Below are 55,976 nucleotides of genomic sequence, written 5' to 3' on the forward strand. Positions count from 1 at the left end.
GCTCGCGAAAGCGGTGGGTCAGTGAAACAAATGTCATCTGACACACCGCTTTCGCGAGCAAGCCCGCTCCCACATGGGTCTGCGGCGGATTCCAGAGCTGCGAAAACCCTATTCCGTATTTTTTTGTTCGAGAGCCTTCCATGCCCCAATTCGCCAACGTCAGCAGTGCTCCGATTGCCCACAAGGCGCCCGGCGCCGACCCGTATGCCTGGCTGCAGGAACGCGACACCGACGCGGTGCTTGATTACCTCAAGGCTGAAAACGCCTGGCAGGAAGCGCAAACCGCCGATCAGGCCGAGCTGCGCGAAACGCTGTTCGAAGAGATCAAGGGCCGGATTCTCGAAACCGACCTGTCCCTGCCCTCGCCATGGGGCCCGTACCTGTATTACACGCGCACCACCGCTGGCGACGAATACGCGCGGCACTACCGCTGCCCGCGTCCGGCCGACGACAGCCTGACCCTTGATGAAAGTCGCGAACAACTGTTGCTCGACCCGAACGTACTGGCCAATGGCGGGTTCTTCTCGCTGGGCGCGTTCAGCATCAGCCCCGATCACCAGCGGCTGGCCTACAGCGTCGACGCCACGGGCGATGAGATTTACACGCTGTTCGTCAAAGAACTGTCCAACGACAAGGTCAGCGAACTGGAATTCGAAGACTGCGACGGCAGCATGACCTGGGCCAACGACAGCCTGACCCTGTTCTTCGGCGAACTCGACGACACCCATCGTCCGCACAAACTACTGCGCTATCGCCTCGATGGCACCGCCGCTGAAGAAGTCTTCACTGAGACGGACGGTCGCTTTTTCCTGCATTGCTACCGTTCCAGCTCCGAGCAGCAATTGCTGCTGTCGCTGGGCAGCAAGACCACCAGCGAAGTCTGGGTGCTCGATGCCAATCAGCCGCACTTGCCGTTCACTTGCCTGGCGCCACGGGTTGAAGATCACGAATACGACGTCGACCACGGCCTGCTCGACGGCGCATGGACATGGTTTATCCGCACCAACCGCGACGGCATCAACTACGCGCTGTATCAGGCGCCGGATACCGGCATCGCGCCGACCGAAGCCGACTGGCAAAACCTGATCCCGCACAGCGACACGGTGATGCTCGACGGCGTCAGCCTCAACACCGAAGCCATGACCCTGAGTTTGCGCGAAGGTGGTCTGCCGATCATCGAAGTTCACCCACAAGGCCTGGCGCCTTATCGCGTGCAATTACCGGACGCGGCCTACAGCCTCTATGTGCAAAACAGCCTGGAATTCGAGAGCGATCGCATTCGTCTGCGCTATGAAGCGTTGAATCGCCCGGCTCAGGTGCGCCAGTTGATCCTCGCCACTGGCGAACAAACCGTGCTGAAGGAAACGCCGGTGCTCGGCCCGTTCGACGCCGACGCTTACGTCAGCCAGCGCCTGTGGGCCACTGCGCCGGACGGTACACAAGTGCCGATCAGCCTGGTGATGAAGCGCGAAATGCTCGGCAAACCGGTGCCGCTGTATCTGTACGGTTATGGCGCTTACGGTTCGAGCCTGGATCCATGGTTTTCCCATGCGCGTTTGAGTCTGCTCGATCGCGGCATGGCCTTCGCCATCGCCCACGTGCGCGGCGGCGGAGAGTTGGGTGAGGCGTGGTATCGCGCCGGCAAGCAGGAACACAAACAGAACACCTTCAGCGACTTCATTGCCTGCGCCGAATTCTTGATCCTCAACGGCATCACCACGGCTGAAAAACTGGCGATCAGCGGCGGCAGCGCTGGTGGCCTGTTGATTGGCGCGGTATTGAATCAGCGTCCGGATTTGTTTGGCGTGGCGATTGCCGAAGTGCCGTTCGTCGACGTACTCAACACCATGCTCGACCCGGAGCTGCCGCTGACCGTCACCGAATATGACGAGTGGGGCAATCCTGAGGAGCCGGAAGTTTACGAGCGGATCAAGGCGTACGCGCCGTACGAAAACGTCACTGCGCAGGCCTATCCCGCGACACTGGTGATCGCCGGCTACAACGACAGCCGCGTGCAGTATTGGGAAGCAGCCAAGTGGGTGGCGAAATTGCGCGCGAGCAAAACCGACGACAATCTGTTGCTGCTCAAAACAGAGCTGGGCGCCGGGCATGGCGGGATGAGCGGGCGTTATCAGGGATTACGTGACGTAGCACTCGAATATGCATTTGTCTTCAAGGTTTTGGGCCTGGCCTGAGGAACTCCGTCGGTCACTTGGGTCTTAATTCCAGACCCTTGTGGCCGATACCCACTGATCCCTTGTGAAAACTGCCCATTGTGGCGAGGGGATTTATCCCCGATCGGCTGTGCAGCAGTCGCAAATTCGGTCATCGCGGAGTTTCAGCAGAATCGCGCTGGCAAGATTTTGGGCCGCTTCGCAGCCCATCGGGGATAAATCCCCTCGCCACAAAAGCCCGTTCCTATGGGATCCGTGTATAGCCTTGAAATGTGAAAACAATAAAGACCGCACCGACATGTCAGAACCAACCTTCCTGAACAACGAAATCCGCGACTGGCTGATGGACTGTGGCCTGTTCGATCAATTGCAACTGGCCGACTTCGCCGCCGCCTCGGGCTACTTCAGCATCAGCACCGTGGCGGAAGGCGAGGCGATATTCCGCGAGGGCGATGCCGGCAGTTTCATGTGCATCCTCCACACCGGTCAGGTCGCCGTGCAGAAAACCGGGCCCGACGGTCAGATCATCACCATGGCCACTCTGCGCAGCGGCCGCGCCTTCGGTGAAATGGCCGTGCTCGACGGCGAACGGCGCTCAGCCACCTGCATCGCTGCGAGCAACTGCCAACTGTTGAACCTCGGCAAGGATTCGCTGGAAAAAATGCTCAACGACGCGCCGAAGATCGCCGCGAAGATCATCCGCGCCCTCGCCGTCTCATTGTCGAAACGCCTGCGCATGGCCGACGGCCAACTGGCGGCACAACAGGTCTAACCGCCAGGCGATTTAGCCCTGCTGCCGCTCGGTTCAATGCCCGGCACTGGCTGATCTTTGTTCGGCGGAGTCGGCATTTCAATCGGCACCAGCGGCGGGCTGCCACTGCCGGCACCCGATTTGGGAATGTTGATCGGGGTGATCTGCGGATACGGTGTCGGTGTTGCGGTACCGGGCGCGCCGGGCTGCGGCGTCGGGCTGACCGGAATGGTCTGCTGCGCCTGCACTGCAGTAATCGAGAGCGCGGCCAGGGCAATGACCGTTAGAATGGTGCGCTTCATCAAGGGCTCCGTTTGGCCTCTAGTCTGCGCTCAGGCTACTCCCAACGGGCCCGCTTGCCTTCCCCCTTGTAGAGATTTCCATGAAACGTTTCGTTCTGCTCGACACCACCCCGATCCCCGAAAGCGGCGGTGCCCTGTGCCTGTTCGAGTATGGCGAGGACTTCGTCATCAAGATTCAGGGCGGCGACGGCGGGCAATTGATGAACACGCGCATGCACGGCTCCGAAGATGCGCTGGCCGAGATTCCTTGCCGCAAAGTCGCCGGGCGGCCGGATTCGCGGGTGCTGATCGGCGGTCTGGGCATGGGCTTCACCCTCGCCTCCGCGCTCAAGCATCTGGGCAAGACCGCTGAAGTAGTGGTCGCCGAATTGGTGCCCGGCGTGGTCGAGTGGAACCGTGGCCCGCTCGGCGAGAAGTCCGGTCGTCCGCTGCTGGATCCGCGCACCGTCATCCGTCAGGAAGACGTGGCCAAAGTGCTGCAAAGCGAGCCGAATGGTTTCGACGCAATCATGCTTGACGTCGACAACGGCCCCGAAGGTCTGACTCAGAAAGCCAACAGCTGGCTGTACTCCGCCGCTGGTCTGAATGCCTGCGCCAAGGCCCTACGCCCGAAAGGCGTGTTGGCGGTGTGGTCGGCCAGCGCTGATCGGCTGTTTTCCGACAAATTGAAGAAGGCCGGTTTCAAGGCCGAAGAAGTCCAGGTCTTCGCCCACGGCAACAAGGGCACGCGCCACACGATCTGGATTGCCGAGAAGCTCAAAGGCTGAGCTAAACTCTGCGCATAACCGTCATTAGTCTTTTACAAAGGTGAACCCATGAGTTCGTCCACCCCAACCAACACGTCGAAGCTGGATCGCATCCTCGCCGACAACCAGCGCGACAAGGAAATGGGCTACCGCGACAAAGCCCTGAAGATGTACCCGCACGTCTGTGGCCGCTGCACCCGTGAATTTTCCGGCAAACGCCTGAGCGAACTGACCGTGCACCACCGCGATCACAACCACGACAACAACCCGCAGGACGGCTCGAACTGGGAGCTGTTGTGCCTGTACTGCCACGATAACGAGCACTCGCGTTATACCGATCAGCAGTACTTCAGCGAAGGCTCGCTGAGCACGCCGAAAATTGCCAAGGCCACGCACAACCCGTTTGCCGCGCTGGCCGGGTTGATGAAGAAAGAAGATTAGAGATCTGTATGGGTCTGACTGGCCCCTTCGCGAGCAAGCCCGCTCCCACATTGGATCTGTGGCGTACACAAAACCAATGTGGGAGCGGGCTTGCTCGCGAAGGCGGCCGTCCAGACACCGCCAATCCATGATCTGACCACAACCGCCCAATCCCCGTATAATCGCGCTCTTTTTTCCCGAAGGCACCCCGCTCGTGGCAGACAAACGGTACAGCTGCATTGGTTTGTATAACCCCAAATCACCGGAGAACGTCGGTTCGGTGATGCGCGCCGCAGGCTGCTATGGCGTCGCATCGGTGTTCTACACCGGCAAACGTTATGAACGCGCCGCCGATTTCGTCACCGACACCAAACGCGTGCACTACGACATCCCGCTGATCGGCATCGATGATCTGAAAAAGATCCTCCCGCTCAACTGCGTGCCCGTCGCCGTGGAACTGGTCGAAGGCGCCCGCCCGCTGCCGGAATACACCCACCCGGATCGCGCCCTGTACATCTTCGGCCCCGAAGACGGTTCGCTGGACAAAGAGATCCGCGACTGGTGCGAAGACGTCGTGTACATCCCGACCACCGGCTGCATGAACCTCGCTGCCACCGTCAACGTCGTGCTCTACGACCGCATGGCCAAAGGCCTGAATACGCGCTCCGGGCCGAAATTCCGCTGAAGCGTCGCACATCCGATGGAACAAGCTGACCGCTCGCGCAGTCAGCTTATTTATCCATTACTCATAGCCTGGAGAAAGATCATGACCGAGCTCAAACGCGTCGAGCGTATCGAATCCACCCCGTTTCAGAGCCGTTCCGAGCAGAACGTCGAAGGCTGGGAGCGCATCGGCTCGCTGGCCGGTGGAGTGATCATGGTCGGCAAGGGCCTGCGCCGTGGCGGTGTGTTCGGTTTGATTCAGGTGGCGATTGGCGGCGTGGCCATGGCGCGCGGTATTACCGGGCACAGCTCGGTGAAAAGCCTGATCGAGAAAAGCCGTCAGGACATGAACAACGTGCGGGCGAAGATCGAACGTGCCGGGGAAGAGTTGAGCAAGCTGAAGGCGAATGCGGAAGCGGCGACCAGTTCGGCGACAGTGACCGGGAATGATTCGGTGAAATCGCCGAAAGCCGGGGTTTGATCCAGCATTTGCGCTGGGGCTGATGGCGCCTTCGCGAGCAAGCCCGCTCCCACATTTGAAATGCATTCCCCTGTGGGAGCGGGCTTGCTCGCGAAAGCGGTATTACTGTAGTAACTCGGTATCAAGGACTTTAGAGGACTCGCCGAGCACGCTCTCAGCCAATTGCACAAACTCTTTAGTACTCACCGTCCCCAAATGCATCGCCCCGCGTAACACGTCATCCAGCGAACGTTTATTGCGGGTCTTCAAACGAATCTCGCGATCCAGTTCCTGCAACACAATCACCGCTTTTGCTACCTGCGCCGGGCTGATCTGCTCACCGCGCAGTGTCGTGACTTTCTGGCTGTCCCTCGCCAGTTTCGCCTGCAGACTCTGATAGCGCTCATCACTCATGCCACCGGCACGGCGCAGCAGTTCGATCGCGTAATACTCGGCAAAGCCTTCGCTGATCCAGTCGCTGCGCTGCTCGTCGTTGATCCGCCCAAACACCTGCGCCAGTTCACGCATCAGCGCACTGCTGCCGCTTTCACTGACCAGCGGCAAGCGCGTGTTCACGTAGATCGATTCATGCGCACCGAGGCTGCCGCGCCACATCGGGTCGTTGGCGCCGACGATCAGCAGCTTGGCCGGATGACGTGGATAAACCGCCTGCACCTGCGGCCAGACGAAGGTCAGCAACGTCAGTACATCCATGCGCCGCATGCCCTGCCCTTGCGGTGAGGCGACGGTGACTTCGGTTTCGCCTAGGCGCGTGCGACGGCTGCCGAGCTTGCCGGCGAGCATCCAGCCGGTCGGGCGGTCGAACAGGCGTGAAGGGTTGTCGATGCGGAATTTATTTTTGCCGATTCTTGGCCAGGCGGTTTCGACGCTTTTCCAGCCATCGGGCAATTCGAATTGCAGGCGCGAGACCAGTTCCGTGCCGTCCTGCTGATCGAGTTTGGCTGGCGGCACCAGTTCATCACCGCGCAGCAGCGCCCAGCTCGGCGTCATGCGGGTGTCGAAGCTGCCGTTTTTGCGGCCGTGGCTGATGCGCACGCGGTAGGTCAGGCTGGCCTTGGCACTGGTCGGGCGCCAGACGCCGCGCGCGTGTTTGCCGGGAGTCAGCAGCCATTGGCCATCGGCTTTGAAGTCGCTGTAATGGCTGCCGTCGCCAAGGTCGAAATCGAGGCTGCGCACGGCTTCGCCTTTGGCCAGGGTCAGGCGCACTTCGGCCTGATCGCTTTGTGGCAACAGGCGAATGTGGTAATCGAGATCGACTTTTTTTGCTGCCCAGACGGGCGCACTGAACATCAGCAGACCGATCAGCAACGCTCGCAGCAAACCCGCAGCCATACCCACTCCTTGTGGCAGTCAGAATTATTGTGTGAGTGCTGCGCACTCAATATCGGGAGCAAGCTCCCTCGCTACAGGTTATCCCGTTAGCCAGCGCGGAAAATCAGGTGATCTTCCCAGTCATCTTCCGGCACGCTGCCTTCGGCGAGCATACGCCCGGATTGTGAAATTCGTTCGTGGTGCACTGCCTCGCGATCACCACACACCAAGTGATGCCACGACGGCAGATCCTTGCCCTCACTGACCAGTCGATAGCCGCAGGTCGGCGGCAGCCATTTGAATTCTTCGGCCTGGCCCGGGGTGAGCTGGATGCAATCCGGGACAAACTTGATGCGATTCGGGTAATCGCTGCACTGGCAGGTGTTCAGATCCAGCAGTTTGCAGGCGATGCGCGTGTAATAGACGCTGTTGTCTTCTTCATCCTCGAGTTTTTGCAGGCAGCACAGACCACAGCCGTCGCACAGCGATTCCCATTCCTGGTGATCCAGTTGATCAAGGGTTTTGTGTTTCCAGAACGGTTCGACTTCGGCGGCCATGGCTCAAGCATCAACATCAGGTGGTGAAAGGCCGCCAGTCTAGTGCCCCGGGCCGCGCGGGCCAAGCGCTGGCGACTGTCGGTAAATCGCGCTTGTCAGCCTCAGCGCTGCCGAGTAGGGTTTTGCCTCGAATTCATTTACTCAAACGTAGCCAGGAATCTCTTGATGAGTGCCAACCCTCGCGTTGCCGAATACGCCATTCACCCGCAGTTCACCGACCGTTGGTCGCCGCGCGCCTTCACCGGTGAAGCGATCCCGGAAGAGACCCTGCTGAGCTTCTTCGAAGCCGCCCGCTGGGCACCGTCGGCGTACAACTCGCAGCCATGGCGCTTCCTCTACGCGCGCCGCGACACACCGAACTGGCAGCGTTATCTGGGCCTGCTCAATGAATTCAACCGTAGTTGGGCGCAGCATGCGTCGGCACTGGTGATCGTGATTTCGAAAACCACCTTCACTGCACCGGGCGCGACCGAAGAAACCCCGGCGTTGTGGCACACCTTCGACACCGGTTCGGCGTGGGGCCATCTGGCGCTGCAAGCGAGCATCAGCGGCTGGCACACCCACGGCATGGCCGGCTTCGATCAGGAGCTGACGCGTAAAGAGCTGAATATTCCTGAAGGTTATGCGCTGCATGCCGCTGTTGCGGTAGGCAAGCTGGGAGACAAGGCGACGCTGGCGGACTACCTGCAAGCACGCGAAGAGCCAAGCCCGCGTCGTCCGCTGAGCGAACTGGCGGCTGAAGGCGACTTCACCCTCTAAAAGCAAAAGATCGCAGCCTTCGGCAGCTCCTACAGGGGAATATGTACCTCTGTAGGAGCTGCCGCAGGCTGCGATCTTTTGATGTCAACTCAATACCCGCGATTGAAATCCACTTCCCCGCGCAATATCTCGCTCGCCTGATAGGCCTTCAGGTTGTCGACGAACAGCTGCACCATCAGCGCCGGTGAAGTCGGTGCCGAGCTGTGCCCGGTCAGCAGCAAGCCCCAGGCCGTCCAGAACGGGTGACGTTGCGGCAACGGCTCCTGACGGCAGACGTCGATTACCGCGCCCGCCAGATGTCCTTCCTTCAGCGCCTCGACCAAATCCGCATCAACCACGGCCACACCGCGCCCGACGTTGATGAACAACCCGGTCGGCTTGAATTGCTTGAACAGCGCCGCGTCGTAGATATCGTGGGTATGTTCGGTGTTCGGCAGCAGATTGACCACGTAATCCACTTCGCCAACCAGCCGTGGCAGATCCGCCATCGAACCGACTTCAACGAACGGCGCCTGCTCGCGAGCACTGCTGGCGATGCCGTACAATTCGACGCCGAACGGCAACAGGAACTGCGCCACGCTCTGGCCGATGTCGCCAGTACCGACGATCAGCACCTTGCGCCCGACCAGACTCTGGCCGGTGCGGTTGTCCCACTTGCGCTCGACCTGGCTGACCAGTCGCGCCAATACCTCGCGCTCGTGACCGAGCATGTAGGTCAAAACGTATTCAGCCATCACCTGGCCGAAAATGCCTACGGCGCGGGTCAGGCGATAATCGCGGCGCAAGCCATCGGCAAGCAGCGGCGTGATGCCGGCCCAGGTCGATTGCAGCCATTGTGGCTGGTGGCCCTGACGCAACAGGGTCGCCAGCAGATCCGGCTGACCCAGCCACACCGGGCAATCAGCGGCCAGCCGCGCCAGTTCGGCGGAGTCGCCACTGGTCAGCACTTCAAGCTCGGGCACTGCCTGACGCAGCAGCCGGGCGTATATCGCGTGGTCGTGTTCGGCAATCAGAACGCGCATCTTCAAACCTTTCGCAAACCGTGCAGACGGTCGCCGGATGTCGGGCGACCGTCGCGGTAAAAACATTTCCTGGGTTAATCGAGGCCCAGAACAGGGCCTCGCAGATCAGACCGGGTCGTTGCGTCGCAGCAACTCTTCGGGCAAGTGCTCGATGTACTCGTCCTCGGCCGGCGGCATTTGCAGGTGATAGCCCTGCTTGTCGAGGTTTTCCAGCACGACGACGATGTCTTCGCTGGCCAATTTGCGCTCAGGCGACAGCACCAGGTCAAATGAATGTTTCGGCTTGCCGAACGCCAGCATCAGCGCTTCCGGCACGCGCTCGAGTGCATCACTTTTCAGCACGTAAAGGTACATGCCGCTGCGCTTCGAGCTTTGGTAGATGGAACAAATACGTTTCAAGGCTGTTCTCCGGCGGTGGCCAGGCTGTCGAGCAGCTTCTGACCCATGAGTTCGCGGCGCCAGCCACGCAGCGACTCAGGCAATTGGTAAGGACCCTCGGGGTAGCCACTTTTGACCAGCGCTTCGAGGGTTTTCTTGCGTAGCATCAGCTCCGGCGCGATGTCGAGGCGCTCGGCCTCGGCCTGACCCATCGCACGCAGTTGTTTAATCAACGCGGCAGCTTCGATCGGCAACGGCTCCGGGACGGCAGGCGGCCATTGATCAGGGCCCACACTGCCAGAGCGCTTGATCAGATCAAGCAGAAATTGACCGTCCTGACGCACGGTACGCGGGTGCATGTCTTCGATCTTGCCCAGCGCGGCGAGGTTGTCCGGTTGCGTGCGAGCCAACGGCCACAGCGAATGCTCACGGACGATGCGGTTGCGCGGCAGGTCGCGGGCACGCGCTTCGGTTTCACGCCATGCGCACAGCTCGCGCAATACCGCGAGCTGTGCACGGGAGAGTTTCCACGCCAGTTTGGCTTCGCGGTAAACCTCGTACGGATCGGTTTCGCGGCGCAGGTTGGCCACCAGTTCGGCGCCGTCCTCCAGCACCCAGGCGAACTTGTCGTCGGACAGCTTCGGTCGCAGCTGTACGAAAACTTCCGCGAGATGCACGGCATCTTCAGCGGCGTAGCTGATCTGCGTGTCGGACAACGGACGCTGCAACCAGTCGGAACGGGTTTCGCCCTTCGGCAGTTCGATGCCCAGCACCGCTTGCACCAGGCGCGAATAGCCCATGGAGAAACCGAGGTTCAGATAGGCCGCGCCCAATTGTGTATCGAACATCGGCGCCGGCAGGCTACCGGTCAGACGCAACAGCACTTCGAGGTCTTCGCTGCAGGCGTGCAGGACTTTCAGCACCGCCGGATTTTCCAGCAGTGCTGCCAGCGGTTGCCAGGCATTGATGGTCAGCGGATCGATCAGGTAGGCGCGTTTACCGTCGCCAATCTGCAACAGGCCGGCAATCGGGTAGAAGGTGTCGACCCGCATGAATTCGGTGTCGAGGGCAACGAACGGCAGCTGCTGCCACTCGGCGCAAAACTGCGCGAGGCTTTCGTTGTCGCGAATCCAGTGAATATCGATGGCCACACGGCTCTCCCTTGAAGAATGGCGCGCAGTATATATCGCCACCGGCGATTTACGCGCCTGCGAAGGGCAAGAGCTGTAACGAAATGTCCTGCCAATTGGCAAGAATAGTCTGACAGAAGGATCAAACGGGGCCATCACCTGTAGGAGCTGCCGCAGGCTGCGATCTTTTGATCTTCAAAAACAGGATCAAAAGATCGTCCGATCGCGGCCCGAGCCTGCGGCAGCTCCTACAGGGGAATGCTTCAGTCCTTGGCCAGCACGCCGTCGATCACTGACCCGCGGCAACCGGCAAACATGTCCAGATCCGGTTGATACACCGAACTCTTCACTTCGAGCAAACCGAGCATCGAGTGGAACAGGTTGTCCTGACTCAGCGGTTTATCGCGGCTCATTTGCAGGCAATGGGTGTCGACCGAGTAGGACTTTTGATAGTTGTCGGAGAACCACGCCAGCATCGCCACGTGCTTCTGTTGTTCCGGCGCCAGCATATACGGCGTGCCATGCAGGAACAGGTTGTACTCACCCAGCGACTCGCCGTGATCGGACAGGTACAACATCGCGGTATCGACTTTGTCCTGATTGTTGCGCAACACATCGATCAGACTCGACAGCACATGGTCGGTGTACACTAGCGTGTTGTCGTAACCGTTGACGATACTTTCGCGGCTGCAATTGTTCAGGGCGTTACTTTCACAGACCGGCGTGAAGTGCTCGTACTCCTTTGGATAACGCTTGAAGTATTCCGGACCGTGACTGCCCATCTGGTGCAGAACCAGCACAGTGTCTTTGTCCAGGTGATCGATAAAACTCTGCAGCCCTTGCAGCAGGATTTCATCGCGGCATTCGCTGTTGGCGCACAGTGCCGGGTCTTTCAGGTTGCTGACATCCTGCACGGTGACGCGATCACACGTGCCTTTGCAGCCGGACTGGTTATCGCGCCAGATCACATCGATGCCGGCCCGTTTGAGTACGTCGAGCAGGCCTTCCTCGTTCTTTGCCTTGCTCGCATCGTAGTTCTTGCGGCCCATGTTAGAGAACATGCACGGCACCGAGACGGCAGTTTCCGTGCCGCAGGAATGCACGTCGGTAAACGCGATCAGCCCGGTTTCCTTGTCGAGTTTTGGTGTGGTGTCACGGTTATAGCCGAGGATGCCGAAGTTCTCGGCGCGGGCACTTTCGCCGACCACCAATACAGTCAGGGATTTGCGCGGCTCAAGTTTTACATCTGGATTGCGCTCGGCGTCCTCGCCGATTTTGACGAACGGTTGCTCGGCCGAGGCCACTTGTTCACGCAGGTAACCGGCCGTGGCGCCAATGTAGTTGCTCGGCACCAGCATCAAGCGAATTTCGTGGTGATTGCGAAACAACGACGACAAACCCTGATAGTTGGCCAATGCCACACCACCAATCACCGCCACCGAGGCCGCACTGACAATAACCTTGCTCAACAACTCGCGGTGCCAGCGCCGATAATTAATCGGCAGTTTCCACAACAATAACGACGGCAAAACACCGAGAAAGAAAATATAAATAAACAACTTCAACGAGAGCAGATCGCGCACTTCCGTGGCATTGGTTTCGGCAAAGTTACGCAACATGCCCGGGTCAATCATGACGCCATACTGGCTCATGAAATAAGCCACACCAGCGCTGATCAAAAACATCAGCGTCAGCACGGGTTTAAGCAGCGGGCGGAAGGCCAGAAAGGTCAGCACGATGTTGAACGCCGCGAAGATCATCACCCCAAACGCCACGCGCATGGCAATGCCCTTGCCGTCTGACGCGGTGATGTCGAACAGGTGCTGCCAGAGCACAACGTTAAAACCGATCAAAAGAAAGGCGCTGGCAATCAACGTCACCCATTCCGGGCGCACGGCTTTTAACTTCAACATGATGAGGGGCAGTTCCTGAAAAGAACCCTTGGTTAGTTGTGAAAAATTCATTAACCAAGGCATGACAAACTTTAGGCAGGCAACCATCAATTTTTTGTGAAAAAGACGCCAACGATTAGTTGGACTGAGAGCAAAGTCTGAAACTTGTGGAGTATTTGGGAATGGTTCAGCTTTTATTCAGCCAACAACCCCTGTAGGAGTTGCCGAAGGCTGCGATCTTTTGATCTTGCCGTTAAGACAAAGTCAAAAGATCGCAGCCTCGTTTCACTCGACAGCTCCTACAGGAACCGGCGGGTATTTGATTTTTAGGTAAGGCCGGGGGTTTTCTGATTTGCCCGAATCATAGGGCTCCGCGCCTAATCATCTGCCCTGCCCCAAGGTTTGAAGATGGAAAACGTCCGCGCCACTGCCCGTCCCGCTGTCTGGCTGATGCTCGCCGTCATGCTGGTAGCCCTCAATTTGCGCCCTTCGATGGCGGCGGTCGGGCCATTGCTGTCGGCGATTCGCGGCGACATCCCGTTGAGCTTCAGCCTCGCCTCACTGCTGACCATGCTGCCGGTGATGGCGATGGGACTGGCGATGTTTTTCGGCATCGGTATCAGCCAACGACTGGGCGAACGACGCACGGTGCTGTGGTCGCTGTTGATCATCGGTCTGGCAACGTTTTCACGGCTATTTATCGATTCCGCCGCCGAGTTGATTGTCAGCGCAATTCTGGCCGGTATAGGCATTGCACTGATTCAAGCGTTGATGCCGGCATTGATCAAATCGCGTTTCCCCGACAACGTCGCCCTGTGCATGGGTTTGTACGTCACCTCGATCATGGGCGGCGCCGCCATTGCTGCGTCCTTCGCACCGTTGGTGCTTATCAGCACCGGCAGTTGGCGGATAGCACTGGCCGTTTGGGCAATCCTGGCAATGTTGGCTTTGCTGTTCTGGTGGTCGCAACGCGGCAACCTGCCTGCGACCGCGAACACTTCAGTCAGAAAAGAAACCTTCTTCAAACATTCCCGCGCCTGGTTACTCGCGATCTTCTTCGGCCTCGGCACCGCGTCCTACACCTGCGTCCTCGCCTGGCTGGCACCGTACTACGTGGAGAAAGGCTGGAGCGAACAAAACGCCGGCCTGCTGTTAGGTTTTCTGACAGCCATGGAGGTGATTTCCGGCCTGGTAGTGCCAGCCATCGCCAATCGCAGCCGCGACCGACGCATCGTACTGATGGCCCTCCTTGGACTGATCATCGCCGGTTTCTGCGGCCTGATCCTCAGCCCGCAACACCTCAGCCTGCTGTGGCCCTGCCTGTTGGGTCTGGGCATCGGCGGACTGTTTCCGATGAGCCTGATCGTCTCGCTCGATCACCTCGACAACCCGCAACACGCTGGCGGCCTGACCGCTTTCGTGCAAGGCATCGGCTATCTGATTGCCGGCCTGTCGCCGCTGCTCGCCGGGATGATCCGCGATCAACTGGGCAGTTTCGAATGGGCATGGTGGTCGCTGACCGGCGTGATGGTGATCATGGCGTTGATGGTGTTGCGCTTCGATCCGCGACGTTATTCGCAACACTTCCAGTGATCGGGCTACAGGCCTCTGGCCAGCTTTCAGCGGTTTTAGCGGTAACGTCGTGTTGCTAAAACTTTCTGTCCCACAACTGTCCATGAAACGTCCTACAAGCCTTTGTCCTTGTACCATCGTTCCGTTAGGATCGTTCGCACACGTTTGCGCGGATTCAGCGCAAGGAGCACAGCGGGACGGAACGGATGCTGAACAGTAACTTGCTTCGAAAGCTCGACATGCAGGATCTCATGGTGTTTATCGCCGTGTATGAGCAGAGCAGCGTCACCGAGGTCTCGGAAACGTTGTTCGTCAGTCAGTCCACCGTCAGTTACTGCCTGAAAAAACTGCGCACCAGTTTTGAAGACGAACTCTTCATCAACACCCGCACCGGCATGCGCCCGACCTACAAGGCCAGCAGCATGTACGGCCATGTGCAGAAAATCCTCGAAAGCATCAACCTCTGCCACGCCGGCGCACCGACATTTGACCCGAGCCAGCAAGCGGTCACTTTCAACATCTGCGCCCCGGAATACTTCGAACAACTGATTTTGCCGCGCCTGTTGAAGCGCTTCGACTTCGATGACTTGCCAGTGATGGTCAACATGCACAAGTTCGAAACCGATGTGCCCGCCGATGAGTTGCGCGATGGCAGCCTCGATCTGGTCATCAGTTTCGGCCCCAACTTCCACCGCCACCACACGGACTTGAAGTCGCGCATGTTGCTGGAAGATGACCTGGTCTGCGTCTTCGACAAACGCGCGACGCCGTTGGAACCGCGCCTGAGTCTGCAAGCGTTTACCGAGCGCAGGCATGTGTTCCCGACGCCGTGGACGTCGACGACGAATATGGTTGATGGCTGGCTGGCGCGACAGGCGCAGAAACGTCAGATCGTCGCGCGTTCGAACAGTTACAGCGCGGCGTTGAAGATGATCACTGGCACCGATTTCATCCTCACCCTGCCCCGGCGGATTCAGCGGTTACTGACCAACGAAGCGGTGTTCAATCACTGTGAGGCGCCGAACGGTTTGCCGGGGTTCACCCTCGACATGCAATGGAGCCAGAGCGTTGATCAGGACAGCGCCAACGTCTGGCTGCGCGAACAAGTGGTCAAGGTGTGCAGTGAACTGCAAGCGGCCTGATTCCTACACGCCGATGACCGTTTTTGTGTAGGACTCGCGATCGATATCGATCAGCTCGACACTCAACTGCACCTCGACACCGGCCGGCCATTCACAAAGATCCTGGAGCACGGCCAAGAGACTTTGCGACAGCTGTTTTTTGGTCTCCGCTGAACGCCCGCTGAGCAACGCCAACTTCACCGCCACAAAACCGCGCTCGCTCATGGCCGTGCCAACCTTGAAGGTTTCGACCTTCAACGCACGGCTCTTGATATCGAACTCCGCCGCGAACTGACCAGAACCCACCAGCGTGTTATTGAGGCGAATCAACGCGACGTCGGCGTTCAGCTGCGGCAGGTTGGCGGTGTATTCCATGTGCAGGTGTGGCATCGGGAGGCTCCAGTCGGGCGGCAGAAAGGTCGTACGTATAACACAGCCCTGCCCTACCCTTCCGCGGCTTTTTCCGGAATGTCGGACGAAGATTTATACCAGCGCTCAATGACCGGCTTAGCGAAAATCTCCTGTGGGAGCGGGCTTGCTCGCGAAGGCGGTGGATCAGTTACAAATGCATCGCCTGACCCGGCGCTTTCGCGAGCAAGCCCGCTCCCACAAGCGGATTTGTGGTGTTGCTTAAGGTGGGGTGACGGGCCGTTCACTCATGAACTGCTCCAGCCGGGAACGCAACCAGCGCTCGGCGGGGTCGCTGTCGACGTGGCTGAGCCAGACCATCGACAGATCCAGCGTCGGCGTCTTGAACGGGAACGGCTCTTTGAACAGCAACCCCGAAGTGGCCATCGCTGCCGCCGTGTAATCCGGCAGGCTGGCGATCAGATCGGTGCCCGCCAACAACGCCGGCAAGGCGCTGTACTGCGGCACCGACAGAACCACCTGCCGGGTGCGGCCCAGTTCCGCCAGCCACTCATCCGCAAACCCACTGACATTCGCCGTGTGGGAAACCAGCACATGCGGCCGCGCACAATATTCGTCGAGGGTCAGCGGTGTGTCGGAAGCATCCGCACGCAGGATGCTCGGTTGAATGTGCCGCAGCAGTTTGCGCTTGGCATTCGCCGGCAAGCCACGGGTCTGGCTGATGCCGACGGTGATGTCACCGGCGGCGAGCAGATCGGGAATGCGCCAGTAATCGACGTGCTGCACCACAAACACCACGTTCGGCGCTTCCTGACGCAAGGCGCGCAGCAACGGTGGTAGCAGACCGAACTCGACGTCATCGGACAGACCGATGCGGAAGGTCATGGTGCTCACGGCGGGATCAAAATCGCGGGTCAGGCTCAACGCCACTGAAAGCGAATCCAGCGCCGGTTTGAGGTGGCGGAAAATATCTTCAGCGCGAGCCGTCGGTTCCATGCGATGGCCGACGCGGATGAACAGCGGATCGTTGAGCATTGTGCGCAGACGATTGAGCGCCGAACTGATAGTCGGCTGGCCAAGAAACAGCTTCTCGGCCGCCCGGGTTACGTTGCGTTCCAGCATCAAGGTCTCGAACACCACCATCAGGTTGATGTCGGCCTTGCGTAGTTCATTGCGGTTCATCCATTGCTCCCCGATCCCCAGACTGCCGGCAGTGTAGAAAGCAGTTGGGGGCGGCGTCCATCGCCACGATGCGTCCGCTGACCGTCAAACGCTTCGAGGGCTCTGGTCTGTGCCTTTCAGAAACATCCGCCAACGATTGGAAACAAATGTCCGGTAGCCAAAAAACCCGCCTGCGCTAGGCTTGCGTCGATGCGCCACACAGGCTGGCGCACACGTCTATCGCATGGAGCGAACTGAATGTATTTCGAGATTTACAGGCAATCCCGCGGCACCCCGACCACCGGCAAAGGCCAATGGCGCTGGAGGCTGCGCGCGGGCAATCACGAAACCATCGCCAGCGGCGAATCGTACGTGAACAAAGCGGATTGCTTGCACGTAATCGAGCTGATCAAAGCGGTACAGGGCGAAACCCCGGTAAAAGAAATTTAACCGCGTGAATTGGAAAAAGGCAGCGTCCTACAGCTACTTCCTTTTTTGACCGAATGACTGGCGGGCTCCGTTTGCACCCCTACGCTCAGCAACGCAGGGGGCCATCCGGCCCTGTTTTCTCCCGATCATTCACACTCAAAAAGGAGCCGCAGACATGGCCAGAGACAAAGCGAAAGACGACATGCACTTTAACTGCACACAAGCACACGAAGCCGACTACGTCGCCAGCCTCTACCCGCACGCCAAGGAAGAAGTGAAAACCTTCCTCAGCTCGGCCTGCAAGGACAAGACGCTGCACAACTCGACGCATAAGGATGTGTATGAACTGATCAAGCGCAAGTTGGGCCACTCGCAGCCTTGACGGGCTGGAAGTGCGGGGTGATGTAGATCCCGCAGAAATGCAAAAGCCCCACAGGCTTTGGGTCTGTGGGGCTTTTTTTCCATGAGTCGCGGAAAACCCAGAGCAACGCGGACGGTAAGGCTCAGTCAACTGCCGAGCATGCCGTGTCAGGCGTGTGCTTCCCGGTCAAGCACTTCAGCCACCCACTGATTAATACTTTTTCGAGCCAATTGAGCTTTCACTGCAACGGTGGCATGAAGGGCTGGCGCCAATCGCAGGCTCAGATTGCCTGAATAAGGCTTCTGAGGCACTCGACCGAGTTTTGCACACGTTTCCAGATAATCGCTCACTGCCTCCTCGAAGGCAGCTCTAAGTTCTCTGACTGATTCACCGTGGAATCCCACGACATCCTTGATTCCTGCGATGTGACCAACAAACAGACCATCTTCGTCACTGTATTCAATACGGGCAGCATACCCGTTGTAATTCATCACGTTCACGGAATGACTCCTGCTTGTTCTAGAAAAGCCCGAGCATCACGAACCTGGTAGGGCTTTGCTTCTTTGTCTGGATGAGGACGATGAAAGGTAGCAACGACCCCGCTTAACTCAAACCGAACACGCGAACCATTACCCTCCACAGCTTTGGCGCCTACCGCTTTGAAAAGAGACTCTATACGTGTCCATTCCAGCGTAGATGGAGTCGGTCTTGAATATACGGCTTGAAGAGTACCAAGTTGCTTATTGTTCATAGTATTACATCATGATACCGCACCGATATTTGGCAGCTGCGATTAATCTCGCTGATGCATGAAGCGCCCATTTCAATAAATGCAGAAACGCCGCTTATCCATCAATGGAAAGCGGTGTCGTCGTGTCTGGATTTAGAGTGTTTTTGGCACGGAGATCAGAATAATTGAGTTAATCGAAACAGGGTTGTAGGCAAAATCCGAGAGTTTCGTGGGAACGGGCATCTTGCGCGACATCGGAGCAATTCTCGCCTGACCGAGGGTATTCCAGTCCAATTGCACGAGAAACAAAAAAGCCCCGTAGATTTTCATCTACGGGGCTTTTTCTATGTAATGGCGGAGAGATAGGGATTCGAACCCTAGGTACCGGTGAAGGTACAACGGATTTCGAATCCGTCCCATTCGGCCACTCTGGCATCTCTCCAACGGCGCGCATCATAACAACACTTTTACCGAAAGCAAACCCTCTTTCGAAAATTTCTTCGTGCTATCAGATGCTTGCGTCGATTAAAGCGGTACGCCCAGACGATTGGCGACTTCTTCGTAGGCTTCGATGACGTCACCGAGGCCCTGACGGAAGCGGTCTTTGTCCATCTTCTTCTTGGTGTCCTTGTCCCACAGACGGCAGCCGTCCGGGCTGAACTCGTCGCCGAGGACGATCGAGCCGTCGCTGAACACGCCGAATTCAAGCTTGAAGTCGACCAGCAGCAGGCCGGCGTCGTCGAATAGCTTGGTCAGCACTTCGTTGACCTTGAGCGACAGTTCTTTCATGCGAACCAGTTGCTCGGCAGTGCCCCAACCGAATGCCACAACGTGGGATTCGTTGATGAACGGGTCGCCTTTGGCGTCGTCCTTGAGGAACAGTTCGAAGGTGTAAGGATTGAGCTTCAGGCCTTCTTCGACGCCCAGACGCTTGACCAGGCTGCCGGCGGCGTAGTTACGCACGACGCACTCGACCGGGATCATGTCGAGTTTCTTCACCAGGACTTCGTTGTCGGCCAGCAGTTTGTCGAATTGGGTCGGAATGCCGGCCGCTTCGAGTTTCTGCATGATGAAGGCGTTGAACTTGTTGTTGACCATGCCTTTGCGGTCGAGCTGCTCGATGCGCTTGCCGTCGAACGCCGAGGTGTCGTTGCGAAACAGCAGGATCAAGCGGTCAGCGTCGTCGGTCTTGTAAACCGATTTGGCTTTGCCGCGGTAGAGTTCTTCACGTTTTTCCATGATGGGCTCCGCTTGCTAAGTAGGTGGGCTAGGCGATGTGGCGCCAGTCGAGCCCTGAATCTTGATCGGCCAGTTGCAGCCAGTCCGGGTCGCACCCGAGGGTGTCGACAAAACATTGCCGGGCCAGCTGCGGCATGTTGTTCTTGCTGCTCAGATGAGCCAGGACAAGGTGTTGCAAGCCCTGCCAGCCCAACTCGGACACCAGGAAAGCCGCCTGATGGTTGTTCAAATGTCCCAGCTCGCCGCCCACCCGCTGCTTGAGAAAGTACGGGTAGTGCCCACGGGCCAGCATGTCACGACAATGGTTGGACTCGATCATCAACGCATCGAGATCCCGATAACCGTCCAGCACCCGCTCGCAGTAAGAACCCAGATCGGTCAGCAGGCCGAAGCGCCGCTGCTCTTGATCACTGAAGACATACTGGGTCGGTTCCTGCGCATCGTGGGCCACGGCAATGACCCCGATGTTCAGTGCACCGATCTGCAGTTGCTCGCCGCCGGCCAGCAAGCCTGCGGGTTCAATCGGTTTGCGCATCCCGCGCAGTGTGCCGCGACTGAGGTAGACCGGCAGATTGTAGCGCCGAGACAGTAAACCCACGCCATGCACGTGGTCGGCATGTTCGTGGGTTACGAGTATCGCGCTCAGTTGCGCCGGGTTCACACCCAGACGCAACAGGCGTTTTTCGGTTTCCCGCAGGGAAAAACCACAATCCACCAGCACATACGTATCAGCACTGGCGATCAGCGTGCCGTTCCCTTGGCTACCGCTGCCGAGAACGGCAAAACGCATGGTTGATCAGCCCAGGTTGTCCTGAATCACGCTCAGCACTTTACGCGCCACTTCAGCCGGCGCGACGGTGTTGATGTTTTTCTCGACGGTCACCTGAATGTTCTCGCCAACCTTGCTCAGGCGAACCTGATAACGCTCGGCACGGGATTCAACTTCTTCCTTGGTCGGCGCACTGCCGAACAGGCTGCTGAAGAAACCAGGCTTGTCGTCTTTCTTCTCGGCTTTTTCGGCCAGGTTGATGTAGTACAGACCGAGGCTGCGGTTGATGTCTTCAACGCGCCATTCGCCTTGTTCCAGTGCACGGCCAACGCTCGACCAGGCACGATCCAGATCGGTACCGACGTTCAACACCGGGTTGCCGCTGCCGTCTTCGCTGAGGCTGACACGGCTCGGCGTATCGAAATCACGCGAAGCGAGCATCGACACCGAACCGCCCTTCTCGGAGATCCGGCTCATGCTTGCGAGCATGTCGTCGACCAGCGCAGCGTCCAGACCAGTGTTGACCGAGCGGTTGGTGAAATCGACATCGGCGGTGCTGCCGGCAGGACGCTCGGCGCTGACCACGTAGATTTCACTGGTGTTGCGCTGCACGCCTGGCTCGATACGCACACGGACGCGGGTTTCGCTGTCAGTGGCGACGCCAGCCGCGCTCAGGCGCTTGGCCATCGACGCGGACAGCTCATCGGAATGCTGCCAGGTGGTGGTGAATTCGCCGGTTTGCGGACGCTGCTCATCCAGACGGAAACCGTTGTCCTGGAAGAATTGCACCGCCACTGGCCAGACTTCGGCCGGTGGATGCTGGGCCATGACCCAACGCGAATCGCCGCTCTTCTGCAGCGAGTAGTCGGTGGCATCGGCGATGGCCGACAGTGGCTGAGGACGTGGAACCACGTATTCGCCCTTGGCGGTGTCATCAGCGACGTTGCGCGGGATCGGCAGCAGCGGATCCAGACGCTTGGAGGTGCTGACATCCGGTGGCAGTTGCATCGGTGCAGTCTGTTGCGCTTCCAGGTAATCGCTACCACGGTCACGGAAATAACCTTCCGGGCCCCAGACCCATCCGCAGCCACTGGTGCTGGAGATAATCAAGGCAAGTGCGGAAAGTCCGGCCATTCGCTTCATGCGTTGTACTTCCTCAATTAAACCAGGACGCTGCACTGGCGCAGGGCCGAGCGCAGCGTTTCATGACAAGGTGTGCTCAGCCAGGTCAGCGGCAAGCGGATGCCTTCGTGCATCAGGCCCATTTCAACCAAAGCCCACTTCACCGGAATCGGGTTGGCTTCGATGAACAGGTCTTTGTGCAGCGGCATCAGTTTTTCGTTGATGGCCCGTGCGGTGTCGGCGTCGCCTTTCAGCGCGGCCTCACACAGATCGGCCATTTCGCGCGGCGCGACGTTGGCGGTCACGGAAATGTTGCCTTTACCACCCAGCAGGATCAGTTCAACGGCGGTCGGATCATCGCCGGACAGCACGATGAAATCTTTGCTCACACCATCGATGATCGCTTTGGCGCGTTTCAGATCGCCGGTGGCTTCCTTGATACCGATGATGTTCGGCACGGTGGACAGGCGAATCACGGTCTCGGCCTGCATGTCGCAAGAGGTGCGGCCCGGAACGTTGTAGAGAATCTGTGGAATGTCGACCGATTCAGCAATGTGTTTGAAGTGCTGGTACAAGCCTTCCTGAGTCGGCTTGTTGTAGTACGGAACGACCAGCAGGCAGGCATCGGCGCCGGCTTCTTTGGCGTTGCGGGTCAGCTCGACGGCTTCGCGGGTCGAGTTGGCGCCAGTGCCGGCGATGACCGGGATGCGCCCGGCAACCTGTTTGACCACGGCTTTGATGACGGCGATGTGTTCTTCTACATCAAGAGTTGCCGACTCGCCGGTAGTACCGACCGCGACAATGGCATGGGTGCCGTTCTTGAGATGGAAGTCCACGAGTTTGCTGAGGCTGTCCCAGTCAAGACGCCCTTGTGCATCCATGGGAGTGACCAGTGCCACCATACTGCCCGCAATCATGAAACCGCTCCTGCCGGAAAAAGAGAGCGGTAATGGTACTGGCGCCAAGATGCTTGCACAAGCGAAGTACTGCGCTGCCGCCATTCCCCTTGGCCGCGCTTTTCGCTACCCTTCAGACTTTGATCGGTACCGATCAGCTTGTACGCCGGGTTTCAGCCTCCCTTTTCGGCCTCCCAGACCCCGTTCCTGCGTCGCATCGACGCGCTCCCGCTATAGTGGAGCGAGCCGCGAGCGCTTGCCGGGTCTATTGCATGGACAGCCAGAACAGGCGCGCCCCGGCCACTAGCGTCCGTCACCTACCGACCGCTCATCGCTTTAGGAATGCTGCATGTCCACCCCCACAGTTCGCGAACAATTCCTTGTCATCAGTGCCCTCGGCGCCAACCCCATGGAGCTGACTAACGTCCTGTGCCGCGCCAGCCATGAAAATCGCTGCGCCGTGGTCACCTCCCGTCTGACTCGCCACGGCGAGTGCAGCGCGTTGATCCTCGAGATCACCGGCAGTTGGGACGCCCTCGCCCGCCTCGAAGGCAGTCTGCCGAGCCTGGCGAAGAAACACGCTTTCACCGCCAACGTGGTGCGCAGCGCGCCGCTGGAAAATCGTCCGCAGGCCCTGCCGTACGTGGCTTATGTGAGTTCGGCGTATCGCCCGGACATCATCAATGAGCTGTGCCAGTTCTTCATGGATCACAACGTCGAGCTGGAAAACCTGACCTGCGACACCTATCAGGCGCCACAGACCGGCGGCACCATGCTCAACGCCACGTTCACCGTGACCCTGCCGGCCGGCACCCAGATCAGTTGGCTGCGCGACCAGTTCCTCGATTTCTCCGACGCAATGAATCTCGACGCACTGATCGAGCCTTGGCGCCCACAGAACCCAATGTAAGGAAGCTTTAATGGCCGTTGTCATCGACCAACCGGTTGCCGATTTCGAAGCACCTGCCACCAGCGGGCAGACCGTCAAGTTGTCTGCCCTCAAGGGCAAGCAAGTGGTGATCTACTTCTACCCGAAGGACAGCACCCCGGGCTGCACCACTCAAGGTCAGGGCTTTCGTGATCAACATGAAGCGTTCAAGGCTGCCAACACCGAAGTCTTCGGCATTTCGCGCGACAGCCTGAAGTCCCACGAGAACTTCAAAGGCAAGCAGGAATTTCCCTTCGAGTTGATCAGCGACAAGGACGAGGCGGTCTGCCAGTTGTTCGACGTGATCAAGTTGAAGAAGCTGTACGGCAAGGAATACCTGGGCGTTGATCGCAGCACCTTCCTGATTGATAAGGACGGTGTGCTGCGTCAGGAATGGCGCGGTGTGAAAGTGCCGGGGCATGTGGATGCTGTTCTGGCTGCTGCTCAGGAACTGAACAAGGCCTGATGATTTTGCGGCGTCTTCTCTGACGCCTTCGCGAGCAAGCCCGCTCCCACATTGGATTTGTGAACGCCACAGATCCAATGTGGGAGCGGGCTTGCTCGCGAAGAGGCCCTAAACCCCACCAAACAATCTGAATCAACCACTAAAGCAGCGGCGCCACCACCGGCTCCTTGCGCGGCCAGGCATCCAACACTGCCTTGAACAGCGTCGCCAGCGGAATCGCAAAGAACACACCCCAGAATCCCCACAACCCGCCAAACAACAGCACCGCGCAAATAATCGCCACCGGATGCAAGTTGACCGCCTCGGAAAACAGCAACGGCACCAGCACGTTGCCATCCAGCGTCTGGATGATCCCGTACACCGCCATCAAATAGATGAACTGATCGCTCCAGCCCCACTGGAACAGCGCAATCAGCAGCACCGGCACGGTCACCACCACCGCACCCACATACGGCACCACCACCGAAATCCCGACCAGCAACGCCAGCAGCGCCGCGTAATTAAGCCCGAGCGCGACGAACGCGATGTAGGTCACGCCACCACAAATCACGATCTCGATGACCTTGCCGCGAATGTAATTGGCGATTTGCCGGTTCATTTCCTGCGCGACCCGCGTAATCAACGCGCGCTCACGCGGCAGATAACCGCGCACCCACTCGCCGATCATGGCCCGGTCTTTAAGGAAGAAGAACACCAGAATCGGCACCAGCACCAGATAGATCATGATGTTGACCAGCAGCGGCAGACTCGACAGCGAAAACGTCAGCGCCCACTGACCGAACTTACCGATCTCGCCGCGCGCCGCTTCGATGGCTTGCAGCACTTGCTCGTCCGAGACCAGATGCGGATAGCGCTCCGGCAGCAACAGCAGCAGCGACTGCCACTTGGCAAGCATGCCCGGTAGTTCGTTGAACAGCGTGATCAACTGATGCCAGAGCAGCGGCATGACCACGACAATAAACAGCATCAACACGCCCATAAACAGCGCAAACACCAATCCCACGGCCACACCGCCCGGCACGCGCAGGCGTTCGAGCGTGACCACCAGGCCCTGCATCAGATACGCCAGTACCATCCCCGCCAGCACCGGCGCGAGCATGCCGCCGAGGGTGAGCACGGCGGTGAAGGCAAGAATCAGCAACACTGCCAGCACCACCGCTTCTTCGTCCGAGAAGTAGCGCTGAATCCAGTCGCGTAACACTTTGAACATCAATAATCCTTAGGTTGTTTTACGCTGTCGGCTTCAGGCTTTTTTCAACCAGTAACGGTAAACGCCCGCGTCGTCTTCTTCGAGCAGCAGCGTATGACCGGCCAATTTGGCAAAGGTGCGGAAGTCGCGTTGCGAGCCGGCGTCGGTGGCGATCACCTTGAGCACCGCGCCGCTGTGCAGTTTATTCAATTCCATTTTCGCCTTGAGCAACGGCAACGGACAATTCAGGCCACTGGCGTCCAGTTCCACGTCATGGGCTACAGCGTCAGTCATTGCGTCACTCCGGTCGAGATAGTCGAGCTGCCTAGAATATCTGGTCGCAAGCCCGGTGTCCGGCTACAGTAAGGTCTTTGTCTTCTAAGGCTTTGTGCATGACTTTTCTGCGCCCTACCCTGCTGACGCTCGCTTGCCTGCTCGCCTCACCAGGCTTTGCCGACGATCTGCCGTCACTCGGCGACGCCAGTTCTGCCATCGTCTCACCGCAACAGGAATACCAGCTTGGCCGCGCGTGGCTGGCAATGTTGCGCAGCCAGGTCTCTCAGCTCAACGATCCGCAACTCAAGGACTACGTCGAGTCCAGCGTGTACAAACTGGTCGAGACCAGCCAGGTGACTGACCGACGCCTCGAATTCATTCTGATCAACAGCCCGCAGCTCAACGCCTTCGCGGCGCCGGGTGGCGTGGTCGGGGTCAACGGTGGTTTGTTCCTCAATGCCCAGACCGAGGGCGAATACGCTTCGGTACTCGCGCACGAATTGGCTCACTTGTCGCAACGCCACTTCGCTCGCGGCGTCGAAGCCTCGCAGCGCATGCAGGTGCCGATGATGGCCGCGCTGCTGGCCGGTATCGTCATTGCAGCGGCCGGTGGCGGTGATGCCGGGATCGCGGCCATCGCCGGCACCCAGGCAGCGGCGATTCAGTCGCAACGCACGTTCTCGCGACAGAACGAACAGGAAGCCGACCGCATCGGCATCCTCAATCTGGAAAAGGCCGGTTACGACCCACGCTCGATGCCGACGATGTTCGAACGCTTGATGCGTCAGTACCGTTTCGACGCCAAGCCACCCGAATTTCTGCTGACTCACCCGGTAACCGAATCGCGTATCGCCGACACCCGCAACCGCGCCGAACAGGCGAAACCGGGCGGCATCGAAGACACCATGCGCTATCAACTGATTCGTGCACGCGTGCAGTTGATCTACGAAGAAACCCCGGGCCTTGGCGCCAAACGTTTCCGCGCGCAGCTGGATGAAAACCCGAAAAACGATGTGGCGCGCTACGGTCTGGCTATCGCGCAGATTAAGGGTGGACAGTTGAATGAGGCTCGCGAGAACCTGAAACAACTGCTGGCCAAATCGCCGAACGAGATCATCTACAACCTCGCGCAGGTCGATCTGGACATCACCAACAATCGCCTGCCTGACGCGCAATCGCGTGTCGACCGCATGCTCACGCAGTATCCGGGCAACTATCCGTTGAATCAGGTGCGTGTCGATTTACTGTTGAAACAGAATCGCTCGGCCGATGCCGAGAAGGCACTGGAAGGTCTGTTGAAGTCGCGCCCGAACGATCCGGACGTCTGGTACCAAGTTGCCGAGACGCGTGGCTTGTCGGGCAACATCATCGGTTTGCATCAGGCTCGCGCCGAATACTTCGCGCTGGTTGGCGATTACCGTCAGGCGATTCAGCAGCTCGATTTTGCCAAGCGCAAGGCGGGTAACAACTTCCCGTTGTCGTCACGCATCGATGCCCGTCAGCGCGAGCTGATGGAGCAGGAACGCATGATCAAGGACATGATGGGCTGAGTTTTTTCCAGCAACACAAAATCTTCGGACACAAAAAAACCGCCTCTTTCGAGGCGGTTTCTTTTTTACCTTGCCGCTGGTTTATTCAGCCAGTTTGAAGGTGATGAAGCTCGCACGACCCTGACGCAGAACGCGCATCGACACCGAACGATTCTTCGGCAGCGCTTTGGCGATCTCGCCGAACTCCTTGGTGGAGCCGATGGCCTGGTTGTTCAGGTGCGTGATGACGTCACCCGGTTGCAGACCGATCAGGGCAGCTGGGCCGTCCTGCACTTCCTTGATCACCACACCACCTTTGAGGTCGTAGGTTTTCTTCTGCTCGGCGGTCAGCTCGCCCACGGCAACACCGAGACGGTTGCTGGTGGTTTCAGCGCCGGACTTCGGCAGTGCATCCAGTTCTTTGTCTTCGTCCGGGATGGCGCCAACAGTCAGTTCGACGTTCTTGCGCTTGCCTTCACGAATCACTTCCAGATTGGCTTTGGCGCCAGCCTTCAGTGCGCCAACCAGATGCGGCAGGTCAGCAGACATAACGATCGGCTGACCGTTCATGCTCAGAATCACGTCGCCGACTTGCAAGCCGCCCTTGGCTGCCGGGCCGTCATCCTGAATCTGTGCAACCAGCGCGCCGGCCGGTTTCTCCAGACCGAACGACTCGGCCAGATCCTTGTTCACTTCCTGGATGACCACACCCAACCAGCCACGGCTGACCTTGCCGCCGCTTTTCAGCTGATTGGAAACATCCATCGCCACGTCGATCGGGATGGCGAACGACACGCCCATGAAGCCACCGGAACGGGTGTAGATCTGCGAGTTGATGCCGACCACTTCACCGTTCAGGTTGAACAGCGGGCCACCGGAGTTGCCCGGGTTGATCGGCACGTCGGTCTGGATGAACGGCACGTAGTTTTCGTTCGGCAGGCTGCGGCCGACGGCGCTGACGATGCCTTGGGTCACGGTGTGGTCAAAGCCGAATGGCGAACCGATCGCGACAACCCACTGGCCGGCTTTCAGATCCTGGGATTTGCCGAGTTTGAGTACTGGCAGGTCTTTGCCTTCGATTTTCAGCAGGGCCACGTCGGAACGCGGGTCGGTGCCGATCAGCTTGGCTTTCATTTCGCTGCGATCAGCCAGACGCACGAGAATTTCGTCTGCATCAGCGATCACATGGTTGTTGGTCAGGATGTAGCCATCCGGAGAGATGATGAAGCCCGAGCCCAGCGACGTCGCTTCACGCTGACGACCACCACCGCCCGGCGAGCGCTGCTGAGGCGGCATGCCGCGCTCGAAGAACTCGCGCAGCATCGGCGGCAAGCCTTCCAGATCCGGCATCTGCTGGTTCACTTTGCGATCCGGCAGTTTCTGCGTGGTACTGATGTTCACCACGGCCGGCGACGCTTGTTCGACCAGTTGCGTGAAGTCCGGCAAGTCGGCCGCTTGCGCAGCAGGCACTGCCTGACCGAGCAACAGCACGGTGGCGAAAATGGACAGATAAGATTTCAAGCTAGGTATCGACATACAGCTCCCGTTACGACGAGCAGGTTTAAGCGATATGGAACAAGAATCACCGGCAACCACAGGCTGGCACTTTTATTCCAGGAACAACAACAAGGCCAGAGCCGTGAGGCTCTGACCTATAAAAAATTTTCGGGGTATTTGCAAATGAAAATGCTCAGCAAACATTTCATCTCCGTCTCGACGAAGAAGTGGTAGTGGCTGGAATCAGCTCACTGCTTGCTGGTGGCGGCACTGTCGTTTCGCATCGACAAGGCGATCCGTTCGGCGGTGCCGATTGGAATCTCGCCAACCACTGTCACCATCATTTCGCCTTCGGGTGTGGTCAGGCGACGGGAAACGGCAACGGTCGGGCCCAGTTGAGTCCGGGTGTCGGTGACGGTCGCGCCGTTCAACGGTTCAAGGAACACCGAAAAACGTGCCAGGCCATCGTCATACATCAGGCTGTTAACCTGTGTTTTGGTTTGCGGATCTTTGTGCGACGTGCTGCTGGTCAGTTCGAAACCTGGCGGCAACCAGTCCGAACGCCAGACCTGGGCGGTCTTGACGGCGGAGGCCTTGTCGCTGTCCAGCGTCACGGCTTTGCAACCGGCATCGGCTTGCAAGTCTTTGTCGGACGGAACTTCGTCGGTATCGAGACTGGTGAACTGGAAACGTTCGAGCAACTGACCCTTGTCATTCAACAGCAATGACTTGAGCGGCAGACCCGTCTGCTTATCCAGATGCAATTCAAAACCGTAACGGTGCTGGTCACGAGGCGTTAGCGAAACAATCACTGCATCGCGACCGGCCACGCGCGACTTGCCGATGACAGCAAGGTCATACCAGTTTTTCAGCTTTTTAGGATCCAGGGCACGAGCGGTCGAGTTGGGAGAATCCCCCAGCCCCGCGATCAGGGTGCCGCTGACGCATTGAGTGTGTCCATCAATGCGCACGACCTCCTGAGCCGAGCCGTCGAGCTGAAGCAAACGCTCGCGGACTTGACCATTCTGGACGCGATGCCAGATGTTGTGGGTAGAAAAACTACCGTTACGCTCGTAAACAAAAGTACCGTGAAAGCTTTGCTGCTGCTCGGCCTGGCCCAGACGGGTCAACCAGTCCTGGGCCTCATCGGCATGGGCTGGAACAATGAACCAGCCACTGAGCAGAAGCGAAAGTAGAGGTATGGCGCGCATGATCCTCCTTAACGGTTTTCCAGGCTTGCGGCACGTGCGTATGGCAGCGCGCTTTCAGTACCTTTCAATGCAGCCTGCTGAGCGTGCTGACGCAGGTAACCTGGCAGACGCTGATCGTGCCAGCCTGGCTGACCTTGCAGTACGCCGTTGGCCATAGGGCCAGTGGCTTCCGAGCTCTCGCTGTAGCCTGCCAGAACAGCCGGGCCTTTCACCTGAGGGGTGGCCAAGGTTGTCTGGTTGCTTTGCTGAGCCAGTTCAACACCAGCGATTTCGTCCTGGTTGTACAGGCGAACACCGGCCAGAACGGCAACAGTTACCGAGGCTGCAACAGCCAGACGGCCAAGGTTGCGCCATGGGCTGCGGGATACTTTGGCCGGAGCCGTTTCGTCTTCCAGCGCAGCAGACACTGCCGCAGCGATATCCAGACGTGGCAGCAGCAGATCCTTGTGCATGGCTGCCCGAGCGATCTGGTAACGAGCCCAGGTCTCACGGGTTTCGACGTCATCAAGTGCATTAATCACTCGACGCAATTCCAGTTCGTCCGCTTCGTTATCCATCACTGCGGACAGCGATTCCTGCAGGGCTTCACGACTCATGGCGTTCCTCTCTTGGCTATCGCCGCTGTCTCAGTTTTCCTGCAACAACGGCTGCAGGGCTTTATCGATGGCCTCCCGAGCGCGGAAAATCCGGGAGCGCACGGTACCCACCGGACACTGCATGACGCTCGCAATGTCCTCGTAACTCAGACCATCGAATTCACGTAAAGTTAACGCCGTACGCAAATCCTCTGGCAGTTGCTGGATGGTTCGATGGACGGTGCCTTCGATCTCATCCCGCAGCAACGCACGTTCTGGTGATTCGAGATCCTTGAGGCCGTGATCGCCGTCGTAGAACTCCGCATCCTCTGAACTTACATCGCTATCCGGCGGCCGACGGCCGCGAGAAACCAGGTAGTTCTTTGCCGTGTTAATGGCAATACGGTACAGCCACGTATAAAACGCACTGTCGCCGCGAAAATTTCCAAGTGCTCGATACGCCTTGATAAAGGCTTCCTGAGCCACGTCCTGCGCTTCATGGGTGTCGTGCACAAAACGCACGATCAACCCGAGAATCTTGTGCTGATATTTCAGCACCAACAGATCGAAAGCTCGCTTGTCGCCGCGTTGAACGCGCTCGACCAGCTGCTGATCCTCTTCCTGGGTTAGCATGAACACTCCTCGATAAGCCCGAAGGAGACTTGCATAACTAAACGACCAGACTTGCAAACATAGACTCGGGCTTTTCGCAAAAGTTCTCCCCCTCCAGGCAAGTTTCCTGCGGGCTCTGATTTGGCACGCACGAAAAACGCAGCACGGGATAAACCGGCTGCGCGAATAATCTTGTTATCGGTTTCGCCGGGCAGAAATCCAACCGCAGATTCCGCACTGAAGCCGACACGTCCCTTGTTTCTGGCACCGACTATTGATCTTGGGCCTTTGGCAAAAGTTCCAATTATTTATAGCCGTACCCACCCGACATTGGGCAACCCTGGGCGGAAAAAGGCTGTTTCAGCGCCGATACAGTCGTCTTTTCCCAAAACCGGCGAAAAAAACTTCCGACGAAGCACCCGGTTTTTCCCGTCACAGTAGTTTCACAATGCCATATAGGCCCGGCTATTGTGCCGCCCCACCCCTCTATATACTAGTGGGCTGTGTGGCTGACTTGACTCGCCGATCCAGGCGAATCGCGCCACCCCCGACCCGGGTCGCTTTGAGCGGAATCCTGTAATGAGCCAACAATTCCAACATGATGTTCTGGTCATTGGCAGCGGCGCTGCCGGTTTGAGTCTCGCGCTGACCCTGCCGGGTCATTTGCGCATTGCCGTATTGAGCAAGGGCGATCTCGCCAACGGTTCGACCTTCTGGGCCCAGGGTGGCGTTGCCGCCGTGCTGGACGATACCGATACTGTCGAATCCCACGTCGACGACACCCTTAATGCTGGCGGTGGTCTGTGCCACGAAGACGCCGTGCGTTTTACCGTCGAGCACAGCCGTGAAGCCATTCAGTGGCTGATCGACCAAGGTGTGCCATTCACCCGCGACGAACAGTCCGGTACTGAAGACGGTGGATTCGAATTTCACCTGACCCGCGAAGGCGGCCACAGCCATCGACGCATCATTCATGCCGCCGATGCCACCGGCGCAGCCATCTTCAAAACCCTGCTGGCCCAAGCCAAAGAGCGCTCGAACATCGAACTGCTCGAACAGCGGGTTGCCGTTGATCTGATTACCGAACGCCGCTTGGGCATGGACGGCGATCGATGCCTCGGCGCTTACGTACTCAACCGCAAGACTGGCGAAGTCGACACCTACGGCGCACGATTCGTGATCCTCGCGTCGGGCGGCGCCGCCAAGGTTTACCTCTACACCAGTAACCCTGACGGCGCTTGCGGCGACGGCATCGCCATGGCCTGGCGTTCGGGCTGCCGCGTGGCGAATCTGGAATTCAACCAGTTTCACCCGACCTGCCTGTATCACCCGCAAGCGAAAAGCTTCCTTATTACCGAAGCCCTGCGTGGCGAAGGCGCCCATCTGAAGCTGCCCAATGGCGAACGCTTCATGTACCGCTTCGACAAGCGCGCCGAACTGGCCCCGCGCGACATCGTCGCCCGCGCCATCGACCATGAAATGAAGCGTCTGGGCGTCGACTGCGTCTATCTCGACATCAGCCACAAACCCGAAGAATTCATCAAAAGCCACTTCCCGACTGTGTATGAGCGCTGCCTCGGTTTCGGCATCGACATCACTAAACAGCCCATCCCGGTCGTCCCCGCCGCGCATTACACCTGTGGCGGCGTAATGGTCGATCAGCAAGGCCGCACCGATGTGCCGGGCTTGTATGCGATCGGCGAAACCAGTTTCACCGGCCTGCACGGCGCCAACCGCATGGCCAGCAACTCGCTGCTGGAGTGCTTCGTCTATGCCCGTTCGGCGGCGGCGGACATTCTTGCGCAACTCGACGATATCGATGCGCCAAGCGCCCTGCCCGTCTGGGATGCCAGCCAGGTCACCGACTCCGACGAAGACGTGATCATTGCGCACAACTGGGATGAGCTGCGCCGATTCATGTGGGACTACGTCGGCATCGTGCGCACCAACAAGCGTCTGCAACGGGCGCAGCACCGCGTGCGTTTGCTGCTGGACGAGATCGATGAGTTCTACAGCAACTATAAAGTCAGCCGTGACCTGATCGAGCTGCGCAATCTGGCGCAAGTGGCGGAACTGATGATCAGCTCAGCCATGGAGCGCAAGGAAAGTCGCGGTCTGCATTACACCCTCGACTACCCGAATCTGCTGCCCGAAGCGCTCGACACTATTCTGATACCGCCCACCTACGCCGGCTGAACTTGAGCCGCACTCGCAGGCGTCGATGCATATCGGCGACCTGCGAATCTCGCGGCACACAGATCGATCTGACCCGCCACTCGCCGCGCAAACGAAAGCGCAGCACCACGATCAATGGCAGCGCCAGACTGTCCGGGCGCAGCTGCACCGCTTGCCAGCCAGCCGCCTGATTCCACAATTGCCAGCCATCGGCATCACGGCGCAATCCGCAGAATGCTCGTGGATGACTCAGCAGGATCTGCCGTGGCAACACCCAAACGCCATGCAGCAGACAAGCAGAAGCCCCGAGCAGATGGGCCCAGAGTGGAATAGATAGAAGAAACAATGAACCCAAGGCGAACGCCTGGGCCAACAGATACGCCGCCAGCAACTGCCGTGAGGCATGCCAGCGGCATTCGAACGTATTACTTGGGCTGGACACGATCCAGGATCATGCGAACCATGCGCTGCAATTCCGGATCTTCAGACTCGCTGCGCTCCATGAACCAGCCGAACATGTCCTGATCCTCGCACGTCAGCAGACGCACATACAGATCGCGATCCACCTGATTCAACGTCGCGTAGACCTCCTTCACGAACGGCACCAGCAACACGTCAAGCTCAAGCATGCCGCGGCGGCTGTGCCAAAAGAGGCGATTCAGTTCAACTTGTTCGACCATGGGGCCCTCCTCAAATTTGGCGGCAAGTATACAGCCCCCAAGCGGGTCGCACAGTCGGCTTTGGTCGGGCACCACCGATCCTTTATCAACTACCCATTTCAACAACGCACCCTTATGATGTGCCCCAGACTTTTTACCCTGCGAAGACCCATGGCCGATTCTGCTTTTTTCTGCACCCTGTCTCATGAAGGCGTTCTCGCGGTTCGCGGCGCGGATGCCGGAAAATTCCTGCAAGGCCAGCTGACCTGCAACCTCAATTACCTCAGTGACACCAAGGCCAGCCTTGGCGCGCGCTGCACGCAGAAAGGCCGGATGCAGTCGAGTTTCCGCATTCTGCTCGAAGGTGACGGCGTGGTGCTGGCGATGGCCAGCGAGTTGCTCGAGCCGCAATTGGCCGATCTGAAAAAATACGCGGTGTTCTCCAAATCGAAACTGAACGACGAAAGCGCCGCTTGGGTGCGTTTTGGTCTGGCGCACGCTGACGCTGCCCTGAGCAGCCTTGGTCTCGACTTGCCGGCAGAAACCGAAAGTGTCGTGCGCAACGAAGGGTTGATTGCGATTCGCGTCTCACCGGATCGCGCGGAACTGTGGGTACCGGCCGATCAAGCCGATGCGATCAAATCCAGACTGTCCGCCGCACTGCCAGAAGCCGCATTGAATCAATGGCTACTGGGCCAGATCCGCGCCGGCATCGGCCAAGTCATGCCGAGCACCCGTGAGCTGTTCATTCCGCAGATGCTCAATCTGCAAGCCGTCGGTGGCGTGAGCTTCAAGAAAGGCTGCTACACCGGCCAGGAAATCGTCGCGCGCATGCAGTACCTCGGCAAACTCAAACGTCGCCTGTATCGCTTGAGCCTCGACGCGAGCGAACTGCCAGAGCCTGGCACACAGCTGTTCGCGCCGAGCCACAACAGCTCCATCGGTGAAGTGGTGCTGGCCGGCAACGCCGAGCAAAACATTGAACTCCTGGCGGTGCTGCAGGCCGAAGCTGCCGAAGCGGGCGATCTGCATCTGGGCAGCCTTGAAGGGCCTGCGTTGCAAATGCTCGATTTGCCCTACGAACTGGATCGCGACCGCGAAATCCAGCGTTGATCGCAGCCTGGTTGCAACACCCTAGAGAGTCCAAATGAGCGAACTGGCGGAAAAGGTCCAACGGGATTTGGTTGAGGCCATCGATAACGATGACCTGGTTCTGCCAACGTTGCCGGAAGTGGCCCTGCAAATTCGCAAGGCCGCTGAAGATCCGGAAATCAGTGTCAGCGACCTGAGCAAAGTCATCGGTCGCGACACCGCGCTGTCGGCGCGCCTGATCAAAGTGGTCAACAGCCCGCTACTGCGCGCCGCGCAGGAAGTGACCGACCTGCACACCGCGATCACGCGGCTGGGCATCAACTACAGCAGCAACCTGGCGATCGGTCTGGTGATGGAGCAGATTTTCCACGCCCGCTCCGAAGTGGTCGAACAGAAGATGCGCGAAGTCTGGCGCAGCAGTCTGGAAATCGCCGGGGTCAGCTACGCGCTGTGCCGCCGTTATACCCAGCTCAAGCCGGATCAGGCAGCGCTGGGCGGACTGGTGCATCAGATTGGTGTGCTGCCGATTCTGACTTACGCCGAAGATCACTATGAGTTGCTGTCGGATCCGGTCAGCCTCAACCATGTGATCGACCGCATTCATCCGTTGCTCGGTGACAAATTGCTGCGGGTCTGGGAGTTTCCGGAACGGCTGGTGGAATTGCCGGGGCGTTATCAGGATTTCAAACGCGATTCGACGCAGATTGATTATGTCGATCTGGTGCAGGTGGCGAACTTGCATTGCCGTAAAGGCACCGACCATTCGTTTGCGCGGATTGATCTGGCGAGTGTGCCGGCGTTCAGGAAGTTGGGGATTGATCCGGAGAACAGAGCGCTGTGCGTGGATCTGGAAGAATCGCGGTCGATGTTTTACTGATCTGAAACCTTGGTGAAGCCATCGCGAGCAGGCTCACTCCTACAGGAGACCGCATTCCAATGTAGGAGTGAGCCTGCTCGCGAAGAGGCCATCAAAGGCGCCGCAATCACCCGGCAACAAAACTCACCCGCACCTTCAACCCCGCCTCCTCGCCATCATGCAGACTGATCTGCGCCAGATGCGCCCGGCAAATCTCGCCGACAATCGCCAGTCCCAACCCTGACCCGGCCACCTGCTGATTACGCCGGTAAAACCGTTCAAACACGCGATCACGCTCTTCCAGCGGAATTCCCGGCCCGTCGTCTTCAACCTCAAGCACCGCCGGCGCCGTCACGCGCAGAATCACATTGCCGCCCGGCGGTGTGTGCGCTAAGGCGTTGTCCACCAGATTGCTCAGCAACTCATTGAGCAACGTCGGCTCACCGCGCAACCACACCGCCTCGTCCGCTTCCAATGCCAACGCAACACCGCGTTTGTGCGCTAGCGGTGCCATGGCCATGCCCAACTCTCGCGCCAACTGGCTAAGGTCGAGTAACTGCGCGCCACCCTCGGCAATCGCCCGCGCGCCGTTTTCAACACGGGCCAGCGACAGCAACTGGTTGGCCAGATGCGTCAGGCGATCGGTGCTTTGCGCTGAAGATTCCAACGTCGTGCGCCACGTCTCGGGCTCGTTCGAGCGCAGCCCCAACTCAAGTCGCGCCTTCAATGCGGCCAACGGTGTGCGCAACTCATGGGCGGCATCGGCAATGAACTGCGCCTGACGCTCGAACTGCACGCGCAACCGCTCGGTGAAATGGTTGAGCCCGCGCACCAAAGGCCACAACTCATGCTGCACTTCCACCAGCGGCAATGGCCGCAAATCATCGGGCTGACGCTCTTCCACCGCCGTGCGCAAACGCTCCAGCGGGCGCAACGCCGCACTGACAGCAAACCAGACCAACAACAATGCGCCAATCGCCAACATGCCCAGACGCAGCAACGTATCGGCGGCCAGACTGCGCGCCATGCTCACGCGCGCCTCGTCGGTTTCGGCGACACGGATTTCCGCCATGCCGTTCATGTTCGGTTCGGTAACGGCTTTCAGCAGGCTGACCACGCGAACGTTTTGGCCCTTGTAAGTGGCGTTGTAGAAACGTGCCAGCGCCGGATAACTGTCAGTTCGAGGCGTGCCCGGTGGCGGGCCGGGCAGATTTTCGTAACCGGAAATCAGCTTCTGATGGATGTCGTTGACCTGGTAATAGATACGCCCGGCGCTGTCGTAGGCGAAGGTATCGAGGGCCACGTAAGGCACATCGGCACTGAGGCTGCCATCGCGTTGCGACAACCCTGCGGCGATGGTGCGCGCCGAGGCCAGCAGCGTGCGGTCGTAGGCAGTGTCGGCGGCTTCGCGACCGTTCCAGTACGCGCTCAATCCGCTGGCGAGCATCAACACCACCAGCAACAACGCGAGGTTCCACAGCAACCGCCAGCGCAGGCTGCTGGGCTTATGCATCACGGCTTTCCAGCAGATAGCCGAGGCCACGGAAGGTGACGATCGCTACGGGTTGACCATCCAGTTTTTTGCGCAAGCGATGCACGTAGATTTCGATGGCGTCGGGGCTGGCTTCTTCGTCGAGACCGAACACCTGCGCGGCCAGTTGCTCCTTGCTCATCACGCGGCCCGGGCGGGCGATCAACGCCTCAAGCACGGCTTGCTCACGGGAGGTCAGCGTCAGCAATTCTTCGCCGAGGCTGAAGCGTCGCGTGTCGAGATCATAGGCCAGCACACCGCAGCGCTGCTGGCGTTCGCCACCGAGCACACTGCGGCGCAACAAGGCTTTGACCCGCGCCTCCAGCTCTGTCAGTTCGAACGGTTTGGCGAGGTAATCGTCAGCGCCGAGATTGAGACCGTGCACGCGATCTTTCACATCACTGCGCGCGGTCAGCATCAGCACCGGCAGGTTTTTGCCGCGTGCGCGCAACCGCGCCAGCACTTCAAAACCGTCCATGCGCGGCAGGCCGACATCGAGGATCGCCACGGCGTATTCCTCGCTGCTCAAGGCCAGATCAGCGGCCACGCCATCGTGCAACACGTCCACGGTCAGACCGGTGCTCTTGAGCGCCTGGGCGACACTTTCCGCCAGTTGCAAATGGTCTTCGACGAGCAGGACACGCATGGATTTTTACCTCGTTCAGGGATGGCCGACGCCACTCTTTGCCGCGGAGTTTACAGCCGCAACCGCCGCTGTGAAGCCCGAAAACCGTGAAAGTCAGCTGAAAGGTTAGTGAAAGGTTAGCCGGTTAGAGTCGGCCCACGGACAGTCCCGACTGCCGTCGCTGCTGCCACACAGCGATACGAAAAACGCCACGAAGCGTTTTCGACCAATAAGAACAATAAACGGAGTACACCCGCATGCCGTCCATGCAGCCTCAGGCATTCACGCCTGTTCGCCCTTCCCGTTTCAGCCACACCGCCCTCGCCAGTGCCGCCGCCCTTGCCGGTTTTTCGCCGCTGAGTTTTGCCGACTTCGTTGAAGACAGCAGCGCCACCTTCGAAACCCGCAACATGTATTTCAACCGCGACTTCCGCGATGGCACCAGCGCCCAGCAATCCAAGCGTGACGAATGGGCTCAGGGCTTCATGCTCAATCTGCAATCGGGATACACCGATGGCACCGTCGGTTTTGGTGTCGACGCGCTGGGCATGCTCGGCGTCAAACTCGATTCCAGCCCGGATCGCACCGGCACCGGCCTGCTGCCGACCCACGATGACGGACGCGCGGCGGACGAATACTCCAAGCTCGGCCTGACCGGCAAAGTGAAAATCTCCGCCACCGAACTGAAAATCGGCAGCCTGATTCCTGAGCTACCGATCCTCAAACCGAACGACGGACGCATCCTGCCGCAGACGTTTGAAGGTGGTTTGCTAACCTCCAAAGAGATCAAAAACCTGACCTTCACCGGTGGCCGACTGGAGAAAGCCAAGGATCGCGACAGCACCGATTTCGAGGACATCGCCCTTAACAACAAGAACAGCCGTTTCGCCGGTACCGCTGCCGGCAAGCACTTCGACTTTGGCGGCGTCGATTACAAGTTCACCGACAAGATCACCGGCAGTTACCACTTCGCCCAACTCGACGAAGTCTACAACCAGCACTTCTTCGGCCTGGTCGCCTCGCGGCCGATGGGCCCGGGCACGTTTGGCACAGATCTGCGTTTCGCCGTCAGTGATGATCAGGGCGCAGCCCGTGGCGGCGAGATCGACAACCGCTCGCTCAACGGTCTGGTCAGCTATGCGTTGAGCGGGCACAAGTTCAGCGCCGGTTATCAGCACATGTCCGGCGACAGCGCCTTTCCGTATGTCGATGGCAGCGACCCGTATCTGGTCAACTTCGTGCAGATCAACGACTTCGCCGGCGCGGAAGAACGCTCCTGGCAGGCACGTTACGACTTCGACTTCGCCAAACTCGGCATCCCCGGCCTGACCTTCATGAGCCGCTACTTGAGCGGTGACAACATCAAGCTCAAGACCGGCGAGGAAGGCAAAGAGTGGGAGCGCAACACCGAGATCAAATATGTAGTACAAAGCGGCGCTTTGAAGGATGTCGCCGTGCGTTTGAGGAATGCCACTTACCGTTCCAATTACTCGGCTCGCGATGCGGATGAGGTGCGGTTGCTGGTGAGCTATAGCGTTGCTCTTTGGTAATTGATTGAAATGTTGGGGGTTGAAAGATCAACAGATCGCAGCCTTCGGCAGCTCCTACACAAAAAGCCCTTACAACAAGAAATCTGTGGAGAGACCAATGAATTTTTCACTGCGTAAAGTTGCTTTAGCGGCCGGCATGATGCTGGTGGCCGGGCAGTTGATGGCCGAACCGAAACGTCCGGAGTGTATCGCCCCGGCCTCGCCCGGCGGTGGTTTTGACCTGACCTGCAAACTGGTGCAGAGCGCACTGGTCAACCAGAAACTGCTGAGCAAACCGATGCGCGTGACCTACATGCCCGGCGGTGTCGGCGCGGTGGCGTACAACGCGGTGGTCGCTCAGCGTCCGGCCGATGCCGGCACGCTGGTCGCGTGGTCGAGCGGTTCGTTGCTGAACCTGGCGCAAGGCAAATTTGGTCGTTTCGATGAGACCAACGTGCGTTGGCTGGCAGCCGTCGGCACCAGCTACGGCGCCATCGCGGTGAAAAGCGATTCTCCCTACAAGACCCTCGACGATCTCGTTCAAGCGCTGAAGAAAGATCCAGGCTCGGTGGTGATCGGTTCCGGCGGCACCGTCGGCAGCCAGGACTGGATGCAAACCGCGCTGATCGCCAAGGCTGCCGGGATCAACCCGCGTGAGTTGCGTTACGTCGCCCTCGAAGGTGGTGGCGAAATCGCTACCGCCCTGCTCGGCGGCCACATCCAGGTCGGCAGTACCGACATCTCCGACTCCATGCCGCACATCCAGAGCGGCGACATGCGTTTGCTCGCGGTGTTCTCCGACAAGCGCCTCGACGAGCCGGAAATGAAAGACATCCCGACCGCTCGCGAGCAAGGCTACGACATCGTCTGGCCGGTGGTGCGCGGGTTCTACCTGGGGCCAAAAGTCAGCGACGAAGACTACGCCTGGTGGAAAGACTCGTTCGACAAACTGCTGGCCTCCGACGAGTTCGCCAAGCTGCGCGATCAGCGTGAACTGTTCCCGTTCGCCATGACTGGCCCGGAGCTGGACACCTACGTGAAGAAGCAAGTTGCCGACTACAAAGTGCTGGCCAAAGAGTTCGGCCTGATCCAGTGATCGCCTCTGTCTAGCGGCTGCGTTCCCGATTGCGGGGACGCGGCACAGGAGCTCCCATGCTTATTCAACGCATTTTCGCCTCGGTGCTGTTGCTGGTCTGTGTCGGCCTGGCACTGATGGCATGGCCGTACCAAGCGGCTTTTTCCTACGAACCGGTCGGCCCGCGCGCCTTCCCGCTGCTGATGCTCGGTCTGATGGGCGCGGCACTGTTGTACATGGTGTTTCGCCCGGCACCGATCAAACACAGCGAGGACGAGCCGCCACTGGATCGCGAAACCCTGACCAAGATTGCTATCTGCGTCGCCCTGCTGCTGGTGTTCGCCGGTCTGTTCGAACCGCTGGGTTTCATCCTCAGCAGCATCCTCATCGGCATTCCGATGGCGCGCCTGTATGGCGGTCGCTGGATGCCGAGCATCGTAGTCACCACGCTGATGGCCATCGGTCTGTACCTGCTGTTCGACCGTGTGATGGACGTTCCGCTGCCCCTTGGCCTGCTCGACGTGCTGGAGAACTGATATGGATACCCTCGGTTATTTGGGCCAAGGCTTCGGCGTTGCGCTGAGCCCGTACAACCTGGTCACAGCCCTGACCGGCACGCTGATCGGCACCGTCGTTGGCTTGCTCCCGGGCCTCGGCCCGATCAACGGCGTGGCACTGCTGATCCCGATTGCCTTTGCTCTTGGTTTGCCGCCGGAATCGGCGCTGATCCTGTTGGCAGCGGTGTATCTGGGCTGCGAATACGGCGGGCGGATCAGCTCTATTTTGCTGAATATTCCGGGCGAAGCATCGACCGTGATGACCACCCTCGACGGTTACCCGATGGCCCGCAAAGGTCTGGCCGGTGTAGCGCTGTCGTTGTCGGCGTGGAGTTCGTTCATCGGTGCATTTATCGCCACTTGCGGCATGGTGCTGTTCGCCCCGCTGCTGGCGAAATGGGCGATAGCCTTCGGCCCGGCGGAATACTTCGTGTTGATGGTGTTTGCGATTGTCTGTCTCGGCGGCATGGCCGGTGATCGACCGTTGAAAACCTTCATTGCGGCGTTGATCGGACTGTTCCTGTCGAGTGTCGGCATCGACGCCAACAGCGGCGTGTACCGCTTTACCGGCGACAACATTCACCTGACTGACGGCATTCAATTCGTCGTGCTGGTGTTGGGCCTGTTCTCGGTCAGTGAAATTCTGTTGCTGCTGGAGAAAACCCATCGCGGTCAGGAAGCGGTGAAAGCCACCGGGCGCATGATGTTCAACTTCAAGGAAGCGTCGTCGGTGTTCGTGGTGAACATTCGTTGCGGCCTGCTTGGTTTCATCATGGGCGTGTTGCCGGGTGCTGGCGCGACGCTGGCCAGCGCCGTGGCGTACATGACCGAAAAACGCATCGCCGGTGCCAGCGGCAAATTCGGTCAGGGTGATGCCCGTGGCCTCGCCGCGCCGGAAACCGCCATCGGTGCGTCGGCTTGTGGTGCTTTGGTGCCGATGCTGACGTTGGGTGTGCCAGGTTCGGGCACCACGGCGGTGATGATCGGCGCCCTGTCGCTGTACAACATCACCCCGGGCCCGCTGCTGTTCCAGCAACAACCGGACATCGTCTGGGGCCTGATCGCCTCGTTGTTCATTGCCAACATCATGCTGGTGATCCTCAACATCCCGATGATCCGCATCTTCACCCGCATCCTCGCCGTGCCGAACTGGGCACTGGTGCCGGTGATCGCGATCATCACCGGGATCGGCGTCTACGCGGTGCACGCCACCACGTTCGACCTGTTCCTGATGGTCGGCATCGGCATCTTCGGTTACATCCTGCGCAAGCTCGACTTCCCGTTGTCGCCAGTGTTGCTGGGCTTCATTCTCGGCGGTCTGATGGAGCAGAACCTGCGTCGTGCGTTGTCGATCTCTAATGGCGCACTGGAGATCCTCTGGTCGAGCCCGATCACCTTCGGTGTCTGGGTGCTGACCGCGCTGATGCTGGCCTTCCCGCTGATCCGCATCTGGCGCAAACGTTCGGTCGCGCGTCGCGCCATCGCCGATGTTTGATCGCGCCTCACTGAAATCCTGGTGGGGAACCCCGCTGGTCGGTCTGCTCGGCGGTTACCTCGCCAGCCAGATCGGCTGGCCACTGCCATGGATGGTCGGCTCGTTGCTGGCGATCATCCTCGTGCGCTGCCTGACGCCGTGGCAGCTCACCGAGATTCCTGGCGGCCGCAAGTGTGGCCAGTGGATCGTCGGGATTGGCATCGGGCTGCACTTCACCCCGGTGGTGATGGAGCAGGTGCTCAGTCATTTCGGCTTGATCTTCTTCGGTGCGCTGGTCACCAGTGTGTCGGCGGTGGTTGGCGTGTGGTTGATGCGCCGCACCGGTGAGGATCGCGCCACGGCGTTTTTCTCGAGCATGCCCGGCGGTTCCGGCGAGATGGTCAATCTCGGCGCGCGCAATGGCGCGATGCTTAGCCATGTGGCGGCGGGGCAAAGTTTGCGGGTGTTGGTGGTGGTGCTGTGCGTGCCGGCGGCGTTCAAGTATTTGCTCGGTGACGGCAACCCGATTTCTCATGCTGGCAGCGTCGATTGGCGCTGGCTGGCGATTCTGTTTCCGGCGGGCGGTTTGCTCGCTTGGCTTTGGCAGCGTTTGCGCCAACCCAATCCGTGGCTGTTCGGGCCGTTGCTGGTGAGTGCGACGGTGAGCATCGCCTGGGATTTGCACATCGGTTTGCCGGATGGTGGCAGTCAGATTGGCCAGTGGTTGATTGGTAGCGGCTTGGGTTGTCACTTCAACCGGCAGTTCTTCCGGCGTGCGCCTTCATTCATGGGGCGGACGTTGATTGGCACGGCGCTGACCATGTTGATCGCGTCGTTGGCGGCGTTGGGGTTGAGTGCGCTGACGCATCTGGATCTGCGTTCGCTGACGCTGGGCATGATGCCGGGCGGGATTGCCGAGATGAGTCTGACGGCGGAAACACTGCAGTTGTCAGTGCCGCTGGTGACGGCGATGCAGGTGATGCGGTTGTTGTTTGTGCTGTTTCTGGCGGAGCCGTTGTTCAAGTACTGGAATCGTAGTCCGGAGTAAGACCACGTCGCCCTTTTCGCGAGCAAGCTCGCTCCCACATTATCGTTCCCACGCTCTGCGTGGGAATGCAGCCCGGGACGCTCCGCGTCCCAAGCGGACGCAGAGCGTCCATTGAGGCATTCCCACGCAGAGCGTGGGAACGAGATTACGCGACAGGCGGCAAACGCCACTCAATCGGCGTTTCGCCATTCTGCTCAAGAAACTTGTTCGTCCGGCTAAAGTGCCCACACCCCAAAAACCCGCGATAAGCCGACAACGGCGACGGATGCACTGACGTCAGCACCAGGTGCTTGGTCGCGTCGATCAGCTTCTGCTTGCTCTGCGCATGCGCGCCCCAGAGCATGAACACCAGATGCGGCTGGCGCTCGCTGACCAGTTCAATGATCCGGTCAGTGAAAAACTGCCAACCCTTGTCCTTGTGCGCATTGGCGTTGGCGCGTTCGACGGTCATGGTGGTGTTGATCATCAACACGCCCTGATCGGCCCAGCTCTGCAAGTAGCCATGAGCGGGAATGTCGATGTTCAGGTCGCGTTTCAACTCTTTATAGATGTTGACCAGCGACGGCGGCGCCGGCACGCCCGGTTGCACCGAGAAGCACAGGCCATGGGCCTGACCCGGGCCGTGATACGGATCCTGGCCGAGTATCACCACCTTCACTTTTTCCAGCGGCGTCGAGTTCAAGGCATTGAAAATCATCGGCCCCGGCGGGTAGATTTCCTTGCCGGCCGCCCGCTCCTGCTGCAGAAAATTGCGCAACTCTGTCATGTAGGGCTGGTCGAACTCAGCACGCAGTGCCTCCTTCCAGCTCGGTTCGAGTTTGATACGGTCGTCAGCAGTCATGGTCATACCCGGCAAAAACAATGGGGCGAACCCTAGGAAAGCCGACCACGCTTGTCAATTGATCTGACGCAGATCCGGCACTTTCCCCCACAACGATCATACTGATCGTTCAAATTCCCGATCGAGGTCACGATGAATCTGCACTTCGAAGAACTCACCGGCACCGACGGCGCCCGCATCGGTATCGCCAGCCTGGATGCTGAAAAGTCGCTGAACGCGCTGTCCCTGCCGATGATCAACGCCCTGAGCGACAAACTCGACGCCTGGGCCAAGGATCCACAAATCGTCTGCGTATTGCTGCGCGGCAACGGCGCCAAAGCCTTCTGCGCCGGCGGTGAAGTGCGCAGCCTGGTTGAAGCCTGCCGTGCCCACCCCGGAGAAGTGCCGCCCTTGGCCGCGCAGTTTTTCAGCGCGGAATATCGATTGGATTACAACCTGCATACTTATCCGAAACCGCTGATCTGCTGGGGCCACGGTTATGTGCTGGGCGGCGGTATGGGCCTGTTGCAAGGCGCGAGTACGCGGATCGTCACGCCGAGCAGCCGTTTGGCGATGCCGGAAATCACCATTGGTCTGTATCCGGATGTCGGCGCCAGTTGGTTTCTCGCGCGGCTGCCGGGCAAACTCGGTTTGTTCCTCGGCCTGACCGGCGCGCACATGAATGGGCGCGATGCGATCGATCTGGATCTGGCCGACCGCTTCCTGCTCGACGAACAGCAACCGGAACTGATCGAAGGCCTGCTGCAGCTAAACTGGCAGGAACAGATCGATCGGCAGCTCAACAGTCTGCTCAAGGCTTTGCAGCAGGAAGCCGTGGTGCAAATGCCCGAAGCGCAGTGGCTGCCGCGTCGTCAGCAGATCGACGAACTGCTCGACGTCAGCGACGTGGCCTGCGCCTGGAAAGCCATCAGCCTGCAACGCGACAGCAGCGATCCATTGATCGCCCGGGCCGCGAAGACCATGAGCGAAGGCTCGCCGCTGACCGCGCATCTGGTCTGGGAACAGATCATTCGTGCGCGGCATCTGTCGCTGGCCGAGGTTTTCCAGATGGAATACACCCTGAGCCTCAATTGCTGCCGGCACCCGGAATTCAGCGAAGGCGTGCGCGCGCGGTTGATCGATAAGGATCAAAAACCGCACTGGCACTGGCCGGACATCAACAACGTGCCGGACGCGGTGGTCGAGGCGCACTTTCACAAGGTTTGGGAAGGTCGGCACCCGTTGGCGGATTTGACGCAGTATTAAAATTCGCGCACAAAAAAAAGCGGCGCTTCATGCGCCGCTTTCTGTTTGCGGGTGATTACCAGCGGTTGCCACGTCCGTTGTGGTCGCCGCGGCCGCTATGTCGGTCGTAGTTGCCACGACCGCGGCGATCATTGTCCCAACCGCCGCGACGGTGGCCTTCCCAATTGCCGCGGTCATTGCCGTGCCAACGGCGGCTTTCGTAGTAGCGTGGGGCCGGTTGGTAGTAGCGCGGCGCCGATTGGTAATAACGCGGTTGCTGGTAGTACCGCGGTGCAGGTTGGTAGTAACGCGGCTGGGCGTAATAGCGGCTGCCGCCGTTGTAATAAGTGCCGCCTGTGTTGTAGTAGGCCGGTGCCGGTGACGTGTAAACCTCGGAGCTGTAATACGAGTCCGCGTAGGAGTAAGGGGCGCAACCGGTAACCGAAAACATCAATGCAGCAAGCAGAAGAATTCGTCTATACATGGCGGCCTCCTGGACCGCGGGTTGGCCGTACCAGCGACGCTGGCAGGCGACAGTCATTTAATCGGTGACTGTCGAAAAATCAGACAGCGTTTTCCGAATCTGGTGCGACCCTGCAACAAGTTGAAACAAGTGATTTATGAAAGCTTGTTCATCCGCCAGACGCGGTCATTCAGCCACTGATTAATGGTGGCCTCCGTGATAACCGCCGCCGTGATAACCGCGTCCGTAACCGCCACGATGCCAACGGCGCAAACCATCGGATCAGCGGCAAACACGCTGCATCACGGTGCAGCCGCGCACCAACACAAAGCGCCTCAGCGCCCGCGCCGCCACCCCTATGCAACCCGCGCGCCCGTGCCAGAGCGCCTGGCGCGACTTGGCACGCCTCTCGCTTTAGCAAACCTGTGCAGGAGTCATATCACAGGTTCGCGGCACCACAATTTGCAATGGCTGACTAGGGTTCCGGCTCGCAATCGCGAGTGGCTGGTCCGAGAGTTGGCGACCTCCAGTTGAGGTTACACGGCGGGACAAAAGCCCGGGAGACAAGCCACCGTTCGCGGTGCCGCGTTGCCTTCCTGTCCGCCCTTGATCAACTGGAGAATCCGCCATGACCCGACTACGTTTGCCCGCCCTGCTCGCTGCCGCGTTCGCCGCGCTTATCAGCAGCCAAGCCCCCGCCGCTCAGAAAGATCACTTCAGCGTCTGCTGGACGATTTACGCCGGCTGGATGCCATGGGAATACGCCGGCAGCCAAGGCATCGTCGATAAATGGGCGAAGAAATACGGGATCAAGATCGACGTCGTGCAACTCAACGATTACGTCGAATCGATTAATCAATACACCGCTGGCCAGTTCGACGGCTGCACCATGACCAACATGGATGCGCTGACCATTCCGGCTGCCGGCGGCGTCGACAGCACCGCGCTGATCGTTAGCGATTTCTCCAACGGCAACGACGGCATCGTCCTCAAGGGCGACGGCAAAAAGGTCACCGACCTCAAGGGCATGGACGTCAATCTGGTCGAACTGTCGGTCTCGCACTACCTGCTGGCCCGCGCGCTGGATTCGGTTGACCTCACCGAGAAAGACCTGAAAGTGGTCAACACCTCCGACGCCGACATCTCCGCCGCTTTCAACACCGAACAGGTCAACGCAGTGACGACCTGGAACCCGATGCTCTCGGACATCAAGGCCAAACCGGGCGTGACCGAAGTGTTCAACTCCAGCCAGATTCCCGGCGAGATCATGGACATGATGGTGGTCAACAGCGCCACCCTCAAAGACAACCCGGCGCTGGGCAAAGCGCTGACCGGCGCGTGGTTCGAAGTGGTCGAGTTGATGAACGCCAAGAACGCCGCGGCCGAGGCTGCGCTGGAGCACATGGCCAAAGCTTCGGGCACCGACCTCGCTGGATTCCAGGCACAACTCGACACCACCAAACTGTTCGCCACGCCAAGCGAAGCGCTGAACTTCGCCACCAGCCAACAGCTGCCGGAAACCATGCGCAAGGTCGCCGAGTTTTCCTTCCAGCACGGCTTGCTCGGTGAAGGCGCGAAAGACACCAGCGCGGTCGGCATGGCCTTCGCCAACGGCGTGACCAGTGGCGACACCGGCAACCTCAAGCTGCGTTTCGATCCGACTTACGTGCAGATGGCTGCCGACGCCAAGCTGTAAGCCACGGAGGATTTGGCCATGCGCCTGATCAATCGCCACCCGGATCGCCCCAGTCGCCTGTTGTTGGTGATCCTGCCGTTCGCTCTGCTGCTGTTCGCCTACTTCATGGGCTCGGCCGAGCGCCTGGCGGACAACCCTAACGACAAACTGCTGCCCAGCGCCGTGCAGATGACCGATGCGGTCAAACGTCTGGCCTTCAATGCCGACAGCCGCACCGGTGACTACCTATTGTGGCAGGACACCGCGTCGAGTCTGCGGCGCCTGGCCATTGGGCTCGGCATCGCCGCACTCGCCGGGCTGTGCCTGGGCATCGCTGCCGGCACACTGCCGCTGTTCGGCGCGCCGTTGTCGCCATTATTGACGGTGTTGTCGATGGTGCCGCCGCTGGCGATCCTGCCGATTCTGTTCATCGTTTTCGGTTTGGGCGAGTTGTCGAAAGTCATGCTGATCGTCATCGGCATCACCCCGGCGCTTGCTCGTGATCTGGAGCAGCGTGCCCGCGAAATACCGGTCGAACTGCTGATCAAGGCGCAGACCCTCGGTGCCTCGACCTGGACGCTGATGCTGCGCGTGGTGCTGCCGCAACTGTTGCCGCGCTTGCTGATCTCGTTGCGGCTGATGCTGGGTTCGGCGTGGTTGTTCCTGATTGCCGCCGAAGCAATCGCCTCCACCGACGGCCTCGGCTACCGGATTTTTCTGGTACGGCGTTATCTGGCGATGGACGTGATTCTGCCGTACGTGGTGTGGATCACCCTCCTCGCCTGGCTGATGGATTGGGGCCTGAAATACCTGACGCGGCGGGCGTTCCCTTGGTATGAGGGGGCGGCCAAATGAGCTTCATCACCGTGAAAAACGTCTGGCAGCAATACGCCGATCAAGTGGTGCTGGAAGGCTTGAACCTGAATGTCAACGAAGGCGAATTTTGCACCTTGGTCGGCGCCTCCGGTTGCGGCAAATCGACCTTCCTGCGTCTGCTGCTCGGTCAGGAAACGGCGAGTCGCGGCGAAATTCTGCTCGACGGTCAAGCGCTGGCCAGTGAGCCGGATGCCAGCCGTGGCGTGGTGTTTCAGCGCTACTCGGTGTTCCCGCATCTGAGCGTGCTCGACAACGTCGCCCTCGGCCTCGAATTGCCGCGTGCGCCGCTGCTGGGGCGGTTGTTCGGCAGCGGCAAACGTGACGCGCGCGAACAGGCTGCGGCGCTGCTGCACAAAGTCGGCCTCGGTCATGCGCTGGACAAGTATCCGGCGCAGTTGTCCGGCGGCATGCAGCAACGGCTGGCGATTGCTCAGGCGCTGATCATGAAACCGCGCGTGTTGCTGCTCGACGAACCGTTCGGCGCGCTCGATCCGGGCATCCGTAAAGACATGCACGCCTTGCTGCTGGAGCTATGGCGCGAGACCAGACTGACCGTGTTCATGGTCACTCATGATCTGTCCGAAGGTTTCAGCCTCGGCACGCGTTTGCTGGTCTTCGACAAAGTGCGCCTCGACCCACACGCCCCCGGCGCCTATGGCGCGCGCATCACCTACGACATCCCTTTGAACAGCGACCGCCGCGCCCAACGCGCCGCCGTCGACGCCCTGCCGTTGCCACTGGCAGGCGCCCTTCGCACCGCTTGAGAGGACTGCTCTGATGAATAAGCCGATGACTGATTCGACCCAACTGTTTCCACCCTTCGCCGAAGAAATGCTCCCCGGTGGCGGCCACCGTTCCTTCGTGTTGAAGCGCGGGCAATTGCTGCGCCTGACCGATCTGCGCGGCGGCGCCAACGTCAGCCTGACCCTGCTCAATGCCAACGAAAAAACCGAGCGGCTGAACCTGCCCGACAGCCTCAAATGCCAACACACCGCCAAACTCACCAGCGGTCACTGCCTGTACTCGGACATGGGCCGCGTGCTGGCCGCAATCACTGCTGACACGTGCGGCTGGAGCGACAGCCTCGGCGGTGTGCTCTGCGCCGAAGAGGTCGCGCAAAAGTACGGTCAGGGCCGCTATCAGGAATTGCGCAATGGCTTCTACCGCAACGGCACCGACAACCTGTTGGTGGAACTCGGCAAGTGGGGTTTGGGCCTGTCCGACCTGTTGATGACCCTCAATTTGTTCAGCCGCGTCAACGTCGATGAGGCCGGGCGTTTCCACTTCGTCGAGGGCAATTCCAAGGCCGGCGACTACATCGAACTGTACGCGCCGATGGACACGCTGGTGGTGCTCACCGCACTGCAACACCCGATGGATCCGGCGCCGGAATATGCACCAAAACCGCTGAAGCTGAGCTGGATGAACGCCGACGCCAGCGTCGCCGAACACTGCCGCACCTCGCGCCCGGAAAATGAGCGCGGCTTTATCAACACCGACCGTTTGTTTGCCTGAGGATCGCTGCCATGTCAGTTGCTATCGCCACTTCGCAAAAACAACCCGACGCTGCGGTGTACCGCGCCACGATCCCGGCCGGTGAGCCGTGGCTGATGGAGGTCAAGGCCGGGCAGACCCTGCGCATCCTTGATCTGGAAGGTAATCAAGCGGTCGATACGTTGTTCTACAGCGTCGCCAATCCCAAGGAACGCTACGACGTGCAACGCACTTTGCGCCGGCAGAACAGCGTCTATCTGAGCACCGGCAGCGTGCTCTATTCCAACCTCGGCCACGCGATGCTGACCATCGTCGCCGACACCTGCGGCCGCCACGACACCCTCGGCGGTGCGTGCGCGCAAGAGAGCAACACCGTGCGTTACGCCCTGGAAAAACGCTACATGCACAGCTGCCGCGACAACTACCTGCGCGCGTGTGTGCATGACGGACGCTTGGGCAAAAGCGACATCGGGCCGAACATCAATTTTTTCATGAATGTGCCGGTCACGGCGGACGGTGGACTGACGTTTGAAGACGGAATTTCGGCGCCGGGCAAGTACGTCGATTTGCGCGCGGAGATGGACGTGATCGTGCTGATTTCCAATTGTCCGCAGCTGAATAATCCGTGCAATGCCTACAACCCGACACCTGCGGAGCTGCTGGTATGGAACTGACTATCCGCCGTTTACGCCGCTTGCTTTTCGCCCTGTGCCAGGCGCGCTCCGGGCAGTGCATCAAATAACCGCTCCCCTGTAGGAGCTGCCGCAGGCTGCGATCTCTTGATTTTGCTTTTTGAAAATTCAAGATCAAAAGATCGCAGCCTGCGGCAGCTCCTACAGGTGCAGCGTGGATTTAAGTCATCCGGGACGGCCCGGATGTCTGTCGAAAAACGGCGGGACGGCCCGCTTCCCCTTCAGGGGTTATGCCATGTTCGAAAAAATCCTTATCGCCAACCGTGGCGCCATCGCCTGCCGCATCCTGCGCACCCTCGCCTCATTGCAGGTCAAAGGCGTGGCCGTGTACTCCGAAGCCGACGCCGCCAGCCTGCACATCCTGCAAGCCGATGAAGCGCACAGTCTCGGTGAAGGCGCCGCTGCCGGCACCTATCTGGCCGTCGACAAGATCCTCGGCATCGCCAAGCACAGCGGTGCCACGGCGATCCATCCCGGCTACGGGTTTCTGTCCGAGAACGCCGCGTTCGCCGAAGCATGCGAGGCGCAGAACATTGCCTTCATCGGCCCGACACCGGAGCAACTGCGCGTGTTCGGCCTCAAGCACACCGCTCGCGCCCTGGCCAAACAGCACGGCGTGCCGATGCTCGAAGGCACCGAACTGCTCGACAGCCTCGACGCTGCACTGATTGCTGGCGAACAAGTCGGCTACCCGGTGATGCTGAAAAGCACCGCTGGCGGTGGCGGCATCGGCATGCGCGTGTGCCGCAGCGCCAGCGAATTGAGCGAATCGTTCGAGGCAGTCAAACGCCTCGGTCAGAACAACTTCAGCGACGCCGGCGTGTTCATCGAGAAGTACATCCAGCGCGCCCGCCATTTGGAAGTTCAGGTGTTCGGCGATGGTCGCGGTGAAGTCATCGCCCTCGGCGTGCGCGACTGCTCGGTGCAACGGCGCAATCAGAAAGTCCTCGAAGAAACCCCGGCACCAAACCTGCCGGACGGCATGGCCGAAGAGCTGTGCGCGGCGGCGATCAAACTGGCGAAAGCCGTTAACTACCGCAGCGCCGGCACCGTGGAATTCGTTTTCGACAGCGAGGCGCAGCGCTTCTATTTCCTCGAAGTGAACACGCGCTTGCAGGTCGAGCACGGCGTCACCGAACAGGTCTGGGGTGTGGATCTGGTGCGCTGGATGGTGGAGCTGGCCGCCGGTGATCTGCCGCCACTGAACGAGTTGTATCGTCCGTTGAAACCCGAAGGCCATGCGATTCAGGCGCGGCTGTATGCGGAAGACCCGGGGCGTGATTTTCAGCCGAGTCCGGGCCTGCTGACGGCAGTGCAGTTTCCGCCGGCCAACGGTATTCAACTGCGCATCGATACATGGGTCGAAGCGGGTTGCGAGATCCCGCCGTATTTCGATCCGATGATCGCCAAGGTCATTACCTGGGCGCCCACTCGTGAACAGGCACGGGCCGAATTGCATCAAGCGCTGGGCGACAGTCTGTTGTACGGCGTGGAAACCAACCGTGATTACCTGCGGCAAATTCTCCTCGACACACCGTTCGCCAGCGGTGAGCCGTGGACGCGTTGTCTGGAAGGTCTGGTCTATCGCGCCAACACGTTTGAAGTGCTCAGCGCAGGCACGCAAACCAGCGTGCAGGATTATCCCGGTCGCCTCGGTTACTGGGCGGTCGGTGTGCCGCCGTCGGGGCCGATGGACAGCCGCGCGCTGCGTCTGGGCAATCGCTTGCTCGGCAATGCTGAAGGCGCGGCGGCGCTGGAAATCACCATGAGCGGGCCGTTGCTGCGCTTCAATTGTACAGCGGTGATCGCGGTGACCGGTGCGCCGATCGCGCTGACGCTTGAGGGTGACAGCGTGCCGATGAACACCGCCCTGCTGATCCCGGCGGGTGCGACGTTGCATCTGGGTAGCATCAGCGGTGCCGGGGCGCGCAGCTATCTGTGCCTGCGCGGTGGCTTGCAGGTGCCGGATTATCTGGGCAGCAAAAGCACCTTCACTTTGGGTCAGTTTGGTGGGCACGGTGGTCGCGCGTTGCGCGCGGGTGACGTGTTGCATGTGCCTGCTCTGACTGATCGCAGCAGCGGTCAACAACTGGCTGAAGAACACGTCACCGCGCTGCCCGCCGTGCGGCAGATTCGGGTGATCTACGGCCCGCACGCTGCGCCGGAGTATTTCACTGAGAACTACATCGGCACGTTCTTTGAAACCCAATGGGAAGTGCATTTCAACTCGAGCCGCACCGGTGTTCGGCTGATTGGGCCGAAGCCGGAATGGGTACGCGCGGACGGTGGTGAAGCCGGGTTGCATCCTTCGAATATTCACGACAATCCGTACGCCATTGGCGCGGTGGATTTCACCGGGGACATGCCGGTGATCCTCGGCCCGGATGGCCCGAGCCTTGGCGGATTTGTCTGCCCGGTGACGGTGATCGAGGCGGATTTGTGGCAACTCGGGCAGCTCAAGGCGGGCGATAAAGTCCAGTTCATTCCGATCGACCTCAAAACCGCCCGCAACCTCGCCCTGAAATGGGATTCCCACTGTGGGAGCGAGCCTGCTCGCGAACGCGATATTTCAGACACCTCAGTATTGATTGATCCACCGCATTCGCGAGCAGGCTCGCTCCCACAGGGTTTGGTGTCGCCTGTGGTGTTGGCGTTGGGTCAAGGGGATGTGCGGCTTGTTGCAAGGGTTTCCGGGGATACTCACCTATTGCTGGAAATCGGCGAGCCGGAGCTCAATCTCGTCCTGCGCTTCCGCGCCCACGCCCTCATGCAGGCGCTGGAACACAAAGCCCTGCACGGCGTGATCGACCTCACCCCCGGCATCCGCTCGCTGCAAATCCACTACCAGCCGGAGCAACTGCCGCTCGCCGATCTCCTCGGCATCATCGCCGGCGAATGGGACGCGGTGTGCGCCGCCAACGACCTGCAAGTGCCGTCGCGCATCGTCCATCTGCCGCTGTCCTGGGATGACCCGGCTTGCCAATTGGCGATCGAGAAATACATGACCACCGTGCGCAAGGATGCGCCGTGGTGCCCGAGCAATCTGGAGTTCATCCGCCGCATCAACGACCTGCCGAACCTCGACGAAGTGCAGCGCACCGTATTCGATGCGAGCTATCTGGTGATGGGCCTTGGTGACGTTTACCTCGGTGCACCGGTGGCCACGCCGCTCGACCCGCGCCATCGCTTGGTCACGACCAAATACAACCCGGCGCGCACCTGGACCGCTGAAAACTCGGTGGGCATCGGCGGCGCCTACATGTGCGTGTACGGCATGGAAGGCCCCGGCGGTTATCAGTTTGTCGGGCGCACCTTGCAGATGTGGAATCGCTACCGCGAAGTCGCCGCGTTCGACGGCAAACCGTGGCTGCTGCGCTTCTTCGACCAGATCCGTTTTTACCCGGTCAGCGCCGACGAGCTGCTGCGCATCCGCCGCGATTTTCCGCTGGGGCGCTTCGATCTGAACATCGAACACAGCCAGCTCAACCTCGCAGATTATCAGGCGTTTCTCAGTCGTGAAGCCGAGGGCATCAACGCCTTTCGCGCCCAGCAACAGGGCGCCTTCAATGCTGAGCGTGAACGCTGGATCGCCAGCGGTCAGGCGCATTTCGACAGCGAAGAAGCCGTGGCGCCATCCGCCGAAGACGCGCCATTGGCCGAGGGTGAACACAGCGTCGACAGCCACATCGCCGGCAATCTCTGGCAGGTGCAGGTCGAGGCTGGCAGCCGTGTTGCGGCCGGCGATGTGCTGGTGATTCTCGAGTCGATGAAGATGGAGATTCCGCTGCTCGCGCCGATGGCCGGCGTGGTGCGCGAGATTCGTGTGCAACCCGGTTCGGCGGTGCGTGCGGGACAACGGGTCGTGGTGCTGGAACTCGACTGAAGCCAATTGAATAAGGATCAACCCATGAATCTGCAACTCGATGTTCTGCGCCAGGCCTACCGCAATGGCGACACCACACCGCGTCAACTGCTGCCGACACTGCGCGACAAAGCAGCCGCGCTGAACCCGGATTATCACCTGTTCATCCACCTGCTCAGCGTCGCCGAACTGGAGCCGTATCTGGCGGCCCTCGATGGTCGTGATCTCGACAGTCTGCCGCTGTACGGCGTGCCGTTTGCGATCAAGGACAACATCGATCTGGCCGGCATTCCGACCACCGCCGCGTGCCCGGATTTTGCTTATGTGCCGGAGCGCTCGGCGACCATCGTCGAGCAACTGATCGCGTTGGGCGCGATTCCGCTGGGCAAGACCAACCTCGATCAATTTGCCACGGGCCTTAATGGCAGCCGCTCGCCTTACGGCGCTTGTCCGAACAGCGTATTGCCGGAATATCCATCGGGCGGTTCCAGCGCCGGTTCGTCGCTGGCGGTGGCCTTGGGCGTGGCGAGTTTTGCTTTGGGCACCGACACCGCAGGCTCCGGTCGGGTGCCGGCGGCGTTGAATAATCTGCTCGGGTTGAAGGCCAGCAAAGGGCTGATTTCCACCGCCGGTGTGGTGCCCGCGTGCCGTACGCTGGATTGCGTCACCACGTTTACCGCGACGGCGCGTGAGGCCAGTCAGTTGCTGGCGTTGACGGCGAAACTCGATCCGCGCGATGAGTACAGCCGCCGCAATCCGTCGTGGAATGATGGCTCGGCGTTTGGTGCGCCACGGCCATTTCGTTTCGGTGTGCCGCGTGCGCAGGATCTACAGTTTTTCGGCTGTGTTGAAGGGCCGCTGTTGTTCGGCGATGCCATTGATCAACTCAAGGCCCTGGGTGGCGAAGCGGTTGAACTGGATCTGACGCCATTTCTTGAAGCCGCGCGTTTGCTTTACGAAGGGCCGTGGGTCGCCGAGCGTTACAGCGTTGCCGGCGAATTGATGGAACAGAATCCGCAAGCCGTTTTGCCGGTGATCCGCGCCGTGCTGGCCAAAGCCCCGGCGGTGAGCGGCGTGCAGACTTTCCGCGCGCAGTACCGGCTGCAAGCGTTGAAAGCGCTGTGCGATCAAGCGCTCGAAGGTCTCGACTGTGTGCTGACGCCGACCATCGGCCGCCCGGTGACACTCGCCGAACTGCACGCCGAACCGGTGCTGCGCAATTCCGAACTGGGTTACTACACCAACTTCATGAACCTGCTCGACTACGCCGCCGTCGCCGTGCCGAGCGGGTTTATGGCTAACGGGATGCCGTGGGGCGTGACGTTGTTTGGGCGGGTGTTTACCGATCAATATCTGTTGAGTGTGGCGGATGCGATGCAGCGTCAGCAGGACACTGCATTGCCGACGCCCGCGAACGTAGCGCGCAATGATCGTGCGCGGATTGTGGTGTGTGGCGCGCATCTGCAAGGGTTGGCGTTGAACTGGCAACTGACGCAGCGCGGTGGGCGGTTGCTGGAAACCACGCTGAGCTCGCCGGATTATCAACTGCATGCCTTGGCCGGCGGCCCGCCATTGCGTCCGGGGATGGTG

The 55,976-nt window shown here is 59.6% G+C and carries 57 protein-coding genes, 1 tRNA gene and 1 riboswitch (1 of these 59 running past the window's edge); of the genes, 30 read left to right on the forward strand and 28 right to left on the reverse strand.

All coding sequences use genetic code 11. From position 1 onward, the window contains the following. Positions 1-140 precede the first annotated feature (140 nt). Both GVL50_RS15925 and GVL50_RS15930 read left to right on the forward strand, forming a co-directional pair. Positions 141-2,195, forward strand: a complete 2,055-nt coding sequence (locus GVL50_RS15925; protein ID WP_159814154.1) for a S9 family peptidase — start codon at positions 141-143, stop codon at positions 2,193-2,195. Between the two features lie 277 nt (positions 2,196-2,472). After that, positions 2,473-2,946 carry a Crp/Fnr family transcriptional regulator gene (locus GVL50_RS15930; RefSeq protein WP_159814155.1) on the forward strand — a complete coding sequence of 158 codons (474 nt, stop codon included), beginning with the start codon at positions 2,473-2,475 and terminating at the stop codon, positions 2,944-2,946. On the opposite strand, the gene GVL50_RS15935 is transcribed toward GVL50_RS15930, so the two are convergent. Continuing rightward, positions 2,943-3,227, reverse strand: a complete 285-nt coding sequence (locus GVL50_RS15935) for a hypothetical protein (RefSeq protein WP_159814157.1) — start codon at positions 3,225-3,227, stop codon at positions 2,943-2,945. The two genes, GVL50_RS15930 and GVL50_RS15935, sit on opposite strands and share 4 nt — an antisense overlap. 80 nt (positions 3,228-3,307) lie before the next feature. Between GVL50_RS15935 and GVL50_RS15940 the strand changes: the two genes are divergently transcribed. The 4 genes from GVL50_RS15940 (at position 3,308) to GVL50_RS15955 (ending at position 5,537) form a co-directional block, all read left to right on the forward strand. Next, a complete protein-coding gene (locus GVL50_RS15940; protein ID WP_007911335.1) occupies positions 3,308-3,994 on the forward strand; it encodes a spermidine synthase in 687 nt (228 codons plus the stop codon). A gap of 48 nt (positions 3,995-4,042) precedes the next feature. Further along, a complete protein-coding gene (locus GVL50_RS15945) occupies positions 4,043-4,414 on the forward strand; it encodes a YajD family HNH nuclease (protein ID WP_007911336.1) in 372 nt (123 codons plus the stop codon). 193 nt (positions 4,415-4,607) lie between these two features. Further along, a complete protein-coding gene (locus GVL50_RS15950; RefSeq protein ID WP_007911337.1) occupies positions 4,608-5,078 on the forward strand; it encodes an RNA methyltransferase in 471 nt (156 codons plus the stop codon). An 81-nt stretch (positions 5,079-5,159) separates the two neighbouring features. Continuing rightward, on the forward strand, positions 5,160-5,537 hold the full coding sequence (locus tag GVL50_RS15955; RefSeq protein WP_008087099.1) for a DUF2892 domain-containing protein: 378 nt from the start codon (positions 5,160-5,162) through the stop codon (positions 5,535-5,537). Between the two features lie 102 nt (positions 5,538-5,639). On the opposite strand, the gene GVL50_RS15960 is transcribed toward GVL50_RS15955, so the two are convergent. Beyond that, entirely contained in the window at positions 5,640-6,869 is a 1,230-nt protein-coding gene (locus GVL50_RS15960) for a hypothetical protein (protein WP_159814159.1), read from the reverse strand. 86 nt (positions 6,870-6,955) lie between these two features. Beyond that, complete coding sequence (locus tag GVL50_RS15965) at positions 6,956-7,405, reverse strand: YcgN family cysteine cluster protein (RefSeq protein ID WP_159814161.1); 450 nt, start codon at positions 7,403-7,405, stop codon at positions 6,956-6,958. Positions 7,406-7,570: 165 nt separating this feature from the next. On the opposite strand from GVL50_RS15965, the gene GVL50_RS15970 reads away from it, so the two are divergent. Continuing rightward, positions 7,571-8,164, forward strand: a complete 594-nt coding sequence (locus GVL50_RS15970; RefSeq protein WP_053118102.1) for a nitroreductase family protein — start codon at positions 7,571-7,573, stop codon at positions 8,162-8,164. Between the two features lie 89 nt (positions 8,165-8,253). Here the strand turns inward: GVL50_RS15970 and GVL50_RS15975 are convergent, their stop codons facing one another. The 4 genes from GVL50_RS15975 to GVL50_RS15990 form a co-directional block, all read right to left on the reverse strand. Then, entirely contained in the window at positions 8,254-9,186 is a 933-nt protein-coding gene (locus tag GVL50_RS15975) for a D-2-hydroxyacid dehydrogenase (protein ID WP_159814163.1), read from the reverse strand. A 105-nt stretch (positions 9,187-9,291) separates the two neighbouring features. Beyond that, the gene (locus tag GVL50_RS15980) at positions 9,292-9,585 is read right to left on the reverse strand and encodes a YcgL domain-containing protein (protein WP_007911350.1); all 294 of its coding nucleotides are present in this window, start codon (positions 9,583-9,585) and stop codon (positions 9,292-9,294) included. Continuing rightward, entirely contained in the window at positions 9,582-10,715 is a 1,134-nt protein-coding gene (gene rnd, locus GVL50_RS15985; RefSeq protein ID WP_159814165.1) for a ribonuclease D, read from the reverse strand. Before rnd ends, GVL50_RS15980 begins: the two co-directional genes overlap by 4 nt. 242 nt (positions 10,716-10,957) lie before the next feature. After that, on the reverse strand, positions 10,958-12,607 hold the full coding sequence (locus GVL50_RS15990) for a phosphoethanolamine transferase (protein WP_159814167.1): 1,650 nt from the start codon (positions 12,605-12,607) through the stop codon (positions 10,958-10,960). Positions 12,608-12,994: 387 nt separating this feature from the next. On the opposite strand from GVL50_RS15990, the gene GVL50_RS15995 reads away from it, so the two are divergent. Continuing rightward, positions 12,995-14,179, forward strand: a complete 1,185-nt coding sequence (locus GVL50_RS15995) for a cyanate transporter (RefSeq protein ID WP_159814169.1) — start codon at positions 12,995-12,997, stop codon at positions 14,177-14,179. A 185-nt stretch (positions 14,180-14,364) separates the two neighbouring features. Then, a complete protein-coding gene (locus GVL50_RS16000) occupies positions 14,365-15,300 on the forward strand; it encodes a LysR family transcriptional regulator (protein WP_159814171.1) in 936 nt (311 codons plus the stop codon). Positions 15,301-15,303: 3 nt separating this feature from the next. On the opposite strand, the gene GVL50_RS16005 is transcribed toward GVL50_RS16000, so the two are convergent. Both GVL50_RS16005 and GVL50_RS16010 read right to left on the reverse strand, forming a co-directional pair. Further along, complete coding sequence (locus GVL50_RS16005; protein ID WP_053118089.1) at positions 15,304-15,669, reverse strand: 5-carboxymethyl-2-hydroxymuconate Delta-isomerase; 366 nt, start codon at positions 15,667-15,669, stop codon at positions 15,304-15,306. A 240-nt stretch (positions 15,670-15,909) separates the two neighbouring features. After that, positions 15,910-16,830 (reverse strand): LysR substrate-binding domain-containing protein, encoded by a 921-nt coding sequence (locus GVL50_RS16010; RefSeq protein ID WP_122591708.1) that lies wholly within the window; start codon positions 16,828-16,830, stop codon positions 15,910-15,912. 237 nt (positions 16,831-17,067) lie between these two features. Between GVL50_RS16010 and GVL50_RS16015 the strand changes: the two genes are divergently transcribed. After that, entirely contained in the window at positions 17,068-17,259 is a 192-nt protein-coding gene (locus GVL50_RS16015) for a DUF1508 domain-containing protein (protein ID WP_053118085.1), read from the forward strand. 154 nt (positions 17,260-17,413) lie between these two features. Further along, positions 17,414-17,620: a hypothetical protein gene (locus GVL50_RS16020; RefSeq protein ID WP_053118083.1), complete on the forward strand. Its 207-nt coding sequence runs from the start codon at positions 17,414-17,416 to the stop codon at positions 17,618-17,620. A 146-nt stretch (positions 17,621-17,766) separates the two neighbouring features. Here the strand turns inward: GVL50_RS16020 and GVL50_RS16025 are convergent, their stop codons facing one another. The 7 genes from GVL50_RS16025 to dapA all read right to left on the reverse strand — a co-directional run bounded on the left by GVL50_RS16025 (position 17,767) and on the right by dapA (position 22,376). Next, positions 17,767-18,099, reverse strand: a complete 333-nt coding sequence (locus GVL50_RS16025) for a type II toxin-antitoxin system HicB family antitoxin (RefSeq protein WP_053118080.1) — start codon at positions 18,097-18,099, stop codon at positions 17,767-17,769. Then, a complete protein-coding gene (locus GVL50_RS16030; RefSeq protein WP_082341402.1) occupies positions 18,096-18,350 on the reverse strand; it encodes a type II toxin-antitoxin system HicA family toxin in 255 nt (84 codons plus the stop codon). Before GVL50_RS16030 ends, GVL50_RS16025 begins: the two co-directional genes overlap by 4 nt. A 331-nt stretch (positions 18,351-18,681) precedes the next feature. Beyond that, positions 18,682-18,771 (reverse strand) — tRNA-Ser (locus tag GVL50_RS16035). An 83-nt stretch (positions 18,772-18,854) separates the two neighbouring features. Further along, a complete protein-coding gene (purC, locus tag GVL50_RS16040; protein ID WP_008077821.1) occupies positions 18,855-19,568 on the reverse strand; it encodes a phosphoribosylaminoimidazolesuccinocarboxamide synthase in 714 nt (237 codons plus the stop codon). Positions 19,569-19,596: 28 nt separating this feature from the next. Next, complete coding sequence (locus GVL50_RS16045) at positions 19,597-20,358, reverse strand: MBL fold metallo-hydrolase (protein ID WP_159814173.1); 762 nt, start codon at positions 20,356-20,358, stop codon at positions 19,597-19,599. Between the two features lie 6 nt (positions 20,359-20,364). Then, complete coding sequence (bamC, locus tag GVL50_RS16050; RefSeq protein ID WP_053118076.1) at positions 20,365-21,480, reverse strand: outer membrane protein assembly factor BamC; 1,116 nt, start codon at positions 21,478-21,480, stop codon at positions 20,365-20,367. A 17-nt stretch (positions 21,481-21,497) separates the two neighbouring features. Further along, positions 21,498-22,376 carry a 4-hydroxy-tetrahydrodipicolinate synthase gene (gene dapA, locus GVL50_RS16055; protein WP_007911392.1) on the reverse strand — a complete coding sequence of 293 codons (879 nt, stop codon included), beginning with the start codon at positions 22,374-22,376 and terminating at the stop codon, positions 21,498-21,500. Positions 22,377-22,704: 328 nt separating this feature from the next. On the opposite strand from dapA, the gene GVL50_RS16060 reads away from it, so the two are divergent. Then, positions 22,705-23,265 (forward strand): glycine cleavage system protein R, encoded by a 561-nt coding sequence (locus tag GVL50_RS16060; RefSeq protein ID WP_053118073.1) that lies wholly within the window; start codon positions 22,705-22,707, stop codon positions 23,263-23,265. Positions 23,266-23,275: 10 nt separating this feature from the next. Then, on the forward strand, positions 23,276-23,749 hold the full coding sequence (locus tag GVL50_RS16065) for a peroxiredoxin (RefSeq protein WP_159814175.1): 474 nt from the start codon (positions 23,276-23,278) through the stop codon (positions 23,747-23,749). A 139-nt stretch (positions 23,750-23,888) separates the two neighbouring features. Here the strand turns inward: GVL50_RS16065 and GVL50_RS16070 are convergent, their stop codons facing one another. Together GVL50_RS16070 and GVL50_RS16075 are read right to left on the reverse strand one after the other, a co-directional pair. Continuing rightward, complete coding sequence (locus GVL50_RS16070) at positions 23,889-24,959, reverse strand: AI-2E family transporter (RefSeq protein WP_053118069.1); 1,071 nt, start codon at positions 24,957-24,959, stop codon at positions 23,889-23,891. Positions 24,960-24,992: 33 nt separating this feature from the next. Next, positions 24,993-25,232 (reverse strand): sulfurtransferase TusA family protein, encoded by a 240-nt coding sequence (locus tag GVL50_RS16075; protein ID WP_053118067.1) that lies wholly within the window; start codon positions 25,230-25,232, stop codon positions 24,993-24,995. A gap of 98 nt (positions 25,233-25,330) precedes the next feature. On the opposite strand from GVL50_RS16075, the gene GVL50_RS16080 reads away from it, so the two are divergent. Then, on the forward strand, positions 25,331-26,764 hold the full coding sequence (locus tag GVL50_RS16080) for a M48 family metalloprotease (protein ID WP_053118065.1): 1,434 nt from the start codon (positions 25,331-25,333) through the stop codon (positions 26,762-26,764). An 81-nt stretch (positions 26,765-26,845) separates the two neighbouring features. Here GVL50_RS16080 and GVL50_RS16085 read toward each other — a convergent pair whose 3' ends face one another. From GVL50_RS16085 to rpoE, 4 genes are all read right to left on the reverse strand, one after another. Continuing rightward, positions 26,846-28,279, reverse strand: a complete 1,434-nt coding sequence (locus tag GVL50_RS16085) for a DegQ family serine endoprotease (RefSeq protein WP_159814177.1) — start codon at positions 28,277-28,279, stop codon at positions 26,846-26,848. Between the two features lie 209 nt (positions 28,280-28,488). Beyond that, positions 28,489-29,451: a MucB/RseB C-terminal domain-containing protein gene (locus GVL50_RS16090; protein WP_053118061.1), complete on the reverse strand. Its 963-nt coding sequence runs from the start codon at positions 29,449-29,451 to the stop codon at positions 28,489-28,491. Positions 29,452-29,459: 8 nt separating this feature from the next. Continuing rightward, positions 29,460-30,047 carry a sigma-E factor negative regulatory protein gene (locus tag GVL50_RS16095; protein ID WP_053118059.1) on the reverse strand — a complete coding sequence of 196 codons (588 nt, stop codon included), beginning with the start codon at positions 30,045-30,047 and terminating at the stop codon, positions 29,460-29,462. A 30-nt stretch (positions 30,048-30,077) separates the two neighbouring features. After that, positions 30,078-30,659 carry an RNA polymerase sigma factor RpoE gene (gene rpoE, locus GVL50_RS16100; protein WP_003172477.1) on the reverse strand — a complete coding sequence of 194 codons (582 nt, stop codon included), beginning with the start codon at positions 30,657-30,659 and terminating at the stop codon, positions 30,078-30,080. A 558-nt stretch (positions 30,660-31,217) separates the two neighbouring features. On the opposite strand from rpoE, the gene nadB reads away from it, so the two are divergent. Continuing rightward, the gene (gene nadB, locus GVL50_RS16105; RefSeq protein ID WP_159814179.1) at positions 31,218-32,834 is read left to right on the forward strand and encodes an L-aspartate oxidase; all 1,617 of its coding nucleotides are present in this window, start codon (positions 31,218-31,220) and stop codon (positions 32,832-32,834) included. Here the strand turns inward: nadB and GVL50_RS16110 are convergent. Together GVL50_RS16110 and GVL50_RS16115 are read right to left on the reverse strand one after the other, a co-directional pair. After that, on the reverse strand, positions 32,803-33,255 hold the full coding sequence (locus tag GVL50_RS16110; protein WP_159814181.1) for a protein YgfX: 453 nt from the start codon (positions 33,253-33,255) through the stop codon (positions 32,803-32,805). The genes nadB and GVL50_RS16110 overlap by 32 nt on opposite strands. Beyond that, positions 33,239-33,493, reverse strand: a complete 255-nt coding sequence (locus GVL50_RS16115; protein ID WP_053118052.1) for a succinate dehydrogenase assembly factor 2 — start codon at positions 33,491-33,493, stop codon at positions 33,239-33,241. The genes GVL50_RS16110 and GVL50_RS16115 overlap by 17 nt, the downstream gene beginning before the upstream one ends. Before the next feature lie 150 nt (positions 33,494-33,643). Between GVL50_RS16115 and GVL50_RS16120 the strand changes: the two genes are divergently transcribed. After that, positions 33,644-34,585 carry a folate-binding protein YgfZ gene (locus tag GVL50_RS16120; protein ID WP_159814183.1) on the forward strand — a complete coding sequence of 314 codons (942 nt, stop codon included), beginning with the start codon at positions 33,644-33,646 and terminating at the stop codon, positions 34,583-34,585. Positions 34,586-34,619: 34 nt separating this feature from the next. After that, positions 34,620-35,441, forward strand: a complete 822-nt coding sequence (locus tag GVL50_RS16125; RefSeq protein WP_159814185.1) for an HDOD domain-containing protein — start codon at positions 34,620-34,622, stop codon at positions 35,439-35,441. A 106-nt stretch (positions 35,442-35,547) separates the two neighbouring features. Here GVL50_RS16125 and GVL50_RS16130 read toward each other — a convergent pair whose 3' ends face one another. Continuing rightward, the gene (locus tag GVL50_RS16130) at positions 35,548-36,933 is read right to left on the reverse strand and encodes a sensor histidine kinase (RefSeq protein ID WP_159814187.1); all 1,386 of its coding nucleotides are present in this window, start codon (positions 36,931-36,933) and stop codon (positions 35,548-35,550) included. Continuing rightward, a complete protein-coding gene (locus tag GVL50_RS16135) occupies positions 36,926-37,597 on the reverse strand; it encodes a response regulator (protein ID WP_053118046.1) in 672 nt (223 codons plus the stop codon). Before GVL50_RS16135 ends, GVL50_RS16130 begins: the two co-directional genes overlap by 8 nt. 236 nt (positions 37,598-37,833) lie before the next feature. Between GVL50_RS16135 and GVL50_RS16140 the strand changes: the two genes are divergently transcribed. The 5 genes from GVL50_RS16140 to GVL50_RS16160 all read left to right on the forward strand — a co-directional run bounded on the left by GVL50_RS16140 (position 37,834) and on the right by GVL50_RS16160 (position 43,259). Beyond that, positions 37,834-39,126 (forward strand): OprD family porin, encoded by a 1,293-nt coding sequence (locus tag GVL50_RS16140; RefSeq protein ID WP_159814189.1) that lies wholly within the window; start codon positions 37,834-37,836, stop codon positions 39,124-39,126. A 97-nt stretch (positions 39,127-39,223) separates the two neighbouring features. Beyond that, positions 39,224-40,201: a tripartite tricarboxylate transporter substrate binding protein gene (locus tag GVL50_RS16145; protein WP_159814190.1), complete on the forward strand. Its 978-nt coding sequence runs from the start codon at positions 39,224-39,226 to the stop codon at positions 40,199-40,201. A 56-nt stretch (positions 40,202-40,257) separates the two neighbouring features. After that, positions 40,258-40,716, forward strand: a complete 459-nt coding sequence (locus GVL50_RS16150) for a tripartite tricarboxylate transporter TctB family protein (protein ID WP_053118040.1) — start codon at positions 40,258-40,260, stop codon at positions 40,714-40,716. Position 40,717: 1 nt separating this feature from the next. Further along, positions 40,718-42,232 (forward strand): tripartite tricarboxylate transporter permease, encoded by a 1,515-nt coding sequence (locus GVL50_RS16155; RefSeq protein ID WP_053118038.1) that lies wholly within the window; start codon positions 40,718-40,720, stop codon positions 42,230-42,232. Continuing rightward, on the forward strand, positions 42,225-43,259 hold the full coding sequence (locus GVL50_RS16160) for an AbrB family transcriptional regulator (protein WP_159814192.1): 1,035 nt from the start codon (positions 42,225-42,227) through the stop codon (positions 43,257-43,259). The genes GVL50_RS16155 and GVL50_RS16160 overlap by 8 nt, the downstream gene beginning before the upstream one ends. A 145-nt stretch (positions 43,260-43,404) precedes the next feature. Here GVL50_RS16160 and ung read toward each other — a convergent pair whose 3' ends face one another. After that, positions 43,405-44,100: a uracil-DNA glycosylase gene (ung, locus tag GVL50_RS16165; protein WP_159814194.1), complete on the reverse strand. Its 696-nt coding sequence runs from the start codon at positions 44,098-44,100 to the stop codon at positions 43,405-43,407. A 132-nt stretch (positions 44,101-44,232) separates the two neighbouring features. On the opposite strand from ung, the gene GVL50_RS16170 reads away from it, so the two are divergent. After that, entirely contained in the window at positions 44,233-45,345 is a 1,113-nt protein-coding gene (locus tag GVL50_RS16170; protein WP_159814196.1) for an enoyl-CoA hydratase/isomerase family protein, read from the forward strand. A gap of 55 nt (positions 45,346-45,400) precedes the next feature. Here GVL50_RS16170 and GVL50_RS16175 read toward each other — a convergent pair whose 3' ends face one another. Next, complete coding sequence (locus GVL50_RS16175) at positions 45,401-45,808, reverse strand: hypothetical protein (RefSeq protein ID WP_159814198.1); 408 nt, start codon at positions 45,806-45,808, stop codon at positions 45,401-45,403. A gap of 443 nt (positions 45,809-46,251) precedes the next feature. After that, positions 46,252-46,352, forward strand: a riboswitch (guanidine-I (ykkC/yxkD leader). A 63-nt stretch (positions 46,353-46,415) separates the two neighbouring features. Between GVL50_RS16175 and GVL50_RS16180 the strand changes: the two genes are divergently transcribed. The 7 genes from GVL50_RS16180 to atzF form a co-directional block, all read left to right on the forward strand. After that, on the forward strand, positions 46,416-47,483 hold the full coding sequence (locus GVL50_RS16180; RefSeq protein WP_159814200.1) for a putative urea ABC transporter substrate-binding protein: 1,068 nt from the start codon (positions 46,416-46,418) through the stop codon (positions 47,481-47,483). Positions 47,484-47,501: 18 nt separating this feature from the next. Further along, the gene (locus tag GVL50_RS16185; RefSeq protein ID WP_077571513.1) at positions 47,502-48,317 is read left to right on the forward strand and encodes an ABC transporter permease; all 816 of its coding nucleotides are present in this window, start codon (positions 47,502-47,504) and stop codon (positions 48,315-48,317) included. Beyond that, on the forward strand, positions 48,314-49,102 hold the full coding sequence (locus tag GVL50_RS16190) for an ABC transporter ATP-binding protein (protein ID WP_053118025.1): 789 nt from the start codon (positions 48,314-48,316) through the stop codon (positions 49,100-49,102). The genes GVL50_RS16185 and GVL50_RS16190 overlap by 4 nt, the downstream gene beginning before the upstream one ends. Before the next feature lie 25 nt (positions 49,103-49,127). Continuing rightward, complete coding sequence (locus GVL50_RS16195) at positions 49,128-49,853, forward strand: urea amidolyase associated protein UAAP1 (protein WP_159814250.1); 726 nt, start codon at positions 49,128-49,130, stop codon at positions 49,851-49,853. Positions 49,854-49,864: 11 nt separating this feature from the next. Further along, the gene (locus GVL50_RS16200) at positions 49,865-50,506 is read left to right on the forward strand and encodes an urea amidolyase associated protein UAAP2 (protein WP_053118023.1); all 642 of its coding nucleotides are present in this window, start codon (positions 49,865-49,867) and stop codon (positions 50,504-50,506) included. 253 nt (positions 50,507-50,759) lie between these two features. Further along, positions 50,760-54,407 (forward strand): urea carboxylase, encoded by a 3,648-nt coding sequence (gene uca, locus GVL50_RS16205; protein ID WP_159814202.1) that lies wholly within the window; start codon positions 50,760-50,762, stop codon positions 54,405-54,407. 24 nt (positions 54,408-54,431) lie between these two features. After that, positions 54,432-55,976, forward strand: the 5' portion of a protein-coding gene (gene atzF, locus GVL50_RS16210) for an allophanate hydrolase (RefSeq protein ID WP_159814204.1). It continues 228 nt past the right edge of the window; the window shows 1,545 of its 1,773 coding nt (coding positions 1-1,545); the start codon lies at positions 54,432-54,434; its stop codon lies off the right edge, out of view.

It is taken from the genome of Pseudomonas sp. 18058 (assembly GCF_902706155.1).
Lineage (GTDB): Bacteria > Pseudomonadota > Gammaproteobacteria > Pseudomonadales > Pseudomonadaceae > Aquipseudomonas > Aquipseudomonas rustica.

Coding starts and splice junctions, on each gene's coding strand:
- GVL50_RS15925 (WP_159814154.1), top strand. CDS start 141: ATGCCCCAATTCGCCAACGTCAGCAGTGCTCCGATTGCCCACAAGGCG.
- GVL50_RS15930 (WP_159814155.1), top strand. CDS start 2,473: ATGTCAGAACCAACCTTCCTGAACAACGAAATCCGCGACTGGCTGATG.
- GVL50_RS15935 (WP_159814157.1), bottom strand. CDS start 3,227: ATGAAGCGCACCATTCTAACGGTCATTGCCCTGGCCGCGCTCTCGATT.
- GVL50_RS15940 (WP_007911335.1), top strand. CDS start 3,308: ATGAAACGTTTCGTTCTGCTCGACACCACCCCGATCCCCGAAAGCGGC.
- GVL50_RS15945 (WP_007911336.1), top strand. CDS start 4,043: ATGAGTTCGTCCACCCCAACCAACACGTCGAAGCTGGATCGCATCCTC.
- GVL50_RS15955 (WP_008087099.1), top strand. CDS start 5,160: ATGACCGAGCTCAAACGCGTCGAGCGTATCGAATCCACCCCGTTTCAG.
- GVL50_RS15960 (WP_159814159.1), bottom strand. CDS start 6,869: ATGGCTGCGGGTTTGCTGCGAGCGTTGCTGATCGGTCTGCTGATGTTC.
- GVL50_RS15965 (WP_159814161.1), bottom strand. CDS start 7,405: ATGGCCGCCGAAGTCGAACCGTTCTGGAAACACAAAACCCTTGATCAA.
- GVL50_RS15970 (WP_053118102.1), top strand. CDS start 7,571: ATGAGTGCCAACCCTCGCGTTGCCGAATACGCCATTCACCCGCAGTTC.
- GVL50_RS15975 (WP_159814163.1), bottom strand. CDS start 9,186: ATGCGCGTTCTGATTGCCGAACACGACCACGCGATATACGCCCGGCTG.
- GVL50_RS15990 (WP_159814167.1), bottom strand. CDS start 12,607: ATGTTGAAGTTAAAAGCCGTGCGCCCGGAATGGGTGACGTTGATTGCC.
- GVL50_RS15995 (WP_159814169.1), top strand. CDS start 12,995: ATGGAAAACGTCCGCGCCACTGCCCGTCCCGCTGTCTGGCTGATGCTC.
- GVL50_RS16000 (WP_159814171.1), top strand. CDS start 14,365: ATGCTGAACAGTAACTTGCTTCGAAAGCTCGACATGCAGGATCTCATG.
- GVL50_RS16005 (WP_053118089.1), bottom strand. CDS start 15,669: ATGCCACACCTGCACATGGAATACACCGCCAACCTGCCGCAGCTGAAC.
- GVL50_RS16010 (WP_122591708.1), bottom strand. CDS start 16,830: ATGAACCGCAATGAACTACGCAAGGCCGACATCAACCTGATGGTGGTG.
- GVL50_RS16015 (WP_053118085.1), top strand. CDS start 17,068: ATGTATTTCGAGATTTACAGGCAATCCCGCGGCACCCCGACCACCGGC.
- GVL50_RS16020 (WP_053118083.1), top strand. CDS start 17,414: ATGGCCAGAGACAAAGCGAAAGACGACATGCACTTTAACTGCACACAA.
- GVL50_RS16030 (WP_082341402.1), bottom strand. CDS start 18,350: ATGAACAATAAGCAACTTGGTACTCTTCAAGCCGTATATTCAAGACCG.
- purC (WP_008077821.1), bottom strand. CDS start 19,568: ATGGAAAAACGTGAAGAACTCTACCGCGGCAAAGCCAAATCGGTTTAC.
- GVL50_RS16045 (WP_159814173.1), bottom strand. CDS start 20,358: ATGCGTTTTGCCGTTCTCGGCAGCGGTAGCCAAGGGAACGGCACGCTG.
- bamC (WP_053118076.1), bottom strand. CDS start 21,480: ATGAAGCGAATGGCCGGACTTTCCGCACTTGCCTTGATTATCTCCAGC.
- dapA (WP_007911392.1), bottom strand. CDS start 22,376: ATGATTGCGGGCAGTATGGTGGCACTGGTCACTCCCATGGATGCACAA.
- GVL50_RS16060 (WP_053118073.1), top strand. CDS start 22,705: ATGTCCACCCCCACAGTTCGCGAACAATTCCTTGTCATCAGTGCCCTC.
- GVL50_RS16065 (WP_159814175.1), top strand. CDS start 23,276: ATGGCCGTTGTCATCGACCAACCGGTTGCCGATTTCGAAGCACCTGCC.
- GVL50_RS16070 (WP_053118069.1), bottom strand. CDS start 24,959: ATGTTCAAAGTGTTACGCGACTGGATTCAGCGCTACTTCTCGGACGAA.
- GVL50_RS16075 (WP_053118067.1), bottom strand. CDS start 25,232: ATGACTGACGCTGTAGCCCATGACGTGGAACTGGACGCCAGTGGCCTG.
- GVL50_RS16080 (WP_053118065.1), top strand. CDS start 25,331: ATGACTTTTCTGCGCCCTACCCTGCTGACGCTCGCTTGCCTGCTCGCC.
- GVL50_RS16085 (WP_159814177.1), bottom strand. CDS start 28,279: ATGTCGATACCTAGCTTGAAATCTTATCTGTCCATTTTCGCCACCGTG.
- GVL50_RS16090 (WP_053118061.1), bottom strand. CDS start 29,451: ATGCGCGCCATACCTCTACTTTCGCTTCTGCTCAGTGGCTGGTTCATT.
- GVL50_RS16095 (WP_053118059.1), bottom strand. CDS start 30,047: ATGAGTCGTGAAGCCCTGCAGGAATCGCTGTCCGCAGTGATGGATAAC.
- rpoE (WP_003172477.1), bottom strand. CDS start 30,659: ATGCTAACCCAGGAAGAGGATCAGCAGCTGGTCGAGCGCGTTCAACGC.
- nadB (WP_159814179.1), top strand. CDS start 31,218: ATGAGCCAACAATTCCAACATGATGTTCTGGTCATTGGCAGCGGCGCT.
- GVL50_RS16115 (WP_053118052.1), bottom strand. CDS start 33,493: ATGGTCGAACAAGTTGAACTGAATCGCCTCTTTTGGCACAGCCGCCGC.
- GVL50_RS16120 (WP_159814183.1), top strand. CDS start 33,644: ATGGCCGATTCTGCTTTTTTCTGCACCCTGTCTCATGAAGGCGTTCTC.
- GVL50_RS16125 (WP_159814185.1), top strand. CDS start 34,620: ATGAGCGAACTGGCGGAAAAGGTCCAACGGGATTTGGTTGAGGCCATC.
- GVL50_RS16130 (WP_159814187.1), bottom strand. CDS start 36,933: ATGCATAAGCCCAGCAGCCTGCGCTGGCGGTTGCTGTGGAACCTCGCG.
- GVL50_RS16135 (WP_053118046.1), bottom strand. CDS start 37,597: ATGCGTGTCCTGCTCGTCGAAGACCATTTGCAACTGGCGGAAAGTGTC.
- GVL50_RS16140 (WP_159814189.1), top strand. CDS start 37,834: ATGCCGTCCATGCAGCCTCAGGCATTCACGCCTGTTCGCCCTTCCCGT.
- GVL50_RS16145 (WP_159814190.1), top strand. CDS start 39,224: ATGAATTTTTCACTGCGTAAAGTTGCTTTAGCGGCCGGCATGATGCTG.
- GVL50_RS16150 (WP_053118040.1), top strand. CDS start 40,258: ATGCTTATTCAACGCATTTTCGCCTCGGTGCTGTTGCTGGTCTGTGTC.
- GVL50_RS16155 (WP_053118038.1), top strand. CDS start 40,718: ATGGATACCCTCGGTTATTTGGGCCAAGGCTTCGGCGTTGCGCTGAGC.
- GVL50_RS16160 (WP_159814192.1), top strand. CDS start 42,225: ATGTTTGATCGCGCCTCACTGAAATCCTGGTGGGGAACCCCGCTGGTC.
- ung (WP_159814194.1), bottom strand. CDS start 44,100: ATGACTGCTGACGACCGTATCAAACTCGAACCGAGCTGGAAGGAGGCA.
- GVL50_RS16170 (WP_159814196.1), top strand. CDS start 44,233: ATGAATCTGCACTTCGAAGAACTCACCGGCACCGACGGCGCCCGCATC.
- GVL50_RS16175 (WP_159814198.1), bottom strand. CDS start 45,808: ATGTATAGACGAATTCTTCTGCTTGCTGCATTGATGTTTTCGGTTACC.
- GVL50_RS16180 (WP_159814200.1), top strand. CDS start 46,416: ATGACCCGACTACGTTTGCCCGCCCTGCTCGCTGCCGCGTTCGCCGCG.
- GVL50_RS16185 (WP_077571513.1), top strand. CDS start 47,502: ATGCGCCTGATCAATCGCCACCCGGATCGCCCCAGTCGCCTGTTGTTG.
- GVL50_RS16190 (WP_053118025.1), top strand. CDS start 48,314: ATGAGCTTCATCACCGTGAAAAACGTCTGGCAGCAATACGCCGATCAA.
- GVL50_RS16195 (WP_159814250.1), top strand. CDS start 49,128: ATGACTGATTCGACCCAACTGTTTCCACCCTTCGCCGAAGAAATGCTC.
- GVL50_RS16200 (WP_053118023.1), top strand. CDS start 49,865: ATGTCAGTTGCTATCGCCACTTCGCAAAAACAACCCGACGCTGCGGTG.
- uca (WP_159814202.1), top strand. CDS start 50,760: ATGTTCGAAAAAATCCTTATCGCCAACCGTGGCGCCATCGCCTGCCGC.